At 66.0% G+C, this 57194-nt stretch carries 54 protein-coding genes, 1 tRNA gene and 1 pseudogene (1 of these 56 running past the window's edge); 26 read left to right on the forward strand and 30 right to left on the reverse strand.

What is annotated here, in order from left to right; genetic code table 11:
- Both VFZ97_19315 and VFZ97_19320 read right to left on the reverse strand, forming a co-directional pair.
- On the reverse strand, positions 1-837 hold an 837-nt coding region (locus VFZ97_19315; protein ID HEX6395590.1), incomplete at its 3' end, for a DnaA/Hda family protein.
- Between the two features lie 264 nt (positions 838-1101).
- Positions 1102-1830 (reverse strand): methyltransferase domain-containing protein, encoded by a 729-nt coding sequence (locus tag VFZ97_19320; GenBank protein HEX6395591.1) that lies wholly within the window; start codon positions 1828-1830, stop codon positions 1102-1104.
- 148 nt (positions 1831-1978) lie between these two features.
- Here VFZ97_19320 and dnaB point away from each other — a divergent pair, with 148 nt between their 5' ends.
- Positions 1979-4387 carry a replicative DNA helicase gene (gene dnaB, locus VFZ97_19325; GenBank protein ID HEX6395592.1) on the forward strand — a complete coding sequence of 803 codons (2409 nt, stop codon included), beginning with the start codon at positions 1979-1981 and terminating at the stop codon, positions 4385-4387.
- Between the two features lie 286 nt (positions 4388-4673).
- On the opposite strand, the gene rplI is transcribed toward dnaB, so the two are convergent.
- The 4 genes and pseudogenes from rplI to rpsF all read right to left on the reverse strand — a co-directional run bounded on the left by rplI (position 4674) and on the right by rpsF (position 6419).
- On the reverse strand, positions 4674-5120 hold the full coding sequence (gene rplI / locus VFZ97_19330; GenBank protein HEX6395593.1) for a 50S ribosomal protein L9: 447 nt from the start codon (positions 5118-5120) through the stop codon (positions 4674-4676).
- A 189-nt stretch (positions 5121-5309) separates the two neighbouring features.
- Positions 5310-5567: pseudogene (gene rpsR, locus VFZ97_19335) on the reverse strand (30S ribosomal protein S18).
- A 4-nt stretch (positions 5568-5571) separates the two neighbouring features.
- Positions 5572-6045: a single-stranded DNA-binding protein gene (ssb, locus tag VFZ97_19340; GenBank protein ID HEX6395594.1), complete on the reverse strand. Its 474-nt coding sequence runs from the start codon at positions 6043-6045 to the stop codon at positions 5572-5574.
- Between the two features lie 2 nt (positions 6046-6047).
- On the reverse strand, positions 6048-6419 hold the full coding sequence (gene rpsF / locus VFZ97_19345; GenBank protein ID HEX6395595.1) for a 30S ribosomal protein S6: 372 nt from the start codon (positions 6417-6419) through the stop codon (positions 6048-6050).
- 221 nt (positions 6420-6640) lie between these two features.
- On the opposite strand from rpsF, the gene VFZ97_19350 reads away from it, so the two are divergent.
- Positions 6641-7231: a DUF192 domain-containing protein gene (locus VFZ97_19350; protein HEX6395596.1), complete on the forward strand. Its 591-nt coding sequence runs from the start codon at positions 6641-6643 to the stop codon at positions 7229-7231.
- Positions 7232-7340: 109 nt separating this feature from the next.
- On the opposite strand, the gene panB is transcribed toward VFZ97_19350, so the two are convergent.
- The 3 genes from panB to VFZ97_19365 all read right to left on the reverse strand — a co-directional run bounded on the left by panB (position 7341) and on the right by VFZ97_19365 (position 10940).
- Positions 7341-8189, reverse strand: coding sequence for a 3-methyl-2-oxobutanoate hydroxymethyltransferase (gene panB / locus VFZ97_19355; protein HEX6395597.1), 849 nt, complete (start codon positions 8187-8189; stop codon positions 7341-7343).
- A 62-nt stretch (positions 8190-8251) separates the two neighbouring features.
- Positions 8252-10366, reverse strand: a complete 2115-nt coding sequence (locus tag VFZ97_19360; protein HEX6395598.1) for a transglycosylase domain-containing protein — start codon at positions 10364-10366, stop codon at positions 8252-8254.
- Positions 10367-10535: 169 nt separating this feature from the next.
- On the reverse strand, positions 10536-10940 hold the full coding sequence (locus VFZ97_19365; GenBank protein HEX6395599.1) for a DUF5318 family protein: 405 nt from the start codon (positions 10938-10940) through the stop codon (positions 10536-10538).
- Between the two features lie 114 nt (positions 10941-11054).
- On the opposite strand from VFZ97_19365, the gene VFZ97_19370 reads away from it, so the two are divergent.
- From VFZ97_19370 to VFZ97_19395, 6 genes are all read left to right on the forward strand, one after another.
- Positions 11055-11723 (forward strand): PadR family transcriptional regulator, encoded by a 669-nt coding sequence (locus tag VFZ97_19370; protein HEX6395600.1) that lies wholly within the window; start codon positions 11055-11057, stop codon positions 11721-11723.
- Positions 11716-12792 (forward strand): inositol-3-phosphate synthase, encoded by a 1077-nt coding sequence (locus tag VFZ97_19375; protein HEX6395601.1) that lies wholly within the window; start codon positions 11716-11718, stop codon positions 12790-12792. The genes VFZ97_19370 and VFZ97_19375 overlap by 8 nt, the downstream gene beginning before the upstream one ends.
- Positions 12793-12877: 85 nt before the next feature.
- Entirely contained in the window at positions 12878-13627 is a 750-nt protein-coding gene (locus tag VFZ97_19380; protein ID HEX6395602.1) for a class I SAM-dependent methyltransferase, read from the forward strand.
- A 174-nt stretch (positions 13628-13801) separates the two neighbouring features.
- The gene (locus VFZ97_19385) at positions 13802-14788 is read left to right on the forward strand and encodes a DUF559 domain-containing protein (protein HEX6395603.1); all 987 of its coding nucleotides are present in this window, start codon (positions 13802-13804) and stop codon (positions 14786-14788) included.
- Between the two features lie 6 nt (positions 14789-14794).
- Complete coding sequence (locus VFZ97_19390) at positions 14795-16177, forward strand: CCA tRNA nucleotidyltransferase (protein HEX6395604.1); 1383 nt, start codon at positions 14795-14797, stop codon at positions 16175-16177.
- Between the two features lie 173 nt (positions 16178-16350).
- The gene (locus tag VFZ97_19395) at positions 16351-17718 is read left to right on the forward strand and encodes a cytochrome P450 (protein HEX6395605.1); all 1368 of its coding nucleotides are present in this window, start codon (positions 16351-16353) and stop codon (positions 17716-17718) included.
- 49 nt (positions 17719-17767) lie between these two features.
- On the opposite strand, the gene VFZ97_19400 is transcribed toward VFZ97_19395, so the two are convergent.
- Both VFZ97_19400 and VFZ97_19405 read right to left on the reverse strand, forming a co-directional pair.
- Positions 17768-18856: a PilT/PilU family type 4a pilus ATPase gene (locus VFZ97_19400; protein HEX6395606.1), complete on the reverse strand. Its 1089-nt coding sequence runs from the start codon at positions 18854-18856 to the stop codon at positions 17768-17770.
- 82 nt (positions 18857-18938) lie between these two features.
- Positions 18939-19955 (reverse strand): histone deacetylase, encoded by a 1017-nt coding sequence (locus VFZ97_19405; GenBank protein HEX6395607.1) that lies wholly within the window; start codon positions 19953-19955, stop codon positions 18939-18941.
- Positions 19956-20012: 57 nt separating this feature from the next.
- On the opposite strand from VFZ97_19405, the gene VFZ97_19410 reads away from it, so the two are divergent.
- The 4 genes from VFZ97_19410 (at position 20013) to VFZ97_19425 (ending at position 26110) form a co-directional block, all read left to right on the forward strand.
- Positions 20013-20732 carry a GNAT family N-acetyltransferase gene (locus tag VFZ97_19410; GenBank protein ID HEX6395608.1) on the forward strand — a complete coding sequence of 240 codons (720 nt, stop codon included), beginning with the start codon at positions 20013-20015 and terminating at the stop codon, positions 20730-20732.
- A complete protein-coding gene (locus tag VFZ97_19415; protein ID HEX6395609.1) occupies positions 20729-23167 on the forward strand; it encodes a DUF6049 family protein in 2439 nt (812 codons plus the stop codon). Before VFZ97_19410 ends, VFZ97_19415 begins: the two co-directional genes overlap by 4 nt.
- A 263-nt stretch (positions 23168-23430) precedes the next feature.
- The gene (locus VFZ97_19420; GenBank protein ID HEX6395610.1) at positions 23431-24270 is read left to right on the forward strand and encodes a DegV family protein; all 840 of its coding nucleotides are present in this window, start codon (positions 23431-23433) and stop codon (positions 24268-24270) included.
- A 76-nt stretch (positions 24271-24346) separates the two neighbouring features.
- Entirely contained in the window at positions 24347-26110 is a 1764-nt protein-coding gene (locus tag VFZ97_19425) for a protein kinase (GenBank protein ID HEX6395611.1), read from the forward strand.
- On the opposite strand, the gene VFZ97_19430 is transcribed toward VFZ97_19425, so the two are convergent.
- Positions 26048-26482, reverse strand: coding sequence for a hypothetical protein (locus VFZ97_19430; GenBank protein HEX6395612.1), 435 nt, complete (start codon positions 26480-26482; stop codon positions 26048-26050). The two genes, VFZ97_19425 and VFZ97_19430, sit on opposite strands and share 63 nt — an antisense overlap.
- A gap of 98 nt (positions 26483-26580) precedes the next feature.
- Here VFZ97_19430 and VFZ97_19435 point away from each other — a divergent pair, with 98 nt between their 5' ends.
- From VFZ97_19435 to trxA, 3 genes are all read left to right on the forward strand, one after another.
- Positions 26581-26913, forward strand: a complete 333-nt coding sequence (locus tag VFZ97_19435) for a hypothetical protein (GenBank protein ID HEX6395613.1) — start codon at positions 26581-26583, stop codon at positions 26911-26913.
- A 37-nt stretch (positions 26914-26950) separates the two neighbouring features.
- On the forward strand, positions 26951-27967 hold the full coding sequence (gene trxB, locus VFZ97_19440; GenBank protein HEX6395614.1) for a thioredoxin-disulfide reductase: 1017 nt from the start codon (positions 26951-26953) through the stop codon (positions 27965-27967).
- A 127-nt stretch (positions 27968-28094) separates the two neighbouring features.
- A complete protein-coding gene (gene trxA, locus VFZ97_19445) occupies positions 28095-28418 on the forward strand; it encodes a thioredoxin (protein HEX6395615.1) in 324 nt (107 codons plus the stop codon).
- 97 nt (positions 28419-28515) lie between these two features.
- On the opposite strand, the gene VFZ97_19450 is transcribed toward trxA, so the two are convergent.
- The 7 genes from VFZ97_19450 to rpmH all read right to left on the reverse strand — a co-directional run bounded on the left by VFZ97_19450 (position 28516) and on the right by rpmH (position 34948).
- On the reverse strand, positions 28516-29415 hold the full coding sequence (locus VFZ97_19450; protein ID HEX6395616.1) for a ParB/RepB/Spo0J family partition protein: 900 nt from the start codon (positions 29413-29415) through the stop codon (positions 28516-28518).
- The gene (locus tag VFZ97_19455; GenBank protein HEX6395617.1) at positions 29390-30907 is read right to left on the reverse strand and encodes an AAA family ATPase; all 1518 of its coding nucleotides are present in this window, start codon (positions 30905-30907) and stop codon (positions 29390-29392) included. Before VFZ97_19455 ends, VFZ97_19450 begins: the two co-directional genes overlap by 26 nt.
- Before the next feature lie 186 nt (positions 30908-31093).
- Positions 31094-31732 (reverse strand): RsmG family class I SAM-dependent methyltransferase, encoded by a 639-nt coding sequence (locus tag VFZ97_19460; protein ID HEX6395618.1) that lies wholly within the window; start codon positions 31730-31732, stop codon positions 31094-31096.
- Entirely contained in the window at positions 31729-32952 is a 1224-nt protein-coding gene (gene jag / locus VFZ97_19465; GenBank protein HEX6395619.1) for an RNA-binding cell elongation regulator Jag/EloR, read from the reverse strand. Before jag ends, VFZ97_19460 begins: the two co-directional genes overlap by 4 nt.
- An 11-nt stretch (positions 32953-32963) precedes the next feature.
- Positions 32964-34199: a YidC/Oxa1 family membrane protein insertase gene (locus VFZ97_19470; protein HEX6395620.1), complete on the reverse strand. Its 1236-nt coding sequence runs from the start codon at positions 34197-34199 to the stop codon at positions 32964-32966.
- Positions 34200-34206: 7 nt separating this feature from the next.
- Positions 34207-34488 carry a membrane protein insertion efficiency factor YidD gene (gene yidD, locus VFZ97_19475; protein ID HEX6395621.1) on the reverse strand — a complete coding sequence of 94 codons (282 nt, stop codon included), beginning with the start codon at positions 34486-34488 and terminating at the stop codon, positions 34207-34209.
- A 325-nt stretch (positions 34489-34813) separates the two neighbouring features.
- A complete protein-coding gene (rpmH, locus tag VFZ97_19480; GenBank protein HEX6395622.1) occupies positions 34814-34948 on the reverse strand; it encodes a 50S ribosomal protein L34 in 135 nt (44 codons plus the stop codon).
- A gap of 241 nt (positions 34949-35189) precedes the next feature.
- On the opposite strand from rpmH, the gene VFZ97_19485 reads away from it, so the two are divergent.
- The 3 genes from VFZ97_19485 to VFZ97_19495 all read left to right on the forward strand — a co-directional run bounded on the left by VFZ97_19485 (position 35190) and on the right by VFZ97_19495 (position 38270).
- Entirely contained in the window at positions 35190-36158 is a 969-nt protein-coding gene (locus tag VFZ97_19485) for a mechanosensitive ion channel family protein (protein ID HEX6395623.1), read from the forward strand.
- A 104-nt stretch (positions 36159-36262) separates the two neighbouring features.
- Positions 36263-36898 carry a peroxiredoxin gene (locus tag VFZ97_19490; GenBank protein ID HEX6395624.1) on the forward strand — a complete coding sequence of 212 codons (636 nt, stop codon included), beginning with the start codon at positions 36263-36265 and terminating at the stop codon, positions 36896-36898.
- Positions 36899-37076: 178 nt separating this feature from the next.
- Positions 37077-38270 (forward strand): thiolase family protein, encoded by a 1194-nt coding sequence (locus VFZ97_19495; GenBank protein HEX6395625.1) that lies wholly within the window; start codon positions 37077-37079, stop codon positions 38268-38270.
- A 352-nt stretch (positions 38271-38622) separates the two neighbouring features.
- Here the strand turns inward: VFZ97_19495 and VFZ97_19500 are convergent, their stop codons facing one another.
- Positions 38623-38916, reverse strand: coding sequence for a cell division protein CrgA (locus VFZ97_19500; GenBank protein HEX6395626.1), 294 nt, complete (start codon positions 38914-38916; stop codon positions 38623-38625).
- Positions 38917-38948: 32 nt separating this feature from the next.
- Here VFZ97_19500 and VFZ97_19505 point away from each other — a divergent pair, with 32 nt between their 5' ends.
- Positions 38949-39572, forward strand: coding sequence for an aminodeoxychorismate/anthranilate synthase component II (locus tag VFZ97_19505; GenBank protein HEX6395627.1), 624 nt, complete (start codon positions 38949-38951; stop codon positions 39570-39572).
- A 70-nt stretch (positions 39573-39642) separates the two neighbouring features.
- Here the strand turns inward: VFZ97_19505 and pknB are convergent, their stop codons facing one another.
- From pknB to VFZ97_19535, 6 genes are read right to left on the reverse strand one after another with little or no spacing between them, the layout of a single operon-like run.
- The gene (gene pknB, locus VFZ97_19510; GenBank protein HEX6395628.1) at positions 39643-41610 is read right to left on the reverse strand and encodes a Stk1 family PASTA domain-containing Ser/Thr kinase; all 1968 of its coding nucleotides are present in this window, start codon (positions 41608-41610) and stop codon (positions 39643-39645) included.
- Positions 41611-41622: 12 nt separating this feature from the next.
- Positions 41623-43125 (reverse strand): penicillin-binding protein 2, encoded by a 1503-nt coding sequence (locus VFZ97_19515; GenBank protein HEX6395629.1) that lies wholly within the window; start codon positions 43123-43125, stop codon positions 41623-41625.
- Between the two features lie 5 nt (positions 43126-43130).
- Positions 43131-44456 carry an FtsW/RodA/SpoVE family cell cycle protein gene (locus VFZ97_19520; protein ID HEX6395630.1) on the reverse strand — a complete coding sequence of 442 codons (1326 nt, stop codon included), beginning with the start codon at positions 44454-44456 and terminating at the stop codon, positions 43131-43133.
- Positions 44453-45694, reverse strand: coding sequence for a Stp1/IreP family PP2C-type Ser/Thr phosphatase (locus VFZ97_19525; protein HEX6395631.1), 1242 nt, complete (start codon positions 45692-45694; stop codon positions 44453-44455). The genes VFZ97_19520 and VFZ97_19525 overlap by 4 nt, the downstream gene beginning before the upstream one ends.
- A complete protein-coding gene (locus VFZ97_19530) occupies positions 45691-46185 on the reverse strand; it encodes an FHA domain-containing protein (protein HEX6395632.1) in 495 nt (164 codons plus the stop codon). Before VFZ97_19530 ends, VFZ97_19525 begins: the two co-directional genes overlap by 4 nt.
- 19 nt (positions 46186-46204) lie before the next feature.
- The gene (locus tag VFZ97_19535; GenBank protein HEX6395633.1) at positions 46205-46888 is read right to left on the reverse strand and encodes a DUF3662 and FHA domain-containing protein; all 684 of its coding nucleotides are present in this window, start codon (positions 46886-46888) and stop codon (positions 46205-46207) included.
- A 108-nt stretch (positions 46889-46996) separates the two neighbouring features.
- On the opposite strand from VFZ97_19535, the gene VFZ97_19540 reads away from it, so the two are divergent.
- The 5 genes from VFZ97_19540 to VFZ97_19560 all read left to right on the forward strand — a co-directional run bounded on the left by VFZ97_19540 (position 46997) and on the right by VFZ97_19560 (position 52590).
- Positions 46997-47080: transfer RNA gene (locus VFZ97_19540), tRNA-Leu, on the forward strand.
- A gap of 229 nt (positions 47081-47309) precedes the next feature.
- Positions 47310-48806 (forward strand): LCP family protein, encoded by a 1497-nt coding sequence (locus tag VFZ97_19545; GenBank protein HEX6395634.1) that lies wholly within the window; start codon positions 47310-47312, stop codon positions 48804-48806.
- Between the two features lie 213 nt (positions 48807-49019).
- The gene (locus VFZ97_19550) at positions 49020-50951 is read left to right on the forward strand and encodes a right-handed parallel beta-helix repeat-containing protein (protein HEX6395635.1); all 1932 of its coding nucleotides are present in this window, start codon (positions 49020-49022) and stop codon (positions 50949-50951) included.
- Between the two features lie 115 nt (positions 50952-51066).
- Entirely contained in the window at positions 51067-51639 is a 573-nt protein-coding gene (locus VFZ97_19555; GenBank protein HEX6395636.1) for a sigma-70 family RNA polymerase sigma factor, read from the forward strand.
- Positions 51640-51666: 27 nt separating this feature from the next.
- Positions 51667-52590 carry a hypothetical protein gene (locus VFZ97_19560; GenBank protein HEX6395637.1) on the forward strand — a complete coding sequence of 308 codons (924 nt, stop codon included), beginning with the start codon at positions 51667-51669 and terminating at the stop codon, positions 52588-52590.
- A gap of 6 nt (positions 52591-52596) precedes the next feature.
- On the opposite strand, the gene VFZ97_19565 is transcribed toward VFZ97_19560, so the two are convergent.
- Positions 52597-52863, reverse strand: a complete 267-nt coding sequence (locus VFZ97_19565; protein HEX6395638.1) for a hypothetical protein — start codon at positions 52861-52863, stop codon at positions 52597-52599.
- Positions 52863-53636, reverse strand: coding sequence for a hypothetical protein (locus tag VFZ97_19570; protein ID HEX6395639.1), 774 nt, complete (start codon positions 53634-53636; stop codon positions 52863-52865). Before VFZ97_19570 ends, VFZ97_19565 begins: the two co-directional genes overlap by 1 nt.
- 152 nt (positions 53637-53788) lie before the next feature.
- Between VFZ97_19570 and VFZ97_19575 the strand changes: the two genes are divergently transcribed.
- A complete protein-coding gene (locus tag VFZ97_19575) occupies positions 53789-55309 on the forward strand; it encodes an amidase family protein (GenBank protein HEX6395640.1) in 1521 nt (506 codons plus the stop codon).
- A gap of 5 nt (positions 55310-55314) precedes the next feature.
- Here the strand turns inward: VFZ97_19575 and VFZ97_19580 are convergent, their stop codons facing one another.
- Positions 55315-55893: an isochorismatase family protein gene (locus tag VFZ97_19580; GenBank protein ID HEX6395641.1), complete on the reverse strand. Its 579-nt coding sequence runs from the start codon at positions 55891-55893 to the stop codon at positions 55315-55317.
- 55 nt (positions 55894-55948) lie between these two features.
- On the opposite strand from VFZ97_19580, the gene VFZ97_19585 reads away from it, so the two are divergent.
- Positions 55949-56947 (forward strand): XdhC family protein, encoded by a 999-nt coding sequence (locus VFZ97_19585; GenBank protein HEX6395642.1) that lies wholly within the window; start codon positions 55949-55951, stop codon positions 56945-56947.
- On the opposite strand, the gene pgi is transcribed toward VFZ97_19585, so the two are convergent.
- Positions 56944-57194: the final stretch of a glucose-6-phosphate isomerase gene (pgi, locus tag VFZ97_19590; GenBank protein ID HEX6395643.1), read on the reverse strand. The gene runs 1390 nt beyond the window's last position; 251 of the gene's 1641 nt are visible here — the last part of the coding sequence; the start codon falls outside the window, past its right edge; it ends in the stop codon at positions 56944-56946. The genes VFZ97_19585 and pgi overlap by 4 nt on opposite strands.

The following is a 57194-nucleotide window of genomic DNA, read 5'->3' on the forward strand; positions in this document are numbered from 1 at the left end:
AGGATGGCGGTCGGACGACAGGACGATCTGCTTGGACCCTTCGTAGAGCCAGTTGAAGGTGTGGAAGAACTCCTCCTGGAGCCCCTCTTTGCCTTCCATGAACTGGATGTCGTCGACGAGCAGCACGTCGCACTCGCGGTACCGGCGTTTGAAGATGGTCTGCCCATTGGTACGGATGGCGTCCACGAAGTCGTTCATGAACGTCTCGGTGGATACGTAGCGGACACGCATGCCCGAGAAGTTCTCCACGACGTAGTGCCCGATGGCGTGGAGGAGATGGGTTTTCCCCAGGCCTGAGTCTCCGTAGATGAAGAGTGGGTTGTAGCTCTGGGCGGGCGTCTCGGCTACTCGTTGTGCGGCGGCGTGCGCGAAGCGATTGGACGCGCCGATGACGAACGCCTGAAACGTGTAGCGCGGGTTCAGCGATGGCCCGTCCCCTCGCGCCGCCACCTGTGTTGCGGTGGCTGCTCCTCCGTCAGCGAGGTGCTCCGACTTGCCGTTGCCGCCCTCGTTCAGGGCCTCTACCTGGGTAAACGCGGCCCCGTGCAGCTCGGCCTCCTCCTCTGCCGTGTCCGGCTGCTGGGCCGGAGCCGGCCTGGAGACGATCTTCACTTGGATCGGCCTCCCGCCCGCAATCTTCGCAAATTGCTCGATCAGTGGAATGTAGCGCTCGCTCAGCCGGTCCCTTACCAGCGAGCTGGGAGCCGAGAGAATCAGCTCGTCACCCGAGAGATCGACCGCCTCCACGCCTCCGAACCAGGTCCGCCAGACCGCCTCCGAGACCTCGCCTCGCAGGAGGTCAGAGCATGTTGTCCACAGCTCCTCCACCAGCGTCACTTGGTCTTTATGCCTCCCACCGGTCCGACATCCACAAGATGATCCACAAGTTGTGGAGAACTCGGCCATACCGGACAACGCTTCGTTCTGGAACGAATCGTGCCCACTGGGGAAGAAAGCCGATCTCCGGCCCCCGGCTTCATGCAGGGGCAAGACCGTCCACGGTAGCACCTGCGGCGGGCGGCTTCTCCGGGCGGATCCAGCTCCGCGGAGGGGGTCGTTCGTTCTGGGGATTGGGGAAAAAGTGCCTCGGGCGGCGCCAGGCTAGGTATCCAGCCGGAAGATGAGCGAGCCGCAGAGATGGGGCGACCCGACCCGATTTATGGCCCGGGAGTACAACCTGGGGAAAGCCCGCAGCGGCTCAGGAAAATAGGTCTCGAACATCCCGGGCTGATCCAGACCCCGCACCTCTGCGGCCCTGAACCCGGCGGCTTCGGCGGTTCTGGAGAGAGACCTGATCGTGTTCATGCGGTAGCGCACCGGGGAGTGGTACGCCTCGATCAGCTCCGACGACCGGACCCTGTGGAGAAGCCAGTCCTCCACGCCGGCGCGGGTCGCCGCTGCGCTGATCATGCCGAAGTAGTGCCAAAGGTTTGGGGTCACCCCGAAGCACGCCCCGCCCGTTTTGAGCAACGAACGGATCGCGGTCAGGAATGCGAGCGGCTGCTCGACGTGCTCGACCACGTAGAGGCAAACCGCGGCATCGAACGCCTCGGCCCCCGACGATCGGGCGCGGGCGTATTCCTCGACCGTCGCCGCGTGCGCCTCGTCGAGCCACGGACGGTCGAGGACGGTCGGGTCCGGGTCGACACCCGACATCCATTGCGCGTGAGGTCGCAAACGACCGCCAAAGTCGTAAAACGACCCCCCTCCCCCCACATCGAGGACGCGCCGGGGCGCATTGGTCGAGTCGACGATCCAGGCCAGCAGCTCCTCGAACTGGTTGGTGTCCGGTGGGAGCCGTGATGTGATCAGAGAGATTTTGGTGGTCACAGGTGCCTGCTTATCTTCGTCGACGAGATGAGCGCCGCCAGACATCGCCGCAGTTATCCCCGTTCGTTAACGCTTTGTCCCCCTGCAATTCACAGCGTTTTGGGTCTAGTTGCCCACAGACGGGACGTAGTTAGGTAGGCGTCCCATGGTGCAGGCGATCGACGAGGCTCGCAGGCGCGCCCGGCAAGGCGGTTCGCGGGTTCCCCCCCACAACCTCGACGCTGAGCAGTCGCTTCTCGGAGCGATGTTGCTGTCGCGCGACGCGATCGCAGCGGCGGTGGAGTTCTGCAGGGCCGAAGACTTCTACAAGCCGGCCCACTCGCACATCTTCGATGCGATCACCACCTTGTATGGCCGCGGCGAGCCGGCCGACCCGGTCACCGTTGCCGACGAGCTGGGGCGAGCCGGACTCCTTGAAGCGGCAGGCGGCCTGCCCGCGCTGGTGGGGCTGCAGGCCGACACGCCGGCGACGACGAACGCAGGCAGGTACGCCGAAATCGTGGAGGAGCACGCACTTCTCCGCCGGCTGATCGGTGTCGCCGGCGAGATCGCCGAGATGGGCTACAGCGTGCCGGAGGATGTCGCCGCGGCGGTCGATCAGGCGGAGGCGCTGGTCTTCGACATCGCCGAACGGCGGGTTACCGACAGCCTGAAGCCCCTCCAGAGCCTGCTCATGGCGAGCCTCGACCGCCTGGAAAGCCTTTACACGCGGGGCGAGCTGATCACCGGGGTGCCGACCGGCTACATCGACCTGGACGAGCGGTTGTACGGCTTGCAGCCGTCGTCCCTGGTGATCGTCGGAGCTCGCCCGGCAATGGGCAAAGCCCTCGCGCTGGACACCTCGATCCCGACCCCGGACGGCTGGAAGACGATGGGCTCGCTGGAGGTCGGCGACCGCGTTTTCGGTGAGGCCGGTGCTCCCTGCGCGGTTACGTACACCTCCCCGGTCCACGAGCAAAGGACCTGTTACCGGCTCGAGTTCGACGATGGTTCCAGCCTGGTGGCCGACGCGGACCACCAGTGGATGGCCTACGACGTTTCGCTGCGTGACCGGTCGCGCGTGGTGACCACTCAACAGATGGTCGACCAGGGCGTCCGCGCCGGTGATGGCCGTGCGCGGTGGTACTTGCCGTTGGCTCATCCACTCGAGCTGCCCGAGCAGGACCTACCCGTGGATCCTTACGTCCTGGGCTGCTGGCTCGGCGACGGGCACACCAAGAGTGCCGGCCTGACGATTGCTGATCATGACATCGCTCATTTCGAGAGAGAGTTCGTTGTCGCGGGTTACCCCCTCTTCCATCGTGGAGGGATCGAGTACTCAACTAGCCCGAGCTCTGCTGACGCTTGGCGCGCGTTCATCGGCGAGAGGCGCGAACTCAGCCGAGAGCTTCGACAGGTTGGGCTGCTGGCTGGTGATTCCACGAAGCACATCCCGGCCGTGTACCTGCGCGCGTCCTTCAAGCAGCGGCTCGCGCTGTTGCAAGGGATTCTCGACACCGAAGGCGATGTTGATTTTCAAGGCCGGGCGGAGCTCTGCCTGTCCAACCGTGAACTGTGCGAACACGTCCGCGAGTTGGTGTGCTCGTTAGGGCACAAGCCCGGACAGCTGAAGGAGAAGCGGATCCGGCTTCTCGATGACAGGGTCGTCATTGCTTGGCGGTTCGCGTGGACTCCATTGGATCCGGTCTTCCGGCTACCCCGCAAGGCCGAACTGCTTCCGGATCGGTCCCCTGAGCGGAAGCTGCGCAACCACGGGCGGCGAGCAGTGACGGCGATCAGTCCGGTCGATTCGGTACCGGTGCGGTGCATCACCGTCGATTCGCCGTCGCACCTCTATCTGGCCGGCGAGTCGATGATCCCGACGCACAACACTTCATTCGCGTTGGGTATGGCCGCGCATGCGGCTGTGGAGGCGCGGATTCCCACCCTGGTGTTCTCGCTCGAGATGGGCCATGAGGAGATCACCCAACGACTCCTTGTCTCCGAAGCGCGAATCGACGCCGGCCGAATCCGCAACGGCCGATTGGCCGAAGCCGACTGGCCCAAGATCAGCCAGGCCGTTGCGCGGCTGAGCGATGCGCCATTGTTCATCGACGACAACCCGAACCTCACGGTCATGGAGATCCGCGCGAAAGCCCGCCGGCTCAAGGCGCGCGAGGGACGCCTCGGGCTGATCATTGTCGACTACCTCCAGCTCATGTCGAGTCGAACCACCGCAGAGAATCGGCAGCTGGAGGTGTCGTCCATCAGCCGTGGACTGAAAGTTCTTGCGCGCGAGTTGGAAGTTCCGGTCGTCGCTCTGTCGCAGCTTTCCAGGAACCTGGAAATGCGCGCTGACAAGAGGCCGGTGCTAGCGGATCTGCGCGAAAGTGGATCGCTTGAGCAGGACGCGGACGTGGTCCTGTTTCTGTACAGAGACGAGATGTACAACGCCGAGTCCGCCGACCGCGGAACGGCCGAGGTGATTGTCGCCAAGCACCGGAACGGTCCGACGGGCAAGTGCCAGCTGGCCTTCCTGGATCACCACACTCGTTTTGCCAACATGGCACGTGTGTAAGCGGTCTAACGGATTCGATCTGATCCTGGAGGGGCGGTAGGCGTCGATTCCGAATCCGTCCGTGCTTCGCACGAAAACGAGATTCGTCCCCTCCGCCTCTCGCCCTCCGGATCAGCTCACGTCGACCGCAATCGGGGCGACTCGGTTCGATCCATTTTAGGCGAATTGAGCGGTCGAGAGGAAAGGCCGGCCTGCCGAGGGGTTCGATCCATTTTCCTGCTTTGGCAGGGACGGATCGAACCTTAGGCAGAGCCGGGCTGTCCTCTGACTAATCTGTCTCGTCGAGTTAGCTGGGCACGACCTCGACTGTCACGCGGAACTCGACGTCACTATGGAGCTTGACGGGAACCTCATGGGTGCCCGCTGACTTGATCGGCTCTTCGAGGTGCAGCTTCCGTCGGTCGAGGTTCACCTTGGTCTGGGTGGCCACGGCGTCGACCACGTCCGCCGCAGTAACCGAACCGAACAGCCGGCCACCAGCTCCCACCTTCGCAGGGATCCGGATGACCATCGGTACGAGGGTTCGGGCGACGAGCTCTGCAGACTCGCGGTCCTTGGCGTCCTTGAGGTCGCGAGCCCTGCGCATGGCATTCGCCTGGGCAGTGACACCGTTAGTGGCGACGATGGCGTGGCCCTTCGGAAGCAGGTAGTTCCGGGCGAATCCGTCCGCCACGTCGACGATATCGCCGCGCTTGCCGACGTTGTCGATGTCGGATCGGAGTACGACGCGCATCTAGACCCCGCTCTCCTCGAACTCCGGAGACTCCTGCTCCTCGTCGATGTCCTCGGCGCCGTCCTCGTCCAACTCGGACTCGGTGCCGTTGTCTTCGGCCTCGATCTGATCGCCGAGCTCACTGAGATCCTCCCTGCGCCCGGCGCGCGAGGGTCGTCCAGGCCCACGCTCGTTGACCGTCCGCTGCGTGTACGGCAGGAGGGCGAGCTCCCGAGCCGTCTTTATCGCCACCTGCACCTCCCGCTGGTGTTGGGCGCAGTTCCCGGTGACGCGACGGGCTCGGATCTTGCCTCGATCACTCATGAAGCGGCGGAGCAGGTTGACGTCTTTGTAATCAACCCACTCCGCATGCTCCTTGCAGAAGATGCAGACCTTCTTCTTGCCGCGGGGCCTGCTGTCCTTGAGGGTCCTCTTTGTCCCACGGTCTCTGTCGTTGTTACGAGCCATAGGGCTAGAAGGGCTCCTCTTCGTAGTGGTACTCCCCGTGGGCTTCGTTCGGCGCGGGCCGGCTGCCGCCGCCACTGTAGGAAGAGCTGCTGTTGGAGTTACCCTCCGGGCTGCGGCGCTCGTTCTTGCTGATGGTGGCTGTGGCCCAACGCAGGCTCGGTGCGACCTCGTCCGCGGTGATCTCGATCTTGGAACGACGCTCCCGTTCCGACGTCTCCCAGCTGCGCTGATCCAGGCGCCCGGATACCAGGATCCGGGTTCCCTTCGAGAGCGACTGGGCGGCGTTCTCCGCCAGCTGGCCCCAGCAGACGACGTCGAAGAAAGATGTGGCCTCTTCCCACTCTTGGTTCTGCCGGTTCTGCCAGCGGCGGTTGACGGCGACGCCGAAGGTCGCGGTCGCCTGACCGGAAGGGGTGAACCGCAATTCGGGGTCGCGGGTGAGGTTTCCGACGATGCTTACGTGGTTTCCGTTCGACATGGTTAGTTCGCTCCGTTCGCGTTTGCTTCCGCCGGTGCGCCGTTGCCGGAGGGCCCCGTCGGTCTCGAAAGGGCCTTTCCGACCGCCTTCTCAGGCAGGCGGATCACTTTGTGGCGGATGACTTCGTCTGCGAGGGTGAGCACCCGTTCAACGCTTTCGACCGCGCCCGGCTCAGCAGTGGCTTCCAACAGCACGTAGTAACCCTCGGTGCGGTGATGGACCTCATAGGCGAAGCGGCGCTTCCCCCATCGGTCCACCTTGTCGACGGTTCCACCCGCGCCGGTGATTGCCTGCGTGGCTCGGTCAACGATGGTCCGGATGTCGTCCTCTTCCAGCCCAGCGTCGAGGATGACCATGACTTCGTAATGCCGCATTGCGGCTAACCACCTCCCTATGGACCCGGCCTTGGCTCGGGGCTCCGGGCGATCCGGAGCAGGGTCTCGTTTTGAAGACAGGTCATGGTACTCGACCTCGGCGATACTGGCCCGGCGGCGAGGAGGGGCGCGACTCCGGCAGAACACACTTTGCCGGCTTCGGCCCGGTTCCCCCTTGGGCGATAGGCGCATCGTGGCACGCCGGTGTGACAATAACCGCCATGCAGCTCGACCGGCAGTGGTTTGAGAGCCCGCCGGCGTGGGTTGTCCGCCGCTTGACTCAGACCGCTTGGGTCATCGCCGCTCTCGGCGTGTTCGCTTTTCTCATCGTGGGTGCGAACCGCCCCGCCAATCCGTATCTCGTACCGGTGACCGGCCGGGTTACCGACAAACACTTCTCGGGGTTCGGCGCGACCTTCGTCACGATCACCGCCGGCACCGGTCTCCGTGCATCGCACCGTCCTGTGTGCGCCCTTCTGGCGACTACGACCGCACAGCAGGATCGGGGCCTAATGAACCAAACGTCGTTGCACGGCTGGCCGGGAATGGTTTTCGAGTTCCCGGCTCCGACGCAGGTGCGCTTCTACATGAAGGACACGCTCATCCCTCTTTCAATCGCGTGGTTCGCGGCGGACGGAGGCTACGTGTCCTCCACGAACATGAACCCGTGCCCGGCGACGGTTACGCCCTGCCCGACGTTCGGTGCGTCCGCTACCTACCAAACGGCGATCGAGGTTCCGAAGGGCGGCCTGGCTGCGTTAGGCATCGGACCAGGTTCTTCCATCCAGCTGGGCGGTCCCTGCTCGGGCTGACGGTTTTGGGAGTGGATCTTGCGTTCGGGCATAGAAACGAGCCGGATCGTGGCGAATTCCACTCCCAAACGCAGACGCTCGTCCCCAGATGGAGTGATCTCGCCTTAGCTCAGTAGAGAGAAATCGCCGGCGCCAGCTCCGCGGCCATGTCGGTGTTGAGGTGGTAGGTCTCGTCCTCGCCGGGAAAACGACCCGAGCGCACATCCGCCGCCCACGCCTCCAGCCCCGCCACCGCGTCGGCCTTCAGGGCCGCGTACCGGCGAACGAACTTGGGTGCCGGCCGATCGTCGAAGCCGAGGACGTCATGGAAAACGAGCACCTGCCCGTCGCAGTGCACCCCCGCCCCGATGCCGATCGTCGGTACTGCCACCGACTCGGTGACGAGCTGCGCCACCACGTCGGGGATTCCCTCGAGCACGATCGAGAAGCAGCCGGCCGCCTCCAGCGCCTTGGCATCGTCGACCAGAGCCCGAGCGGCTTCGAGGTTCTTGCCCTGAACCTTGAACCCACCCATGGCGTGAAAGGACTGAGGGGTCAGGCCGAGGTGTCCCATCACCGGGATCTCCGCGTCGATGATCGCCTCGATCACCGGAACCCGCTTGTGCCCCCCCTCGAGCTTCACCGCCTGAGCCCCCGCCCGAATGAGCGCCGCCGCGTTGCGTACCGCGTCCGGCGAACCGGTGTGGTAGCTCAGCCACGGAAGGTCGGCCACGACCATGGGTTGGGGCTTTGCTCGGGCGACGGCGGCGACGTGGTGAGCCATGTCGTCGACGGTCACCTGGAGGGTGTCGTCGTAGCCGAGCACCACCATCGCCAGCGAGTCGCCGACGAGAATCAGGTCCACGCCAGCAGCGTCGGCGACCCGGGCGGTAGGTGCGTCGTAGGCGGTCACCATCACCAGGGGCTCGCCGCTTGCCTTGCGCGCGCGGATGGAAGGCGCGGTCTGCTTGGTGGCCATGTCGCTACCTCCTTTGTCCGTCCAGCGCCACTTGGCTGCCGGCGGTTGTGGCGGTAATGGTACTACCCGACCGGGGTCGTTGTCGTGGTTGACCGCGTGGATCGCGTGGTCGGCGACGACGACGCGGAGGTCGGCGGGGAGGTGGACGGAGGCTGTTGCGGATTCGACGACGGCGAGGGCTTCGTCGCCGCTGTCGTTGAAGGTGTCGTGGTCGGTGTCGTAGCCGGTGCCGTCGTGGCCGATGGAGGTGGTGGCGGCGGCGGTGGCGCCGGGAGCCCGGGGAGCCCAGGGATGTCCGTTGGCGGCGTGAGCACCTTGCCGGTGAGGGTGACCGAGGGGAACGTCCCCTTGTACTGCGGCATCGACGCCAGTACCGACGCCATGTACGAGTGCCAAAGCTCGGCGGGGATGCCACCGCCCTGGATGCTCGAGTAGCCACGGAAGTTAACCATCGGCCGGATGCTGTCCGCGTACCCCATCCACACCGCGGTGCTCAGGTGAGGGGTGAACCCGATGAACCACGCGTCGCTCGAGTGTTCCGTGGTGCCGGTCTTGCCGGCGACATCCGAGCCGATCCCGCCGGCGGCGGTTCCCGTCCCCCTCAGCACCACCTGCTGCAGTACGTAGTCCAGCTGGGCAGCCTGAGAAGGCATCAGCACCATCCTGCTCTGCGGGTCGATCGGCAACGGCAACGAGCTCCCGTCCGCCTTGGTCACCTTGGTGATCAGCAAGGGCTGGTGGTACACGCCGCCGTCGGCGAACGTGGCGTACGCCGCCGCCATCTCGAGCGGCGACACCTGCGCGGTCCCGAGCACTTGAGACAGGTATGCGCCGGCCATCTCGGATGGGCGAATGCCCAACGAGATCGCCATCGAGTCGAGGTTCTCTGCACCGATCTTGTCGACGACTTGCGCGTACACCGTGTTGATCGAGTGAGCCGTTGCGTCGACCAGGTTCAGCTGCGGCGCGGGCGTCTCACCCTCGAAGTTCGTCACCTTCCACGGCGCGCCGCCGGCGTTGCCGTGGGGAATCACCAACTGCGGTGGCGCCGGGAAAACAGACTCCGCCGTGTACCCCTCCCTCAGCACCTCAGCAAGCATGATCGCCTTGAACGCCGATCCCGACTGGCGGCCGCTCCCACCGCCGGCCGACCCAAGGGCCAGGTTGACAGTCGAGGTGGAGTAGTTCTGGCCGCCTACCAGCGCCTTGACCGCGCCGTTGTCATCCAGCGAGACCAGCGCGCCCGAGGGTTCGCCCTTCGCCGGGTTCAAGGCCAAGCGGTTCGGGCCGTACACCGTGTTGTACGCATCCGTCTGCATCGACGGGTCCAGGGTGGTGGTGACCCGCAAACCGCCGATGTCAACCGCGGCCCGGCCGTACTTGGCGTAAAGCTCCTGGCGGACAGCAGAAATGAAGTACTCGTCTCCCGTCGCGCCGCCGTTGGTCTGGGCGAGCGCGCCGCTGGAGGGAGGGATCACATATTGAGAGAAGGGCGTTGCCTCAACGGATGCCGCCTGGGCGCTGGTGATCTTGTGGTCACGGACCATCGCCTTCAACGTGGACGCCTGATTCCTTTGCGCAATGGTCTGGCTGTGCGCCGGGTCTGCGAGCTCGGGCTCTCTGATCAGTGCAGCCAGCAATGACGCTTCGGGAAGACCCAGCTGCTGAACCGGCTTCCCGAAATAGGCCTGCGACGCGGCCTCGACCCCGTACGCGCCGCGGCCCCAATAGATCGTGTTCAGGTAGTTCTGCATGATCTGCTTCTTCGACTCAGAGTGCGAGAGCCGGATAGCCAGCCCGGCCTCCTCGATCTTGCGCCACAGGGTGCGCTTGGGGCCGAGGTACGCCTGCTTCACGTATTGCTGGGTGATCGTCGATCCGCCCTGGAGGTGCCCGCCGGCCACGTCGGACGCGGCGGCCCGCACGATGCTCAAAGGGCTGAGCGCCCCCTCGGACCAGAAGTGCCTGTCCTCGGTCGAGACGACGGCATCCAAGACGACCGGGGGGACCTGGTTGAGGGCGACGTTGGTCCGGTTCTGCTCGGAAAAAGAGGCAAGTACGCGCTGCCCGGACGCGTCGTAAATGAGAGTCGCCTGCTTCAGGGCCGGGGGCGGGGGCAGAGCCAGGCGCTCAAACCAGATCAACCCGCCGACGATCACGGCGACGATCAGAATCAACGCCGAGAAGATCCAGCGCCTCCAGCGCCAGAGCCGACCGTGCTCGGAGCTTTCCGAGGCAGAGTTGGGTTTTCCCGCCGTGGATTTCCGGACCCTGGTCGGCTTGCCCGCTGCGCGCCGCCCACGGCCCAGTGCCGTTGAGACCATTGTTGGGGGATATATACCCAGGTCAGCGGCGTGCTGATACTGCGAAGCTTCTCGTCAGGTGGTTCCAGGCGCAGACCGGGCAGACCTCGACGACATAGCAGGCGAGGTCTTTGGCGGTTCGGGTAAGAGTTTTGAGCTCCCGCTCCGAAGTGACGCACGTGCCAGACGGTGGCAGCCGGCTCCCGAAAACATAAGAAACCAGCCGCAGCCTCGCCTCGCTGCAAATGGGGCAGTCCTCTTCGATTTCGGCCCCGACGTTCTCGGCAGCCCGGAGCAGATCCGGGTGAGCGTCGCAAACGTCCAGCCGGGAAAGCCGCCCTTTGCGGAACTCCTTTATCACCGAGTTCCGGGCGAGGGTGTAGTCGATCTCACCGCCGACCCGCGATCCCGCGCCGGCGCCGGCGAGGGCTTCGGGTCGGAGGCTCATCACGCACAGCACCCTACAGCGGGAGGCAGGTCGGATGACGACCTACCCCGGGCTTTCGGAGACGTTGCATCGATATATCGGATCGATACATCGGGCTGCTATAGTGACCCGATCATGCTCGAACTGGCCATCCTCGGCCTCCTCAAGGAGCAGGAGCTTCACGGCTACGAGTTGAAGAAGCGGCTTTCGGAGAACCTCGGCTTCGCGAGCGGGGTTTCGTTCGGGTCGCTCTACCCCGCTCTCGCGCGGCTCGAGGCGGCCGGCGCGGTCAAGGCGGTGGACCCGATCGGCTCTCCCGCAGCGCTGATCCCGCACACGGGCTCGCTGGCCGGAGAGCTGGCGGCGTTCCGGGCGCGGAAGGGGACCAGCCGCGGAGGCCGGGGGAAGAAGGTGTACGGCATCACTTCGCGGGGCGAGTCTCTTTTCGAGGAGTTGCTGGCGGCGGAGTCGCAGTCGAGCGACGACGAGAGGTTCTTCAACTTGCGCTTGGCGTTTGCGCGCTACCTGCCTCCCGACGCGCGACTGGGGATGCTGGAACGCCGGCAGGCGCAGCTTCTCGAGCGCCTGGTGCAGATGCGCGCGCGTGTGAAAGCCCTGCGCGACCACGATCGCTACGCGCGCAGCCTGGTCGAGCACGACCGCGACTCGACCGAGCGCGATTTGACCTGGATCGATCAGTTGATCGCCAACGAGAGGGCCGAACGGCCCGAAACCGAACGACCGGCTCGTGATGAGACGGTCCCGACTTTGTCCAAATCCCAGGAGGAACGACCCAATGAGTAACAAGATCCGTGTCGCCATCGCCGGAGTCGGCAACTGCGCCAGCTCGCTGGTGCAGGGGATCGAGTACTACCGCGACGCGGATCCGTCCGACACGGTCCCGGGCCTCATGCACGTCACGCTCGGCGAGTACCACGTGCGTGATGTCGAATTCGTGGCGGCCTTCGATGTCGACGCCGCCAAGGTCGGGCTGGATCTCAGCAAGGCGATCTTCGCCGGCCAGAACAACACGGTTCGCTTCGCCGCGGTGGGCGATCTCGGCGTGACCGTGAAGCGGGGCCCGACCTTCGACGGGCTCGGCAAGTACTACCGGCAGACGATCGACGAATCGCCGCTCGAGCCGGTGAACGTCACCGACGTGCTGCGCTCCTCGCGGGCCGAGGTGCTGGTGTCCTATCTGCCGGTTGGCAGCGAGGAAGCCCAGAAGCACTACGCCGCTGCGTGCCTGGAGGCGGGGGTTGCGTTCGTGAATGCGATTCCTGTTTTCATCGCGAGCGATCCGGTGTGGGCCGACCGGTTCGCGAAGGCCGGTGTGCCGATCGTCGGCGACGACATCAAGAGCCAGGTCGGTGCGACGATCGTTCACCGAATCCTCGCCAGGCTGTTCGAGGACCGGGGACTGGTGCTCGACCGGACCTACCAGCTGAACGTCGGCGGGAACATGGACTTCAAGAACATGCTCGAGAGGGAGCGCCTCGAGTCCAAGAAGATCTCCAAGACCCAGTCGGTCACCAGCCAGATCGACCACGGGATCGAAGCCGACGACGTGCACATCGGGCCCTCGGACCACGTCGCCTGGCTCGACGACCGCAAGTGGGCCTACATCCGGCTGGAGGGCCGCAACTTCGGGGATGTGCCGTTGAACATCGAGATGAAGCTCGAGGTGTGGGACTCCCCCAACTCGGCCGGCGTGATCATCGACGCTTTGCGCTGCGCGAAGATCGCATTGGACCGTGGGATCGGCGGACCGCTGCTCGGCCCTTCCGCCTACTTCATGAAGTCGCCGCCGGTTCAGTACCACGACGAGCGCGCCCGCCAGATGGTCGAGGATTTCGCCGCCGGCGAGGGTTAGAGGCCGGCGGCTCGTAGGTGACTTTGTGACCGCATGGATGGCATAGCCGCGGGCGCCCCGTGCCACGGCATAAGGTCCGTCGCCGATGAGCGACATCGCAGCAGCCTGGGACCGCGGCGCCGAGCAGTACCAGGCCAGTGCCAACCTCCCGACTGACGTAGTCACCTACGGGCCGGACCTGCCTACCGAAGCCGAGCTTCGCCTCCTGGGCGACGTCAAGGGCAAGCGGGTCCTGGAGCTGGGGTGCGGTGCGGCTCAATCGTCGATTGTTTTCGCGAAGCACGGCGCGACCGCGATCGGGGTGGACTTCTCGGGGACGCAACTCGCCATCGCCCGGGAACTCGCGGAACGCGAAGAGGTCCGGGTCGAGCTGCGTCAGGGCGACATGGCCGATCTGGCGTTTCTGCGGGCGGACTCGATCGACTTGGTGTTTTCGGCGTTCGCCTTCGGTTACGTCGAGGACCTCAACCGGGTCTTCCGGCAGGTGCACCGGGTCTTGAAAGTCGGGGCACCCCTGGTGTTCAGCCTCCCCCACCCCGCCCACCACATGCTCGACGAGGGGTCGTCGCACGGATCCGGGGAGGGTGGCTTTGCGATCCGCCGGTCGTACTTCGATCGCCGGCCGGTCACATCCTCGTGGGGCGGCATCAGCACGACCGCATACCACCACACCTTCGCCGACCTCTACATGGGGCTGATCCGCTCGAGTTACCGCGTCGACCTGGTGCTCGAACCCGAGCCCGCCATCGGCGCCCCCCGCAGCCCGTGGTGGCGTGAATCGATGGCTTACGTGCCGCCGGCGCTGATCATGCGGGCCCGCAAAGAGGGCAACTAGCGCCGGCGGGCCGGGCTAGGCCCAGGCCGAACGGGGCCCGTCCGTGGCCGTCTACATCCGTGTTTGGGCGTAAATCCTGCGTTTGGGCGTGGATACGAACCGGACAGTGCTCGATTCCACTCCCAAAACGCTTTCGACCTGGCCAAACTGCCAGAAGCCACGTAGCGTGAAGGCATGAGATCCATTGAAATGCGCGAACTCCGGTCCCGGTTTGCGGCGCAGCACGGAGTGATTGCCCGTGCCGAGCTTCGTGCGCTCGGCGTCGACAGCCGAACAGAACGGCGCCGCGTGGTGTCTGGTGAGTGGGAGCGAATGGGCAATCGGGTGGTGCGGCTTGCCGGCGCCCCGAGGACTCCGCACCAGTGGCTTATGGCTGGTTGCCTTGAAGCTGGACGAAGCGCGCTGGCGTCGCATGACTCGGCTGCTTGGCTCTGGGGACTCGACAGGGTGCCCGAGCGCCACAGCCTGACGGTTGGGCGAGACATCACGGCGGATGTCGGATGGGCGAGGGTTCACCGTTCGCGCGACTGGCCCGTGCCAGGTTCATTGCGGTTCGGGATTCCTTGCACCAATCCACTCCGAACTCTCATAGACCTGGCTGCGCTATCCAGCGCAGACACTCTGGATTCAGCGCTGGACCGAGCGCTGGCGACGGGACTCTTGACGATCCAGGGCGTCGAAGCCGAGATCTGTCGACTGTCGCGGCCCGGGCGTAGAGGCGTGGGGACGATGCGCCGGGCACTCCAGCGTCGAGGTTTCGTGGGCGCGCCTCACCCCAGCGTGTTGGAGAGCAAGCTCATCCGGTTGCTTCGCCAACACCGGATCGAGCCGATCGCGGTGGAAGTTCGCGTGGGTCCCGACGACCGATACCGCGTGGACGCCGCCCTGACCGCTGACCTCCTGCTGGAAGTCGACGGGTATTCGCACCACCACAGCCCGGAGCAAAAGACCGAGGACGAACGCCGGCGAAACCGGATCCGGCTAACCGGGAAGTTCCTGCTCGTCTACACCTGGCGTGACGTGATCCATGACGGAGGTCGGGTCGTGGCCGAGATCTGTGACGCGCTTCGCTTTGTGTCCGCGCGCCCTTCCAGGGTCGCTTCGGATCTGCCGGATCAGCTGTTAGTCACTGGGACGCTGCGACGCCCCCCGGTACTGTGAGCCTCCGTGATTCCGGAGCGGCTGCAGCCTTTGGTTGAAGAGACGGGCGAGATCGCCTCGCGCTTCGCCGCGGCCGGGAAACACCTCTATCTGGTTGGCGGCATCGTGCGCGATGCCGTACTTGGCCGTCTGGCCGCCGGGGGCGACCTGGACTTCACCACGGACGCCCTACCGGACGAGACCGAGCAGATCGTGTCGGGTTGGGCCGAGGCGGTCTGGACCCAGGGAAAGCGTTTCGGAACGATCGGCGTTCTCGCCGGTGGGCGGCGGATGGAGATCACCACCCACCGGGCCGAGGCCTATCGATCGGATAGTCGCAAGCCAGAGGTGGAGTTCGCTGATGGCATCGAGGCTGACCTGTCGAGGCGCGATTTCACCGTGAATGCGATGGCTTTGTCCCTGCCCGACCTGCAGCTGATCGATCCCTTCGACGGAGTCGGCGATCTCGCGGCGCAGCGGCTGCGGACGCCGCTGTCCCCCGAAGAATCCTTCACCGACGATCCACTGCGAATGCTTCGCGCCGCCCGGTTCATCGCTGGTTACCAACTGAATCCTGAGCCGGCGCTTGTTGATGCGGTGACCGCCATGCGCGCGCGTCTCGACATCGTTTCCGACGAGCGAGTGCGAGACGAGTTCGACAAATTGATGGTCGTCGAGAAGCCCAGCGAGGGCCTTTGGTTTCTCGTTCAGACGGGCCTAGCCGAGGAGTTCATCCCCGAATTGCCGGCGCTCGCGCTCGAACAGGACCCGATCCACCGCCACAAGGACGTGCTCGCCCACACGATCGCGGTCGTCGACAACACATCTCCGGATCGCCTCGTCCGCCTTGCGGCCTTGTTCCACGATGTGGGAAAGCCGAAGACCCGTTCGTTCGGTCCTAGAGGAGTGGTCACGTTCCACCATCACGAGGTTGTGGGCGCTCGAATGACCCGAGACCGGATGCGGGCTCTGCGTTATTCGGCCGAGGACATCGAGACCGTGAGCAGGCTGGTCGAGCTGCACCTGCGTTTTCACACCTACCGGATGGGCTGGACCGATAGCGCGGTGCGCCGCTACGTGCGTGACGCCGGCCCACTACTCGATCGGCTCAACGAGCTGACCCGCTGCGATTGCACCACCCGCAACGCGGCCAAGGCTCGCGCGCTCGCACGCCGGATGGATGAGTTGGATGCGCGCATCGCCGAGCTCCGTGAACAGGAGGAGCTCAAGGCCATCCGCCCCGACCTCGACGGGAACGCAGTCATGCAGAGGTTGGGCATCAAGCCGGGGCCGGAGGTTGGCGAGGCTCTGTCGTTCCTGCTCGAGCTTCGTTTGGATGAAGGCCCTCTTGGACGGGACGAGGCTGGCCGGCGCCTCGATGAATGGTGGGCTGCACGCCACTCTGGCTGACGCGGACAGCGTTTGGGTGTGAGAACAGGCTGCTCCCTGCCAAATTCCATGCCCAAACGCAAGAGTTACACCCAAACGTGGCCTGGCCCGACCGCACCCACATGCCGGCGAACGAGCAACAAGACAAATCGCCACTATCGGACAAGCCGGCGCGCGCGCCATAGTTGGAAGCGATGACGCTCGCCGCCTCAGCCGATACGGGCTACACGCCCGACATCACGGACCACACGCCCGGTATCACCCGCCTACCCCCCGGCCCGCACCTCCCCGGGTGGATGCAAGCCGCCCTGACTGGGTTCCGGCCGCCCCTGTACTTCCGCCTGTGCCAGCGCCGCTACGGCGACATCATCCGGATGCGGATGCCGCTCACCCTCGACTACGTGTACGTGGCGGACCCGGAAGCGGTCCGCACGGTGTTCAGGGGCGACCCGTCGGTGTTCCACGCCGGCGAGGCGAACGGCAGCATTCTCGAGCCGATCCTCGGTCCGCACTCGGTGCTGGTGACCGACGAGACCGAGCACACCAGGCAGCGCCGGCTGATGGCACCCCCGTTCCACGGCTCCGCGGTGCGAAAACAGACCGACGTGATGGCCGACATCGCCGCCGCCGAGATCGACCACTGGCCCCTGAACCGTCCGTTCCCGGTCCTGCCGGCGATGAGGCGTCTGACCCTCGAGGTCATCCTGCGCGCCGTGATCGGCGCCGAGAAGGACGACAGGCTCGCCCACCTGCGCCAGGTGCTTCCGCCGGTCGTCGACATCGCGGCCATCGACCTTCTCGCCGTGGGGTACCCGAAGCTCCGCAACTTCTGGCCGTGGAGCCGGTTGCAGGTAAAGCGATCCAGAGCCGACGACGCGCTGTACGACGAGATCGCCAACTGCCGGTCGGATCCGGACCTTGACGACCGCACCGATGTCCTGGCCATGCTCGTCAGAGCAACCGACGAGGACGGAAGCTCGATGTCCGACGAGGAGCTGCGCGACCAGCTGATGACGTTGCTCCTCGCCGGTCACGAAACGACTGCCACAGGCTTGGCGTGGACGTTCGAGCGGTTGACCCGGCACCCGGCAGTCCTTCGCCGCGCCCAGCAGGCGGCAATCGACGACGATGACGCCTACCTCGACAACGTGGTCACCGAGAGTCTCCGTGTCCGGCCGGTGATCGCCGACGTCGCCCGCAGGCTCACCGCCGACGTCGAGCTCAACGGCTACCGGATCCCCACGGGAACCGTGGTGGCGCCGGCGATCTTGCTGATCCAGACCGACGAGCGCGTCTATCCGTACGCCAACAAGTTCAACCCTGATCGGTGGAACGGTCAGCACCCGGATCCGTTCACGTGGCTGCCTTTCGGCGGGGGCAACCGGAGGTGCCTGGGCGCTGCGTTCGCCACAACAGAGATGCGGGTCGTTCTCAAGGAAGCTCTGCGGCGCGTCGAGTTCGCCCCCACCTCGGCGAAGGGCGAACGGGCTCGGATCCGCCACGTCACCTTCGTCCCGAACAAGGGCGGGGTCGTAAGCGTGTCCCGCCGGCGCCGCCAATAGACCACGCCAATAATCCAAATAGACCGGGGTCGGCGGCCCCGATGAATGTTCAGGTCGCTTCGAGAAGCCCCGCAGCCTGCAATGCGACTCGCAGGTCGTGCGCGTTGGTCGCCGCGGCGAGCGCAGCACGCAGAGTGACCTCTCCGCTCTTGAAAAGACCGAACAGGCTCTGATCGAACGTCTGCATGCCGTGGTACTCGCCGTCGGCGATCAACTCTTCTATGGTCTCGGCGCCGGCGCCGGTCGGGTCGATTATGCGGTCCGCGATCCGTCCGGTCACCACCATGGCCTCCACTGCCGGCACCCGTCCCTCTCCGGACGAGTGCGGCACGAGACGCTGGCTGATGACACCGCGCAGCACGCCCGCCAGGGTCAGGCGGATCTGGTGCTGCTGGAACGGCGGGAAGAAGTCGACGATCCGGTTGATCGTCTCGGTCGCGTTGGTGGTGTGAAGGGTGGACAGCACGAGGTGTCCTGTCTCCGCTGCCATCAACGCGGCCGACACGGTCTCCGTGTCGCGCATCTCTCCGATGAGGATGACGTCGGGGTCCTGCCTTAGAACCCGCCGCATCGCCTGCGCGTAGTCGCGAGTGTCGGTGCCGATCTCGCGCTGGCAGACGACCGAGCGCTTGTCGGGGTGAAGGATTTCGATCGGGTCCTCGATGGTGATCACGTTCGCCGATCGGGTCTGGTTGATGTGGTCGATCATGGCGGCGAGCGTCGTCGTCTTTCCCGACCCGGTGGGCCCGGTGACCAGGACCATGCCCCGGGGCTCTTCGGCCAGTCTGGTGACGATCGGCGGGAGGCCGAGGTCGAGCACGGACATCGCTTGCGGGAGGACGCGCCGGAGCACCATCGCTGCGCTTCCCCGCTGCCGGAAGGCGTTCCCACGGAAACGTCCCATGCCGTCGACCGAAACCGAAAAGTCGGCCTCACCAGTGCGGTGAAACTCTTCGATCCGGTCGACCGGCATGATCACGCGAAGGCACTCCTCCACCTCGGTCCGCTCCACCGGAGGAAACGGGGTTGGGCGCAGGTCGCCGTTGACCCGCACCCGCGGAGGCGCGCCGCCCTTCACGTGGAGGTCGGACCCACCAACCTCAATCACATGGGTGAGTACGGCCTGCAAATCCAACATCAATCGGGCTATCGGGTTGCCAAGCGACAGGGTTGAGGCGGAAAAAGAGGGAGTACCGCGTGTTGCGGCGTCTTTTTCCCCTTTAGCGTCCTTCGACGTGCAGCGAGCGGGCGGCGTCGACGATGTGCCGGCCCGGGCCACCGGAGCTTTGGGCCTCGGGCTGCAGGTGCTCTCCGGCCAGCGCGGCGACGCACGCCGCGGTCGAGTCGGCGAGCGCGCTGAGGTCGTAGCCCCCCTCGAGGGTGACCAAGCGCCGGCCGGGCGGAACCAGGGCGCAAAGGCGCGAAGTCATCTCGGCGAAGTCGCCCGAGGTGAGCCCGAGGTCCGTCAACGGATCCGCCCTGTGCCCGTCGAATCCCGCCGAGATCATCAGCCAGGTCGGCTCGAAGTTCTCTGCGACCGGCTCGACGACCTCCTCGATCGCCGCCAGGTACACGTCCCCGGTGGCGCCGGCGGGCAGCGGGAAGTTCACCGTCGCGCCCTTCGCGGGTCCGGCGCCGGTCTGCTCGATTTTGCCTGTTCCGGGATAGAGCGGCCATTGGTGCATGGAGACGTAAACGACCCTCGCATCTCCGTAGAAGATCTCCTGCGTCCCGTTCCCGTGATGCGCGTCGAAGTCGACGATCAACACCCGCTCCCCCGCCTCGGCGAGCGACGCTGCGGCGACGGCGACGTTGTTGACGAGGCAGAAACCCATCGCCCGGTTGCGCGTCGCGTGGTGGCCGGGCGGCCGCACGGCGATGAACGCAGCGTCCGCCTCGCCGGCGGTAAGGCGCTCGATGGCGTCGAGGCCCGCGCCGGCGGCTGCCAGCGCGGCGTCCCACGATCCGGGAGAAGCCGCGGTGTCCGCGTCGATGTCGCCGCCTCCGGCCAGGCAGAACCCTTCGAGCGCGTCGATGGTTTCCGGATCATGCACCCGGATCAGCTCGGCTCGGGTCGCCTGCCGCGGAACGACGGTCTTGGCGGCTCCGGACTTCAGCGCCGTCTCGAGGCCCTTCTGCACGGCCGCCAGGCGATCAGGCCGCTCGGGATGAAAACGACCGGGATCGTGGGCGCCGCAAGCCGGGTGCATCTCCACCAGTACAGGGACCGACGACATCGTCATCCCAGGGTACGACCGGTCCGGGCGGGGTACGCGAAGTAGCCTTGTTGACCCGTGAGCGCCGCGCCCGCCGACGTGATCAGCTGGGGACGTGAGAGCGCCCGAACCGGGCGCTGGCGAGGCGATGAGCAGGTCGCCTACCTGACTCCACTGCCCACGTCTCCGCTGCCTTCGGCCGAGTTCGTGCGCCAGTGCCTCGACACGCTCGCCGGTCGGGGGTTCAAGCGGGTGGTGACGGCCGCGCTGTCTCCGCTCGAGCAGGTGGGGTTTCTTGCGGCCGGCTTCGATGTCGAAGAACGGCTGTACCTGCTCGGGATGGACATCTCGCGCGGGCTGCCGGAGGTCCCGCCGGGCCTTCCGCTGAGGAGGGTCCCACCCTGGCGCCGCGCGGACGTGCTTGCCGTCGACGCGATGGCGTTCCCTCCTTTCTGGCAGCTGGACTCGGCCGGGCTGAAGGATTCTTTGAGGGCAACTCCGGTGAGCCGTTTTCGGATGGCCGCCGGCGGCGGTCGTGGCGTGGCCGGGTATGCGGTCTGCGGAAGGTCCGGCGACCGCGGGTTCGTCCAGCGCCTTGCCGTGGATCCCCGCAGGCAGCGGGTGGGCACCGGGAGGCGGCTGCTCCTCGACGGTCTCCACTGGCTTGCCCGGGGCGGAGCGACCCGGGCGATCGTGAACACCCAGATCGGCAACGACGCAGCCCTGTCCCTGTACCTGGCGACCGGCTTTCGCGAGGAGCCGGTCGGCCTTTCCGTGCTGTCGGCCGGGCTCCAGTGATCGCCCGGACCTGTAGGGCCGCGGCCGCCGCGCTCGTCGTCGCGGCCGGTGCCACAGTCCCGGCGACCGCATGGGGTGACAACACCCCTCGACCGTCGGTCGGTTCTGCCGCAGACCTTTCGGGCCAGGATCCGATCACGGTGCTTGCCCAGTCGCCGTGGGTCGTGTCGGGGCAGAACTTCCGGGTCCGGCTGCGGATCGGAGCTGGCGATCCCGCGACGGACAAGCTTTCGGTTCAGGCGTTCAGCCGTTTGACCACGCGGAGCGACTTCCAGAACGCGATGGCCGGACACGTCCCGAGCTACGCCCGATACTCGCTGGTCGAGCAGGTCAGCCAGCTGCCCGCCGACCCGCAGGGGGGCGTCGACGTCAACATTCCCATCAACCCTTCGCAGCCGCTCGCGCCGGGGTCGTTGCCGGCGTTCAACGCGGTTGGAGGCAGCGGTGTCTTCCCGCTGCAGTTGACCCTGTCCGATTCCAACGGTGCGCCTTTGGGGACGCCGTTGACGACTTTTCTGGTTTACGCGGGGGGCGATCCGTCGGCGACAGGATTTCCCCGCCTGTCGGTGGCGACGGTGATTCCGATCGCCGCTCGGCCCAATGTCGGGCCTCAGGGACAGCTGGAGCCGATCAGCGAGTCGAACTCTTCCCGGCTGTCGCAGCTGGCGGGGGCGCTGGGCGGGCACGCGGATGTGGCCGTGAGCCTGGCGGCTTCGCCCCAGACGCTGGAGGCACTCGCATCGGGCACCACCACGGACAAGGCAACCGTGGCCTCGATCGCAGCCCTCGCCCGGACGTCGGATCAGGTGCTCCCGCAAACCTACGTGCCGGTTTCGCTCGACGACATGCTCGGGGCGGGCCTCGGATCGGAGATCGGTCAGCAGGTGGGAACGGGCGAATCGACACTGGCGAAGGTGTTCGGTTCGCAGCCCGCGACCGACTCTTGGGTCGTCAACGGGCCGATCGATACGGCAAGCCTCGGCGCGCTCACCGGGTTGGGGATGAACCGCCTTTTCCTTCCGGACACCGACCTCGGCCCCCTTCCGCTGTCGTCTCGCCAGACGACGTTCGCGCTTCCGACCAAGCTCAGTCTCCCCGACAAGGGCGGAACGCCGTTGAACGTGTACGCGTCGGACCCGGCTCTGTCGTCCGATTTCACGAGCGGCGGTGGCAGCGTTCTCGCCGCGACCCGCCTTCTTGCGGAGCTGTCGATGATCCAGGTGGAGACACCGGGGGTGACGAGGGGCGTGGCTGTTGTCCCTCCGGCGCGCTGGACCGCCGACCCGACTTTCGTGGAGACGCTGATGGCCGGGCTTTCCGGCCATCCCTTGCTGCAAGCGGTAACGGTCAACGGCCTGTTCCAGGCCGTGAAGTCGTCGTCTCAGGTTCAGAGAAGTCTGAGCACCTCGGGCAACGGCAACCCCGGCTCGGGCCTCTCCGGTGGATCCGGGAGCGGTTCGGCTGCGAGCGGTTCGTCGAATGGATCGTCGGGGTCGGGCTCCGGCTTCGGTGGTGGTGGGTCCGGAGGTTCTGGGTCGGCGTCCGGGTCCGGGCCCGGCGCCGGCGCCGGTTCGTCAGGTTCGTCCGGCGCCGGGGCTTCGGGCGGGGGCGGCGGCTCGGGCTCGGCGGGCAGCCCGCAAGCCGGCGGTTCGTCCGGGTCGCCGGGACTGGCCGCTGACGCCGGCAAGATCCAGAAGCAACGGAAGGCCGTCGACGCCTTCCAAACCTTGTTGGCGGGTGATCAGCCGGCGATAACCGCCATTGCGACGGCAATGCAGAACCAGCTTCTGGTCGCCGAATCGAACGAGATATCCGGTGCCCAGCGCGACGCGCTCCTCGCCGCAGTGAAATCCGAGGCCACCCGGCAGCTGCAGAGCGTGACGCTGCCGGGTTCGTCGTCCATAACCCTGACCGCGACCAAGGGCCAGATCCCGCTGACGATCCTGTCGGCCGGGGGCGCCCGGGCGAAGGTGGAACTGCGTCTCAGCAGCCAGCGCCTTATCTTCCGCTCCTTCGATCCCGCCAACGGGCACTGCAACGTCCCGACCCCGACCAGCGAGATCTGCCAGCTGATCCTGGCCGGCGAGAACACGACCCTGAAGGTGCCGGTCGAGACCCGATCATCGGGTGTCTTCCCGCTCGACGTGTCGTTGTGGACGCCGGGCGGCGGCCAAGTGCTCGCGATCGACCGCGACACGGTCCGCAGCACGGCGGTGTCGAACGTCGGGGTGATCCTCATCGTGGTGGCGGTCGCGTCGTTGGCCATATGGTGGGGACGCGACCTCCGCCACGGTCGCCGCGCCCGCAAGCTCGTGCCCCCGCCTGTCTTCGACGAGCCTCAGCTCTCGGACGACCCTGTGGTGCGCGATTTCTTCGAGAACCCGCCGCCGGGCTACCCCAAGCACGGCGACTCGCCGGCCCGGCCGCGTAGTTAGGCGAGCCGTTGGCTCTATGAGTGATGGGCTGCCCGGCCTCTTCGGGTGATCCCCGCGGTTCTTTGGGCGTGAGAACAAGCAGCTCTCCGTCAAATTCCAGGCCCAAACGCAAGAGTTACACCCAAAGGCCATCTGATCCGACCGAACTCCACGCGCCGGGTGGGGCCATCTCACCTGACACGGCTGTCACCTTTCCGGTGGTCAGGCGGTCCAACCAGTTTGGCCCGGAGATACTGGGACCGAACTTCCTCTAGGGGGGAGCCATGGCCGGCGTTCGAGTAGTCACCGACACCGCCTGCGATCTACCCGACGACATCGTGAACGAGCTCGGGATCGGGCTGGTGCCTCTTCGCATCCGATTCGGCGGGGAGGAGTTCGTCGACCGGGTCGAGCTGTCAACCAAGGAGTTCTGGGCCCGTTGCTCGAGCTTTCCTGGTCTCCCCGGGACTTCGGCTCCGGCGCCGGGTCAATTCAAGGAGGCGTTCGAGCAGATGGCCGCTGCGGGAGCGAGTGGCGTCGTGTGCGTGAACCTGTCCTCGAAGATGTCGGCCACGATTCAGGCCGCCCGCCAGGCGGCGGGCGAACTCGAGGGACGGCTTCCCGTGAGAGTCGTGGACTCGCTGAGCGTCACGTTGGGTCAGGGCCTGATCACCATCGAAGCCGCAAAAAAGGCGGCCATGGGTGGATCCGTCGACGAGGTGGCCGAAGCGGCGGAGAAGGCGGCCTCGGCCATGACGGTTCTCGGGGTCATCGACACGCTCGACAACCTCAAGAAGGGCGGGCGGATCGGAGGAGCGCAAGCATTCCTCGGCACGATGCTTTCGATCAAGCCGGTCATTCAGGTGATAGACGGCGTTGTCGAACCCGAATCCCGGCAGCGCACTCGGGGGAAGGCGCTTCGCTACGTCGCCGACAAGGCGCGTTCTGTAGGGCGGATTTCCAACATGGCGGCCTTCAGCGCCGACGCACCCGACATGGACGCGTTCATGTCGATGATCGGGGGCATCCAGACGGACGGATCGGTGCTGGTCGGAGATATCGGCCCGGTAATTGGCACCCACGCCGGCCCCGGCGCCATCGGCCTGGCCTGGATCTCTGCCTAATTAGCGCACCTGCGGCGTCCTCTACGCGCAGCACCTGACCCGGCGGGTCACCACCGCGGCGGTACCCTGGAAGTCCGTGCCCGGTACTGACCCGATCAGTTCAATTACACCCGGACGCACTCTCGGCGGACGCTATCGACTGGTCGCTCCTGTCGCGCGCGGCGGCATGGCCGAAGTGTGGGAGGGCCACGACGAGGTACTCAGCCGGCCGGTCGCGGTGAAGGTGCTGCAGGCTCACCTCGCGAGCGACGGGGTGTTCCTCGAACGATTCCGCAGGGAAGCGGTCACCGCAGCTCGGCTCGCGCACCCCTGTGTCGTGTCGACATTCGACACAGGAATCGACGACGGGACGGCTTACATCGTGATGGAGCTGGTGCGCGGTGAAACGCTTCGCCAGCTGCTGAGCGAACACGGGGCGCTTGACACATGGCTCGCGGTGACGATCGCCCGCCAGATTGCCGACGCGCTCGCCGAGGCGCACGGAGCAGGTCTGGTGCATCGCGACATCAAGCCGGCCAACGTGTTGCTCCTCGATGACGGGTGGGGCGGAGTCCGCGTGAAGGTCACCGACTTTGGTATCGCAAAGGCGAGCGAAGGGCTGGGGGCGGACCTGACCCGAACCGGGACTGTGCTCGGGACCCCGAAGTACCTCAGCCCCGAACAGATCCGCGGAGAAGAGCCTGACGCGCGCGCCGACCTTTATTCGCTCGGTGTGGTGTTGTTCGAGATGCTCACCGGCGATCCGCCATACAGCGGCAGCACGGACATGGCGACCGCGCTGGCACATCTCAACGACCGGATCCCGCGGCTGTCGACTCGAATAAGGGCTTTACCCCCGGGGTTGGATCGGTTGGTGACTGATCTGCTTGCGAAGGAGCCGGACAAGCGGGTGCCTTCGGCGGCGGCGCTTCGTGGACGCCTCGACGCGCTCGGGCCCGTCCCGAGTGGAGGGGGACGAGGTGCCCGACCCTCGCCGCGTCTCCCCATAGGTAGCGCCCGTGCTCGAGTCGACGAAGCTGCGGCGCGCACCGCCACGAGCACGGTCGCCGGCGACGTGGAAGACACGTCGGTGCTGGGCGGACGAACGTCGGCGATTTCCGCGAACGGCTCTTCAACGGGGGGTAGCCGTGTTGAAGGTGCGGGGCGCGAGCCGCGGGAGCGGCACGACCCGCGCGATCCGCACGACGGGACCATTGCCCTTCGCGGAAGCGGGCCGGCGACGGACCCGTTCGGTCCGGACGAGCCGTCTCCCGCGAGGAGGAGGACTCGGCGCACCGGCCGCAACGTCGGCGTCGTCGTCGCCAGCCTTGTGGTGGTGGGCGCGATAACCGCAGCTGCGGTTTTGGCCGGTTCGACGAGCCATCGTTCGCCGAGCTCCCCCGTTGCTTCCCTGCCCGCGTCGGCTGTTCCCAAGGTCGACAACGTGGTCGTGTTCATGACCTCCGACCGCACGCCCGACAATCCCAACATGACCCGGTTCGCCTTTGACGGCGACCCGTCTACGTACTGGCCGACCGACCAGTACAGCAGCCCGACGTTCGGAAACCTCTATCCAGGCATCGGTCTCGCCATCCATCTCGACTCGGCGGAGCAAGGACGGCAGCTGGTCGTCACTTCGCCCACGTCTGGATGGTCGGCGCAGACCTACGTCGCCAGTTCTGATGTTCCATCCGGCCACCCCGTCGCCGATTGGGGCACGCCCACCGAGACCAAGTTGGACATCCGCTCTTCAACCGTGACCTTCAACCTCGGTCCCCGGCACGCCCAGTGGGTGTTGCTATGGATCACCAATCTCGGACCCGCGGACACGGCCCGTATCGCTGAGCTGTCCGTCCGTTGAGCTCTGGTACTCGGGAGTCAGCGCGCGTTGACTCGTTGACGCCGGTCGGCTGAACATCAAGGCACCCCAACCGATCGGCCAAAGTGCGGCGAACACCAACGCGAACCACGCGTCCACCGGCACCGGCTCGATGCCCCACGTGGTCGAGATCCCTATCCCCCACCCCACGGCCCCACCTGCCAGCGGCCCCGCCGCCAGCCAAAACGCCCGCCGGCGCTTGGCGATCGTCGACATGATCGACCCGAGGAGTGCGGGCACGATTAGCGCGGCGAGCCAGACGTCCGCCGCGCTCAGCGGGTACTCGCCGATCGTCACCGCGGCGAACACCACCAGCGCCGCCCCTGCCACAAGCGCCAGCGCGATCCTGGTCACCGCGCAGAACCTACCGCTCCGCGACGCTCCTGGGATGTCGAGCGTATCGCCGGCCCGTAGCAGCGGGGCTCGAGCAGGTGGTCGCTAAGCTGCTTTTCGTGGCTGATCAGACCGGCGCATCGACCGCGGATCGTGACTGGACCGACGAGGTAACCGACCGGATCGAGTCGGTCGTCACCACAGTTCGCGACAAGACGACGGTCCCCGTCATCAAGGTCGCCCGCGCGGTGGTCTTCGGTTTGGTCGCCGGCGTGCTGCTGGCGGGAGCGTTGCTGCTGCTGGTCGTCGCTTTCGTCAGGCTGTTGGACGTCTACCTTCCCTACCACCCGCACTCCCGCCGGGTGTGGACCGTCGACCTCGTTGCGTCGGCAATATTCCTCGGCACTGGGGCGTTCTTCTGGCGGCGAAGGAAACCGCGAGTGCGGAGCTGATAGGCACGACGCGGAGCCGCGCAGAAAGCCAGGACACATGACCGCCACACCCGCAGGAACCAACCCAGAATCCACCAACCCAGACATCGGGCCTCGGGTCAGGGATGTCATCATCGTCGGCTCGGGCCCCGCAGGTCTGACAGCGGCCATCTACGCCGCCAGGGCGAACCTGTCCCCGCTGGTCATCGAGGGGGAGCCGTCCTCGACGAGCGATCAGCCGGGCGGCCAGCTGATGCTGACCTCCGACATCGAGAACTTCCCCGGGTTCATCGAAGGCCTTGCCGGTCCGGAGCTGATGGGCAACATGCGCTCGCAGGCGGCGCGGTTCGGCGCTGAATACCTCACTACCAAGGCGACCCGCGTCGACTTCTCCGGGCGACCGTTCCGCGTGTGGGCCACGGACCCGTCGACCGGGGAGGAGCTCGAGTTCCGGGCCCGGTCGGTGATCGTGTCCACCGGCGCCCGCTCCCTGATGCTCGGCCTGGAGTCCGAGCAGCGACTGCTCAGCCGGGGTGTCTCGACCTGTGCGACGTGTGACGGCTTCTTCTTCCGTGGTCAGAACATCGCGGTGGTCGGCGGCGGGGACTCGGCGCTGGAGGAGGCCATCTTCCTGACCAAGTTCGCCGAGACGGTGACCGTCATCCACCGTCGCAAGGAGCTCCGGGCTTCGAAGATCATGCAGGACCGCGCGTTCAAGAACCCCAAGATCCGGTTCCTGTGGGACACCGTGGTGACCGGAGTGGACGGAGACGCCAAGGTGGTCGGTCTGCACCTCCGGAATTCCGTCACCAACGAGGAGTCGTATCTGGAGGTCGGTGGCCTGTTCGTGGCGATCGGTCACGTCCCCAATACCGACCTCTTCGTCGGGCAGTTGGACATGGACGAAGCGGGTTACATCATCACCGCGAACGGCTCGACCGCCACGAACGTGGAAGGCGTGTTCGCGAGCGGCGACGTCCAGGACCACACCTACCGTCAAGCGGTCACCGCGGCCGGCACCGGCTGCATGGCCGCGATAGATGCCGAGAGGTGGCTCGAAGCCAACCACGGCTAGTTATGTTGACCTATCAACTAACTAAATCTGCAACGGCTCCCTGCATGGGCGGAATGGAACAGGTTCTGTGCAGGTTGCTATGTCTGTGCGTACGGGAAGAGCCCGTCGATTAGGAAGGCGATGAAGAGTGTCGCAGGAGTTGACGCTTACCGATCAGACCTTTGACGAGGAGATCAAGTCGGCAGCCGAACCGGTTCTGGTTGACTTCTGGGCGGAGTGGTGCGGCCCGTGCAAGATGGTCGCCCCGATCCTCCATGAGATAGAGGCGGACAACGTCGGAAAGCTCCGGGTTGGCAAGGTGAACATCGACGAGAACCTTGAGCTGGCCCGCCGGTTCGATGTGATGAGCATCCCGACGATGATCCTGTTCAAAGACGGTGAACCTCAGGTTCGGATCGTCGGAGCCAAGGGCAAGGGTCAGCTGCTGCAGGAACTGCACCCTTACATCTGAGGGCTTAAGTGCCTGCTTGTCCTGGCACTGTCCACACCTTAGCCACAGTCTGTGGAAGAGGTAGAGCCTCGGGACTCTAAGCTACCGGTTTAGGTTCCTAGCCGCCGGAGTAGACGTCTGTGTCGCCGACGTGCTCGGTCATAGCCCGGTAAATCCGTTCGAGGTCCTCGAGAGTCGCGAATTCGATGACGACCCGCCCGCGTTTGGCGCCGAGGTCGACCTTCACTCTCGTGTCGAGGTGGCTCGACAGCAACTCCTCCAGCTCGAGGATGCCCGGAGGCCGCAGTTTCGGCGGGCGGGTTGCCGCCCCGCCCGGAGTCGACCCTCCGAGCTCGTTCCGCTGTCTGACCGCGTCCTCCACCGCACGAACCGACATCTGCTCCGATACGGCTCTGCGGCCGAGCGCCTCCTGGAACGCCCGATCAGGCGTTCCAAGCAGGGCCCTCGCGTGGCCTGCGCTCAGCTGGCCGTCGCCGACGAGCTTCTGCACGGCGGGAGGGAGCTGAAAAAGGCGGAGGGTGTTGGTCACCGCGGCCCTGCTCTTTCCGACCCGCCCGGCGAGCTGGTCATGGGTGAGACCGAAATCCTCGATCAACTGCTGGTACGCGCCCGCCTCCTCGAGCGGGTTGAGGTCCTCGCGGTGGAGGTTCTCGATCAGCGCCTGCTCGACGCTCTGAACATCGGAGATGTCCCTCACGATGGCCGGGATCGTCGGGAGTCCCGCCCGTTTGGCCGCCCGCCAGCGCCGCTCGCCGGCGATCAGCTCGTAGCTTCCGTCACCGATCGTCCGGACCAGGACGGGCTGGAGGATCCCGACCTCCCTCACCGAGGCGGTCAGCGAGGCGAGCGATTCCTCGTCGAACATCGACCTCGGCTGGTGGGTGTTGGCCCGTATGGCTGATACCGGTATCTCGAGCAGTGCCGAGGACCTGTCCCCGACGACCTCGGTCGGGATCAGCGACCCGAGGCCTCTACCTAACCCGCTGCGGCGCGCCACCGCTTACCTCCTTGGCCAGTTCTCTGTAGGCGATGGAACCTCTCGACGACGAGTCGAACACGATGATCGGCTGACCGAACGAGGGGGCTTCCGACAGCCGCACCGTCCGGGGGACGACGTTCCGGCAGACCTTGTCACCGAAATGGTGGCGGACCTCCTCGACCACCTGCTCGGCGAGGCGGGTGCGAGCGTCGTACATGGTGAGGATGATGGTGCTGACGTCGAGCTCCTGGTTGAGATTCGCCTGAACGAGAGCGACGTTTCGTAGCAGCTGCCCGAGACCTTCGAGGGCGTAGTACTCGCACTGGATGGGCACGACCACCTCGCCGGCCGCGGCCAGCCCGTTCACGGTCAAGAGCCCGAGCGACGGGGGACAGTCGATCAACACGTAGTCGAAGTCCTGGGACACGCTCTCGAGGGCTCGCCTGAGACGAAGCTCCCTGCTGAAGACGGGGACCAGCTCTATTTCGGCGCCGGCCAGGTCGATGGTGGCGGGAACGACGAACAGGTTCCGCAGGGTGGTCGGCTCGATAACGTCCTCGATCGGCACGTCGTGGAGGATGGCGTCGTAGATCGAGGCGTCGAGATTCCGTCCGTTGATCCCGAGTCCCGTCGTGGCGTTGCCCTGAGGGTCCAGGTCCACGACCAGGACCCGGTAGTCGAGCTCGGCGAGCGCCGCGCCGAGGTTTACCGCGGTCGTCGTCTTGCCTACCCCGCCCTTCTGGTTGGCGATCGCGAGACGGCGGGGAAGCGGATGGTCCCGCGCCCCCGGGTGGTGGCTTTGGGATCTCGGCGCTTCGTCTCCGTCGAGCCGATGCCCCGCGGTTGGCTTCTCGTACGCCCAGCCGGTCTGCCGGTCAGGCGCGAGGTCGGTGCTCGGGCCGGCGTCCGGAGCCTGGACCGTGTCGGTACGGTCAGGGCCCGCGATGACCGGGTCACCCTGTTGGGACCGCTGCCCCATCGGCCCTGGGTTATCAGCTTCGGTGGATTCGGCGCTGATGCCGGGCTCTCCGCTCATGCCGGGCTCTCCGCTCATGCCGGGCTCTCCGCTGATGCCAGGCTCGCCGCTCATGCCGGGCTCTCCGCTGATGCCAGGCTCGCCGGCGGGAGGCTCGGCGGCGGCAGGCGCTGCCAGGTCATCCGACCAATGCCGCGTGACCGGTTCGGGTTCTGGAGGCGCGACCGGAATCGACCCCAAATCGCTTACTGCGCCTAGGTCGGGGTCAACCTGCCACTCAGTCCTCGTCGTCGACTCCGAGCCTTCGGGGCTACGTATTTCCTCGTCCGACCTGGGAGTTTGCGCTTCCGGCCTGGGGGTTTCCTCGTTCGACCTGCCCGTTTCCTCTTCCGGGTTGCCGCTTTCGGCTCTGTCGGCGGCAGGCGGCTCCGCTTCGGTTGAAATGTCATACTTCGCGCCCGCGCGGTCGGATCCGGACCTCAGGCGCTCAAATATGGAGCTCGCCCGAGCTCGGAGGTCCTCTGACTCATTCACCCGCCCATCATCAACGATGGAGGTGGTCCGAGGCAAGCACCCTCTAGCCCAACGTGAGGGTTTGTTTCACGTGGAACACACGCTGCAGGCGAAAAGTGAATGGTCTGGCGGATGTTCCACGTGGAACCGGCGGTCACCGATAGCCGGGTAGGCCGTCCCCCGGAGCGCTCGCTCGGCGCTTCCGTTTCAGAACAGCGGGCGCTTGGCCGGGATCCCGACCCGCCGAGGGTAGCGCTCCGGGCAGGGTGCCGCCTGTACGAGCGACTGGTACGAGGTCGGCCCTCCTGATGCCTCTTCCAGGCGCAGCCCGAGCTCAGTGAGCCCGGAGGGATCCCAACGCTTTGGGCTGCCGTCCGGAGGTTCGGCGACGATAAGGCGGCCGCCGACCCGAAGGAAAGGCGAACCGCATTCCGCGGTAACTGCCGGCGCGGCGAAGCTGCGGGCCACGACCAGGTCGAACGAGGCCCTGAGCTCCGTGCGGCCGGCTTCCTCGGCCCGGGAGCCGACGACCCTGACCCTCGCGTCCAGGCCGAGATCCCCGACCGCCTCCCCCAGGAAGGCGGTCCTCCTGGCGCTCCCGTCGAGGAGGACCCACTCGGATCGCGTCCAGAGGAGAGCCAAGGGAAGGCCCGGGAGCCCGCCCCCGCTGCCGAGATCTAGCGCAGTCTGGGGAGGGTCGGGGATGGCAGCGTCGAGGTCAAGCGCCCGGTCGACGTGAGGCCCGATCGGTCCCGGTCCGAGAAAACCAAGATCCCGGGCACGACCCAGTACCCGCTCCAGGTTCTCCCTCGAGCTCGGGTCTAGGGTCGGCTTGCTCTGACTCAGCTGCTGGGAGTGCCGGCTGGGGCGATGACCACCCGCCGTCTGGGTTCCTCGCCCTCGGAGAACGTGGCTACGCCTTCGATGCCGGTGATCGCATCATGAACCACCTTGCGATCCGGCGCCGCCATTGGTTCTAGGGCGGTGGGCGCGCCGGTCTCCTTGACCTTGGCGGCAACCTCGTGAGCGAATCGGGCCAGCGCCTCGGACCGCTTTTGGCGGTAGGCGCCGACATCCACGAGCACCCTGCCGTTGTTCGCCCCGGTTCGATGGTGGACGACCGTACGGGTGAGATCCTGAATCGCCAGGAGAGTCGAACCCTTCGGTCCGATGAGAAGTCCGAGCTCCGGGCCACTGAGGTCGAGCCTGACCTCCTCTTCACCCGAGGAGGTGATCTTTACGGCAGCGTCGAGACCGAATTCGGAGGTGAGGCCTTTCAGGAACTCCTCCGCGACCCGACCCTGCTCATCGAGCGAAACCTCCACCGTCGTGCCTCCCGTCCCGTTATCCGAGTGACTCTGCTCAGCTGAAATTCTGGCACCCTCGCGTGGGGCCGAGTGGGCGCTTCCACCGCCCTCCCCGTCAACGCCGGCACCTCTGTCACGCCGCGCCTTGCCGGCCGGAGCGCCTTCGGATGGGCCGCCCGTCTCCGGATCCGAACCGGCCGCGCGCTTCGCTGCGGCGGAACGCCCACCCCGCCGGCGCTTACGACGCCGGTTAGCCGGCTCCGAGGGATCATCCTCAGAGCTCGGCGCTGTGTCGGAGCCGGCGAGTGCAGCCGACCCCGATGACGTCGTGCGATCCCCCGCGGTTCCGCTCCCAGTTGCTTCGCTTCTGGCGCCGTTGCGGCCGGTGTCACTGCGGCCGGTGTCACCGCGGCCGGTGTCACCGCGTCCGGTGTCACTGCGGCCGGCTGTAGTTTCCGACGACGCATCGCTCTCGCCGTCGTTGCCCTCGGCGAGTGCGATACCTCCGGCGCCGCCTCGAGAATCCGCACTTCCGGCCCTGGCCCGTCGCCGGCGCTCCCGGCGGTCCTCCTTGGGGCGGGGAACGGTTGGGCGGACCCGCGCCCGGACTCTCGCCTCGCCGCGAACCCGTCCGAACAAGCCGGCCCGCGGTTCGTCGAGGACCTCGAACTCTGCGTCGACCTCGTCCACTCCGAGCTGGTCGAGAGCCGCTTCCTTGGCCTCGTCCAGTGTTTTGCCAGTGGTCTCAACCCACTCCATCTAAAGCTTCCTTACCTTCCTCGCCGTCTGCGGTTCCGCCGGCTGCCCGACCTCGGGCGGTTGCCGGCCCGCTGTCCGTTCGTTCGCGCCCCTCCGGCCTTCGCCCCGTTGGGGGAACCGCCGGACGTTCCTCCCCGCGGAGCGCCGTTGCGCGACGCAGGAGCCTGGGGTGAAGCAGGAGCCTGAGGCAATTCCTTCGGCGGCGTGTCCTGGCCCGCGGGGCGGTTGGGCGCCGGGCGACCACCATCCTTGGACTGGAGTCGTTTGGCTTCCTGCGCCTTCTGCTGCTGCTCCGCGGCCGCGGCTAGGAGATCCCGAAAACGACTCCTCTTCCCGTCCCCCTTCGCCGGTGTCTGCGCCCTAGCCACCCGGTCAGGGTGCTCATCGATGTCCCGAGTCATCGCCTCGACCTCTTTGACCTCTTGCACCACCAGGGCCTTCACCTTCGGATCGAAACGGTACATGAGGTCCTGTTGCACGATCCGGCAGATGTTGGACATCGCGTAGTAGACGATCACGCCGGCGGGGAACTTGATCAAGAACAAGACGAAGATGAGCGGCAGGTACTTCATCATCCGCATCTGAGGGTTCTGTGCCGCTTGAGGGTTCCGCGACATGGTCTGAACTGTCTGGTAGTAGGAGGTCCCGGCCATGATGAGCAGCAGGATCCAGTAGGGGAGAGCGGCGGCGACGCTCGAGTGGGGGCTCAGCGCGTTGTGAGAGAGATCCACACCGAATGCGTTGAGGTGGCCATGGGCGGCGACGATGTCCTTGAACATACGGGTGCCGTGCGATAGGTACTTCGGGTCGGGCACCCCGCTCTTCGCGATGTGGCTCAGCCCGGTGATCACTCGGAACAGGGCGAAAAACACGGGCAGCGGGAGGAGCAACGGCAGGCACGAGCCAAACGGGCTGACGTTGTGCTCCCTGAACAGCTCCATCTGGGCCTGGGCGAACGCTTGGCGGTCGTCCTTGTGCTTCTCCTGGAGTGCCTTCAGCTGTGGTTGAAGCTTCTGCATCGCCAGCATCGAGCGGGTGCTCTTCAGGGTCAGCGGCGAGATGATGACCATCCAGATGACGCTGAGCACCAAGATGGCAACCCCGTAGTTGGGGACGACGCTGTAGATCCCTGCCAGAATCGCCGAGATCGGCTTGGCGATCGGGTCGAGGAGGCTGCCGGTCGAGGGCTTGGTGCCGCTCAGGGTAGTAGTTGTGCTCGCAACTAGCGACGCGAGGTGGAGTATCACGTTTCTCTCATTCCGGAACGGGGTCGTAGCCGCTGGGACCTCCCGGGCGGCATCGTCCCAAGCGCCGGGCGGTCATCGAGGCGCCCTTGAGGGCGCCGTGACGCTCGACGGCTTCAATTGCATAAGTGGAGCAGGTGGGGGTGAACCTGCAGGGCGAAACCCGGCCGGCGCGGACCAGCTGGTACAGCCGTACCAGCACGACGAGCGCCCGTCCCGCCAACGAGCGACCGGCCGCGCCCTCACGTTCCTGGGGGGAGCTCGGTGCCGTGTCGACGCTGGCGGTAGTCATGCTATGTCCTGAAATCTTACTGATTTTAATGCTTCTTGTAGGTAGCTCCTTAGGGAGCCGAAGTCGAGCGTCGCCGCTTCAGGCCCTGCGCCGATCAGGTACGCGCCGGGAGCCAGAAGGTCGGCGCTATCGCGAATCAGCACCCTGAGCCTCCTACGGACACGGTTGCGAACGACCGACGAACCAACCTTGCGCCCGATGCTGTAGGCCACCTTGGGAGGCTCGGCGGGATCGCCTTGCACCCACGATACAGTCAACGGTCCGCATCGCCGGCGTCGCGCTTTGCGAAGAGCCTGGAAAGTGTCGCGCTGGTCAACCCTCCAGATCAGGCGGACAGCCGAGCCCGGCCTTTGAGGCGCCGAGCCTTTATGATCGCCCGGCCCGCGCGGGTCGACATGCGGTGACGGAAACCGTGCCGTTTCGCCCGCTTTCGGTTGTTGGGTTGGAAAGTTCGCTTCACTCATCGCCTCCTCGGTCCTGGCATCGCCACCAGTCGCCGGAACTCCCAGGCGAAGGGGATGCGCGTCAGCCCACGCGGCCCGCTGGCACGGTCTCAAATGCTATCTGAGCGAAGCCGCTTCTACAAAGCTGCCCGGGGCGCCAAATCCCGCATGAGATAACGATTCGATACCCCGATACTTCCTCGGCAGGACCCGGGTCACACGTTCGCCAAACGCTTTCGACTTAACCTGACCGGGTCGATGTTCTCCGGTACCGAGATCCCCGCGACCACACTCCTCGCTGCAGCACCGAACGCCTCGGCCGCCAACGACCGGGGGGTGATTCACCAGTTCCTCGTCGACCTGGGGGTCAGCTCCAACACCGCGCACACGGTTCAGGTCTACGCAATCGGACCGTTCCGGATCGCCGTCGTTCTGCTTATAACGGTCGCCGTCACCCGCCTCGTCCGCAGGCTTTCGCGCCGGATGGTGAACTCCTTCCGATTGGTGTCGCCGCTGGTGAAGGCGACGCCCCGCGGCGAGGACCGGGTGCGGACACTCGCCGGCGTGTTCTCTTCGGTGCTCCGGGCGATCATCTGGGTGGTCGCGTTCCTGACCATCCTGGGGGAGTTCCACATAAACCTGGTCCCGTTCATCGCGACGGCCACCGTCGTCGGCGCCGCGGTCGGGTTCGGCGCGCAAACACTCGTCAAGGACTTTCTTTCCGGCGCCCTCATCCTCGCCGAGGATCAATACGGGGTAGGGGATAGCATCGTCGTGGGGAATGCGCCCAACGCCACGTCGGGAACCGTCGAAGGGCTCACCCTGCGCACCACCAGGATCCGGAGCCTGGACGGGGTGGTCTGGTACGTCCCGAACGGCGACATCCGTACCGTCGGGAACAACACCGAAGGTGACAGCCAAGCGCTCGTCGACGTGGTGGTGCCCCACGGAACTGATCTGGTAGCTGCGGGGCGCGTCGCCGAGCAGGCGGCGCACCAGCTCGCCGCGGAACCCGAATGGCAGGGGGTGTTCGTCGGCGATCCGACCTTCGGTGGCGTGCAGTCGACCGATCAGGACGGGGCAACGTTGAGGATCATGGCTTGGACCATGCCGGGACAGCACTTTCGCGCCTCGCGCGAGCTGCGCCTGCGGATACTCCAGGCGCTGCGCGATTCGGGCCTGGTGTGGGCCGACTCCTCCCCGGCCGCCGGGGGATCCCCGCCGTGACCAGCCCCGTAGAAAGTCGATTGAATAGGTCGCCTTTGTGGTGAAACCCGGGGTACCTTGGCCCCTGCGACGGACGACGAACGCTATCCGCGCAGGAGGAAGAGATGGCACTGCAGCTGGGCGACGAAGCCCCCGATTTCACCGCTGAGACCACCGAGGGCACTGTTCACTTCCACGAATGGCTGGGCGACGGCTGGGGCGTGCTCTTCTCGCATCCCAAGGACTTCACACCGGTCTGCACGACCGAGCTCGGAGCGGTCGCGAAGCTGAAGGGCGAGTTCGACAAGCGCAACACCAAGGTCATCGCCGTGAGCGTCGACCCGATCGAATCGCACAAAGGATGGGTGCCCGACATCAACGAGACCCAGGGCACCAACGTCAACTTCCCGATCATTGCCGACCCGGATCGGAAGGTCGCCGACCTCTACGGGATGATCCACCCGAACGCTGCGGACACTGTGACCGTCAGATCGGTGTTCATCGTCGGTCCGGACAAGAGGATCAAGCTCACCATCACCTATCCGCAATCGACCGGGCGGAACTTCCAGGAGATCCTGCGGGTGCTCGACTCGCTTCAGCTCACCGCCAACTACTCCGTGTCCACACCGGCGGACTGGAAGGACGGCGAGGACGTGATCATCGCCCCGGCGATTTCGGACGACGACGCGAAGGAGCGCTTCCCGAAGGGGTTCACCACGGTACGGCCGTACCTCCGGTTGACGCCCCAACCGAACAAGTAGGGAACTCAAACCACACCGGCACGCTGCCGGCCCGCGTCACTTGGTGATTACACGCGGGCCGGCAGTAGCCTTTTGGGTGTAACGGCCGCCATGAGGAATGGGATGGCGCCCGAACAGAAGGCCCCGAAAAAGAAGGCCCCGAAAAAAAAGGCCCCGCAAGAAGGCAAGGAGAGGTCCGATGCCCACCGCCGTAATCGTCGACGCCGTGCGCACCCCCGGTGGCAAGCGCCACGGAAAGCTGTCCGGCTGGCACCCCGTTGACTTGGCCGCCGAGGTGCTGAAGGCCCTCGTCGAGCGCAACGACCTGGACCCCGCCGTCATCGACGACGTGATCATGGGATGTGTCATGCAGGTGGGCGCTCAGGCGGTGAACATCGCCCGCAACGCGGTTCTTGCAGCCGGTTTCCCAGAGTCGGTGCCCGGCACCACGGTCGACCGCCAGTGCGGATCGTCCCAGCAGGCGCTGCACTTTGCGGCGCAGGGCGTCATTGCAGGCGCGTACGACGTGGCCGTCGCTTCGGGCATCGAACTGATGAGCCTGGTGCCGATGGGCGCAAGCATCGGGCAGGGGGTCGGCCTGCCCTTCGGTCCGACCGTCGGAAAGCGCTACGAGCCCGCCGGCGGCCTGGTCCCGCAGGGGATCTCGGCCGAGATGATCGCCGACAAGTGGAACCTCTCACGCGAGGACCTCGACCGGTTCAGTGCCCAGAGCCACCAGCGGGCGGCGAAGGCCACAGCCGAGGGACGCTTCGAGCGGGAGATCCTCCCGGTGGCCCTGAAGCACAAGGACAAGGAGACCGGCAAGGTCATCGAGTCCAGCGAACTGGTCACGACCGATGAGGGAATCCGCCCGGACACCACCGTCGAGACGCTCGCCAAGCTGAAGCCGTCCTTCAAGCCTGACGGCAAGATCACCGCGGGCAACAGCTCCCAGATCACCGACGGCGCGTCCGCTGTTCTCGTCATGAGCGAGGAAAAAGCATCGGCCCTCGGGCTGACCCCCCGTGCACGGTTCCACTCCTTCGCGGTCGCAGCCGACGATCCCCAGATCATGCTGACCGCCCCAATCCCGGCTACGACCAAGGTGCTCGAGCGGGGCAAGCTCGCCCTCGACGACATCGACCTGGTGGAGATCAACGAGGCGTTCGCCCCGGTCGTACTGGCCTGGGCGCAGGAGCACCATCCCGACATGGACAAGGTCAACGTCAACGGCGGCGCCATCGCCCTCGGGCACCCTCTCGGCTGCTCCGGCACCAAGCTCATGAGCACGCTGCTCAACGAGCTCGAGCGCACCGGCGGCCGCTACGGCCTGCAGACGATGTGCGAAGGCGGCGGAATGGCCAACGCCACCATCATCGAGCGCCTGGGCTGATGTTCGGATCGATGGCCTAGCACCCGCCAACTGCCGTCTTGGCCCCGGGCCTTCGGCCCGGAACAACAGAGACGGCCGTCGACGGCTGCTCGCCCTCGATAACAATCAGCCCAAACTCGATGCGAGCCACCTTGGCTGAAATCTGATCGAGGACTGGCGGTGCGAGAGACCGGTGTCGCTGTCCGCCGCTCCGCGGCGGGCCGCACCAGGATGTCGACCGCTCAGTCCTTGGCCGGCGGGACGCATCGCGGTGTGACCCGCCTAGTCCTCCACAGGCTGTGGACAACTCTGGGGAGTGTCACATTGATGTAACTTTTCGGAGGGTCGACGTTAACCCAGGCCCATTCGTCCGCTAGTGGTAGCGAGTGGCGGCGATGAATCCGGCGACGATCAGCGCGAGCCCGAGGAAGAGGTAGCCGTTGCTCGCGCCGCCGGGGAGAAGCCCCAAATAATTGAGCAGGATGCTGATCAAACCGAGGCCGAAGAAGGTCAGGATCAGTGCCGGGACCCACCACGGGCTGGACCGGAACTCGCGGGGGATAGGCGCGGTGTAGCGGCCGCTCGACGTGCCGCTCGCCGGCGACCTCCTCGCCGGCCCTCCCTTGGGTGTCACCCGGCCCGGCGTGTCCTTGGTCTTCCTCGGCATGCCCCAACTTTAAGTGCAACTACCCTTGGCCCGTGGCGCGCATCCTGGTCGTGGACAACTACGACTCGTTCGTCTACAACCTCGTCCAGTACCTGGGTCAGCTCGGCGCCGAGCCGCTCGTCTACCGCAACGACGCGATCGATCTCTCCGCCGCCCGTTCGCTCAACGTGGACGGGCTGCTCGTGTCGCCCGGACCGGGCCGTCCCGCCGGCGCCGGCGTGAGCTGCGAGCTGATATCCGCCTTCGCCGGCGACGTTCCCGTGTTGGGGGTCTGCCTCGGCCATCAGTGCATCGGCGAGGTGTTCGGAGGTGAGATCGTCCGCCATGATGTCATGCACGGAAAGACCTCCGAGATCACCCACGACGGCCGGGGGGTATTCGCGGGTCTGCCCGAACCCCTCGTCGCTACCCGCTACCACTCCCTCGTGGTCGACCGCGACAGCATCCCGCCGGCGCTGGAGGTGACTGCCTGGACCCAGGACGGCGTGGTGATGGGCCTGCGGCACCGGGAGATGCCGGTCGAAGGGGTCCAGTTCCACCCCGAGTCGATCCTGACGGACGGCGGCCACCGGATGCTGGCCAACTGGCTTGCTATATGCGGCCAGGCCGAGGCGCCGACCCTGGTCGCCGGCGCTGAAGCGTCACTCCGGGCCTAGGCCGAGGAGGTCGTTTCTTTACGATTGGGCACCTGATAGGTGCCTTTTTGCGAACAAAGGCCCGGCTGGATCACGTAGTGTTCGTGGTGGTTCCGAGAGTCGTGGTCGAGCTGCTGAACTGACCGACGACCACCGTCACCGTCGAACCCTGGTTGACGGTGGTCCCGCCTGTGGGGTCCTGGCTTTGCACCACACCGTCCTGGCTTCGCCTGCTGACCGGGACGGTTACGAAGTTGGCTTGCAGGCCGGCTTGCTGCAATTGCTGGGCCGCCTGCGACTGGGTGTCACCCACCACGTTGGGCACCGTGGTCTGCGACGCGCCGGTCGAGACGTAGATCGTCACCGTCGAGCCGACAGGAACAGTGGCACCGGCAGGCGGGTCGGTCCGGGTCACCTCGCCCGCGGGGATCGTCGCCGACGGCTCGTTCAGCTGTTTGACCTGAAGCCCTAGCTGGCCGAGGGTTTGACCGGCGGCGCTGGGTGTCTGCCCGACAACCGACGGGACCTGAATCTCCTGCTTCCCGCTCGACACGACGAGCTGGACGGCCGAGCCCTGGCCGACCGTGGTGCCCGGCGGAGGGTTGGTCGATATGACGTTTCCTTGGGCGACCGTGTTCGAGTTCTGCTGGATCGCGTTCACCGTGAATCCGGCCTGCCGGAGGATGCTGGTCGCTTCCTCCTGTGTCTTTCCGACCACGTTGGGGACCTGTGTCTGGACCGGGCCGCCGCTCACCAACAGCACGACCGGCTGGTTGCTCTTTATGGTCGTGCCGGCCGGCGGCTGGGTGTCGATCACGTTGCCCTGGGCGATGGCCGAGCTGGTCTCTGTTCGCTCGCTTACTTTGGTGAAGCCCATCTGCTGCAGCTGGCTGAACGCGTCGGGGGCCGGCTTGTTGACCAGATTGGGCAGGGTCAGGCTCTTCGTGGAGGTTCCCCACCAGCCTTCCGCTCTTCCGAGGAAGAAGATGCCGGCGGCGAGCGCAAGCAGGAGTATCGCGGCGCCCACACCCCACGCCGCAGCCCGAGAGCGCCTGTCGCCGGGGCCCCCGCCAGGCGGTTCTCCGGTCGAGGTGAGCGGCATCGGGGCGGTCCCGCCGGCCGGCGGGTTGACCATCGTTGCTGCGCCTGCCGGTCCTCCATGACCGGTCGCGCCAACCCCGGCGCCCACAGCTGTGGCCACACGTGTCGGCTCAGCCGAGGCCATGATCGGTTGGCCCTGCATGTAACGGCCGAGATCGGAGCGCAGCTCCTCGGCGCTTTGGTAGCGGTCGTCCGGCTGCTTCGCGAGGGCCTTCATGACGATCGACTCGAGACCGGCGGGTACCGCCGGGTTGAGCGCTCGAATTGGCTCGGGCGTCTCTTTGACGTGCTTGTAGGCGATCGACACCGGGCTGTCGCCGGTGAAAGGCGTCCGTCCCGCAAGCATCTCGTACAGCACGACGCCCAGCGAATACACGTCGCTTCTCGGGTCCACGCCGAAGCCCTGCGCCTGTTCGGGTGAGAAGTAGGTAGCGGTGCCCATCACCGACCCGGTCTGGGTCAGGTCCTCGGCTGCTCCAGCCCCGATGGCGCGGGCGATGCCGAAGTCGGCGACCTTCACCTGCCCGGACTCGTTGATCAAGACATTGCCGGGCTTGACGTCGCGGTGGATCACGCCGTGGCGGTGCGCGAAATCGAGGGCCGCCGCCACGTCGGCCGCGATGCGCGCGGCGTGTGGCGAGTCGAGCGGTCCCTCGCGGAGCATCTGCGAAAGGGTGCGTCCCGACACGTACTCCATGACGATGAAATAGGTGTTCTCGCCCTGACCCCAGTCGAATATCGAAACGATGTTCGGATGGCTGAGATTGGCGGCGGCCTTCGCTTCGCGTCGGAACCGTTCCACGAAAGCCCTGTCGATGGACAGCTCGGGAAACAGAACCTTGAGGGCGACCGGCCTGTCGAGGAGGAGGTCCCGCGCCAGGTACACCTGGGCCATTCCTCCTCTGGCGATATGACTGACCAACTGGTAGCGGTCGCTGAAAACCTGCTCTTGCTGCATTCGCTTACGAGCCTACGGGGCGGGTGACTGGGTCACGGGTGCGGGTGGTTTTGATTGCAGGTAGGCCTGGATGATGGCCTTGGCTATCGGTGCGGCGAGCGTGCCGCCCTGATATTCGTTGGCGGACGGCTGGTTGGGAAGGAGCACGGCAACGGCGATATCGGGGTTCTGTGCCGGCGCGAACGCGGCGAACCACGCGTCTATCTGGTTGGTCCCGGTTTGCGCGGTACCCGTCTTCGCGGCGACCTCGACACCGGGAATCCGCGCCGCGGCGCCGGTGCCGTTCGGGGAGTCGACGACCGAAAGCATCAGCTGGGTTAGTTGCGACGCGGTGGAAGCCGAAGTGGCCTGCATCCACTGCTTCGGCTGGTAGGTGCTGACGATCTGGTTCTGCGAGTTGGTGACATGGTCGAGGACGTGGGGTGCCATGATCGATCCCCCGTTGGCGATCCCGGCGGCGACCAGCGCCATCTCGAGGGGCGTCGCTTGGACGTCCTGCTGACCGATCGCCGAGTACGCGAGCCCGGGCTGGTCGAAAGCAAACGTGTTCGCCTGGGGGAAAACGGACCGCGCAGCGAACGGCAGATCGATGCTGGGAGTCTGGTTGAAACCGAAGGACAGCGCTTCGTTCGTGAGTGACTGGCCGCCGAGGTCCAGCCCGATCTGCCCGAACCCGGTGTCACAGGAGACGGTGAACAGCTCGGGTAGCTGGCCGCCGCACGTTTCGCCGGCGAAGTTGTGCAGTTGGTTGGTTGTCTGAGGCAAAGGCAGGGCTGACAGCGTCGGGTAGGTCTTGCTGGCGAGTGGCGGCTGGCGGTCGTATACCGCGGACGCGGTGATGATCTTGAACGTCGAGCCGGGGAACCAGCGCTGCCGGTACGCCCCCGGCGCCAGTACACCGCCAGGCTGTGCAACCAGTGCTTTGTACGCAGCCTGCACCTGTTGCTGGTTGTGCGATGACAGCTGACTCGGGTCGAAACTCGGGTTCGAGTAGAGGGCGAGTATGGCGCCTGTCTTCGGGTTCAGTGCCACGACGGAACCGGTTCTGCCTGCGAGCTCCTTTTGCGCGAGCGTTTGCAGGCTGTTGAGAAGGGTGAGTGTGATCGACTGGCTTTTGTCTTGATTGGCGAAGAGTTGGCGAATCCCACTGATGCTCGTGGGTAGATGGAACGGTCCCTTTCTTCCCGTTAGGACCTTGTCGTAGGTGCGTTCGGCGCCGTCAGATCCGTACGTGAAGGAGAAGAATCCAGTGACTTGTTCGAAAAGAGCGCCGGTCGGGTACTGGCGCACATATTTGAACTGGTCGTTGCTCGGGGCTGAGGCGGCGAGAGTCACTCCGTCTGCGGAGATGATGTCGCCTCTCTTGGCGGTGTACTCCTTGACGACGGCGCGTCCGTTGAGGGGATTCGCCTCCAGGGCATTGGCGTGAACGATCTGCACGTAGGTGAGCTGCAGCACCAGCCCGACGAACAAGATCATCACCCCGAGCCCGGCGAGACGGATCTGGCGATTCATCCCTCTCACGTCCGCACCGCCTCTTCCAGCACGACGCCGCGCAGAGCGGGCTCGAGTGGTGTCTCGGTGTCATGCGAGATCCGCAGCAACAACGCCAAGAGGATGTAGTTGGCGATCAGCGACGACCCCCCGTACGAAACGAACGGGAGGGTGATACCCGTCAACGGGATAAGGCGGGTCACCCCGCCGACGATCACGAACGTTTGGACCCCGATGATCAGCGACAGACCGGTGGCAAGCAGTTTCTCGAACTGGCGCTCACAGCGGACTGCGACGCGAAGCCCGGTCCCGACCATGAGCAGGAATCCCATCAGGAGCGCAGCGGCTCCGACCAGACCGAGCTCGTCGGCGATCACGGCGAAGATCAGGTCGGTGGATGCCTCCGGAATGTGGCCGACGTTGCTCTGCCCGGGTCCTTCGCCGAACAGCCCGCCCGCCGCGATTGCGAACCAACCCTGGATGAGCTGGTACCCGGTGGTATTCGCGTGCGGCCAGGGGTTGAGCCACGCGTCGACGCGCGATTTGGTGTGGCCGATGACTTTGAGTGCGACGAACGAGCCGATCGCGAAGAGTGCGGTCCCGAGGCCCAGGTAGTAGAAGCGCCCGGTGGAGACCCACAGCATGCCGATGAAGAGCGCGAAGAAAAGGAAGGACGAGCCGAGGTCGTTTTCGGTGAAGAAGATGACCAGTGACAGGCCCCATGCTGCGAGGATCGGGGCGAGGTAACGCGGATCCAGGACGAGGAACCTGCCGAGCCGCCTGGTTCCCTGGCTGAGAAGATCGGCCCGCTCGACCATGATGGACGCGAAGAAGATCGCCAACGCCAGTTTGGCGATCTCCCCCGGCTGGAAGTTGAAGGAGCCGAGGTGGATCCAGAGCCGGGCGCCGTTGATGTTTTCTCCGATGCCGGGAGCGAGTGGCAGCAGCAGTAGCACGATCCCGGCGAACGCGAAGCTGTAGCGATACCGCTCGAGGTCGCGCGCCCTGCGAACCAGCGCGAGCGTGGCGACGAAACAGGCGATGCCGAGCGCGGTCCACACCGCCTGCAACCTCGCCTCGTGGCTCGATAGGCGGGCGATGAACACGTAGCCGATCCCGTTGAGCAGGCCCGCGGTGGGCAAGAGGATCGGGTCCGCGTTGGGTGCCAGCTTGCGCATCGCCACGTGGGCGATCAGCAGCAAGGCAAAGATGATGATCAGGAAAGGTCCGATGTTGGCCGGAAGGTTGCCGGCCTTGCCGAGCCCCGCCAGGGCGTAGAGCCCTCCCGTCAGGACAACAGCGAGGACGATCAGTCCCAGCTCGGTGCGCCGCCGCGCGGGGGAAGGGCTCATGTCGTGGGCGGCGGGGACGTGGCGCTGGGTGTCGGGACCGATGAGGACGGAGCGGTCGTGGTCGGCGATTGGGCAGAGCGCGCGGCGTTTGCCTCAGCGACAAGGCTTCTCACGAACGCGCGTGCGTCGGCCAGGGAGGACTCCTCCTGTCCGGCTCGCAGCCGCGGGATTTGGTGGGGCAGGACCTCGCCGGTCGTCACGTTCGTCCGCTGTGCGACGGTGGGGTCGAACCACAGCACTCCTCCCGGCCGACCCTGATAGATCGTGACCCGGTCGCCCCTGAGCCCCACGAAGTAGCTGCCGCGGGCGTACCAGCCGATGGCCACCGCGGCCAGCGCGAGTACAAGGATGAGCACGCCGAAGAATGCGACCACGCGAAGCGTGATCACCTTCGCTGTCGGCTTTCCGCGCTCCGCCTCGGCGTCTCGAGGCTCCGCGGCGGGCGAAGGCTCCGGAGCCGGCGTGGGGACGACGACCGTGGGGTCTTTTTCCTGCTCAGGCGCCGGTGCCGCAGAAGACTCCGTGTCGACCACATCGACGACGACCGCGGTGATGTTGTCGTTACCGCCTCGGCGCTTCGCTTCGTCCACGAGTTCCTTGGCGGCTTCTTCCGGGTCGGCGAAGCGACGGAGGATAGAGACCATGTGATCGTCGCGAAGCTCGCGGGGGAGACCGTCGCTGCACAGCAGGTAGCGGTCGCCGGGCCGGGGTTCCTCCACGAACAGGTCAACTTCGACGTCCGGATCCACGCCGAGCGCGCGGGTCATGATGTTCCGCCTCGGGTGGAATTCCGCTTCTTCTTTCGATATCCGGCCTTCTGCAACGAGTTCGGCGACCAGGTTGTGGTCGCTGGTCACCTGGCGGAATTCGTCGCCGCGAAGGAGGTAGAGACGAGAGTCACCGATGTTGACCGCCGCGAGGCGGCCGCCGTCCACCAACGCGAGCGCAACCAGTGTCGTGCCCATCCCGCGCATCTCGGGGTTGGCTTCGGCCTGGTTCCAGACGGCCCGGTTTGCGGTGCGGGCCGCTTCCATCAGGGCCTCCGGGGTGGCCTCGCCGGCTTGGCCGAAGGCGTCCTGCAGGCCCTCGACTGCGGTCGCCGACGCGACCTCGCCCGCAGCAGCACCACCCATCCCGTCGGCAACCGCGAAGAGGGGATCGGCCATCAGGAGCCGGTCCTGATTGTTGGTCCGGACGAGCCCGACGTCGGTTGCGGAACCTGCGCGCAGTTGGATCACTTCTGCAGCTCCAGAGTCGTCCGCCCCACCTGGACACGGTCTCCTTTGCGCATTACGGACGCCGCGGACACCTTCTTACCGTTGAGGTAGGTCCCGTTGGTGGATCCCAGGTCTTCGACGAACAGATCGCCGTCGCGGCGGAAAACCCGCGCGTGCAGCTGAGAGACGAAGGTGTCGTCGGGCAGGGCGACACCACAGCCGGCCGCCCGGCCGACGGTCATCTCGTCGGAGAGGAGGAACTCGACTCCGCTGAGCTCAGCTGGTTCGCGGACGACCAACTTCTCGGGTCCGAGTCGTTGTGCGGTGCCGGCCGGTGTCTCGGGCAGGGGCCTCGCGAGCGGCGGGCTGGTCGCTCCGCCGGCGCTGTCCGGCACCGGCGCGGGCTTGGGCTCGCGCAACTCGATCCAGACCGCGCGGAGCACGCGCAGAAAGAAGAGGTAGAGGATCGCGAGGAAGACATACTTGAGGAGCGTCAGAACAGGGTCTGGCACGAGCCGAGGGCCGCCTCTTTTACCCTTGGTCGAAGCGGATAGTTGTTGCGCCCAGAGTGATCTGGTCCCCGTTTCGCAGCGTTTGCGGGGCGTTGACAGGTATCCCGTTGATGCGGGTGCCGTTGGTGCTCCCGAGATCGGCGATCTCGAAGCTGGCGGGCGCGCTGAGTCCACTGGATCCGCCGTCGACAGGATGGATCTCAGCGTGGTACCGGCTGACGTTCGGGTCGGCGAGGGTGAGACCGCAGTCGGGCATCCGGCCGATCGTCAAAGGCTTGGGACTCAACGCCATCCTCCGCCCATCCGGCAGGACGAGCGCGGCGGGGGGCGGTTCGTCAGCCTTGACCATTTCCCCGGAGATCAGAATCATCCCCGGTGCGAGGTCGCGGTCGCTGTCTATTACGACGCTCACCGGCCCTAGGAGCGTGTATCGCTCCGCATCGGCGTGGTCGCGCGCGACAGCCTCCAGCTCTGTGACGAGCTCCTCCTCGATCGCGGCAAACCGGTTCCGGTCGCTCGGCGACAACAGGATGGTGAAGTCGTTGGGAGCCAGCGTCCCGCGAGGCGCGATGGTTCTGCGGAGGTCCATCTCTCTGGTGAGGCGCCGGCCGATCTCGACCGGCTGCAGTCCGCTGCGGAACGCCCGCGCGAATACTCCCTCGACCATGCGCTCCAAGCGCCGTTCGAACTGTTGCAGTCCCATGGTGCAAGCCCGAGCGTACTCGGGGGAGGCTTGGATCTCCTGCCGCTCGGAGCCTCGTGTCGCCGAAGGGCCGAGCGGACCTGTTTGGGTATGCTCGTGGATCCACTCGGGCGAGTGGCGGAATTGGCAGACGCGCAGGATTCAGGTTCCTGTGTCCGAAAGGATGTGGGGGTTCAAGTCCCCCCTCGCCCACGCCGCGTCGGGGCAGGTTGGGGGGCGGATGTCTCTCGCCGTTGATCTCAGTTTTGCGAGCCTCTCCGGCTAGCCTGTTCGCCTACCGGCCAGGCGGGACCGTTTTCAGGAGGTTCGAATACCCCCCGACTTTTCAAGTCCCGCCCGCTCCCGCAGAAGCTACCGGCCACCACACCCGAGGCTCATCCCGAAGCGCCGGTGGCCGCACCGGCTTTTAATCGGGGCGAACGTGGCCGTCGCCACGTGCCTCGTGATCTCGGGTGCTCTGTACGGGTACGTGCGGTTCAAGCTGGACTCGATCCGGACTCTGTCGGCTCCCCACCTGTCCAAGACGGTGAGCGGAGCTGACGGCGCCGGCGGACTCCAGCCCGAGAACATCCTCCTGATCGGCAACCAGTCACGCGCGGACATAAGCCGGTCGGAAGCCCAGAACTTCGGCTCGCCCACGGCGCTTTCGGGATCGCTGAGCGACGTGATCATGATCCTTCACCTGGACCCGGCCAAGAACACCGCTTCGCTGCTGTCCATCCCGCGAGACCTCTTCGTGCCCATGCCGCCGGGCAGCCCGGTCGGGTCCTACCAGAAGATCGACGCCGCGCTGAACGACGGGAAGAAGGGACCCGACAACCTGATACAGGCGATCACGACCGACTTCGGCATTCCGATCAACCATTTCGTCGAGCTCGAGTTCGACGGGTTCCAGAGCACGGTCAACGCCCTGGGAGGAATCAGCGTCTACTTCCCGGAGCCTTTGTTCGACCGCCAGTCCGGTTTGTGGGTCGCCGCCCCCGGATGTACCCACCTGAACGGTGCCGCCGCGCTCGCCCTGGTGCGGGCCCGCCACCTGCAGTACGACCCGCCCGGCGACACCGCGCCACGAACCAGCTGGCCCTATGACCCTGAATCAGACCTTTCCCGGATTGTCAGGGACCACACGTTCCTTCGGGTCCTGGCTTCCACCGCAAAGTCGCAGGGCCTGACCAACCCGATCACCCTCAACTCGTTTCTCGGGGCGATCATCAACCAGATCACGATCGATCCTGGACTGAAGTCGCAATTGATCGCCGTCGCCAGCCACTACCGGCATTTGAACCCGGATGGGATCCCCGAGATGACCCTGCCGGTCACGACCGTCGGCGGGGCCTACGGGTACCCCTACAACGGCGCCAACATCGGCGACGTCGACTTCCCGGTACAGCCCGCCGACAACCAGGTCATCTCCCAATGGGACGGCTCGGCCTTCCCCAAACCGAATCCCCCTTCGCAGGTGAACGTTTACAACCTGGCCGGCGGTTACAACCTCGCCACCAAAACGGCCAGCACCCTACGAGCCGACGGCCTCGCCACGACGATCGGCGGCAACCGCCCGGTGCCAGCGAGCACCACCGAAACCTTCGTCGACTATCCGGCGGGAGGCTTGGCCCAGGCTCTTTACGTTGCCAACTACCTGACCGGGGCAGTGATGCTGTATCAGGATCCGGCCCTTCCGCCCGGAACGGTCAACGTTGAGGCAGGCTCGCTGCTCGCGGTCGTGCAGCCCATTGTCGCGACCGGTACGGCGAGCGGCGGGCCGAGCACGACCGTTGCTCGTTCGACCGCACCCACGACTACTCCGACGACTCTTTCGGTCCCGACTCCCGGCGGGCAGAAACCCAGTGCCGCGTCGGACCAAAACCAGCCGTGGGACCCCACTCCGTGTCCTGCTAAAACCGCGAGCAACCGATAAGGTTCTCCAACTCCGCTGGCGGAGTCGGCCCTTTGCCCCTTCGGACCGGCCCGCCGGCGGAGCCCTCAAACAAAAGCCGCTTTCCGCCCGAAGCGCGCGTGGCCACCCGCACAATCGGGCACAGATCGTTGCGAGGGCGAAATCGCGGTGGTAGGAAAACCGGCGTTGCTCGGTTCCACCGCGCAGCCACACCGGGAGGGAAAGGGGTAGCAAATGATACGTCGGGGTCTGTTCAGGCGTGCCGTGCTCGTTGGCGCGGCCTTCGCGACAGTGACGGGTCCGGTGGTCGGACTAGGGGTCACGGCGGGGGGTGAAGCAGCCTCCGCAGGTCCAATATGCTCCGCGGCCCTTCCATTGAACGGTCTGACCGCCGCAGTCGTGGTATCGACAGCAGGCCAGTTGGTCGACGCCGGCTACATCAACGCTCATGGCGGCAGCAACGGAACTCTCGACGCCACCGGCTGCGACTTGGGGATCTACGTCGCACCGGGTGCCAACAATGTAACGATCACCGGCATCACCGTTACCGGGGCCAACGACCACGGGATCATGGCCGAGCAGGTATCCGGGCTGACCATTCAAAACAGCACGGTCAACGGTAACGGCGTCAACCCACATGCTGCTATCAAAACCGACAAGGCGATCATGCTCGTCGGCGTCACCGGATCGACGGTCTCGGCGAACTCCGTCTTCGGGAACATCGCCGACGGCGGGATCGGGGTCACCGACGAGGGAGGGAGCATGGATCCGGCTGCATTGGCCGGGCCCGCGGCCAACTCCGCATCGTCGGGCGACATCATCTCCCACAACGACGTTCACGACAACTTCAACGGGTGCGCGATCGTCCTCGAGGCGTATATACCCGGAGCGGGCCTCCACAGCATCACCGCGAGCGACAACACCATCACCGGGCACCGAGGGCAGTTCGGGCCCAATGGACCGGTCATCGGCCAGATCGTCGTGGCCACCGATGCTGCTGGTGCAGTCATCGACGGAACGGTCTTGTCCAACAACGTGATCGTTCAGAGCTTCCTCAGCGGCATCACCGTCCACTCGAATGCGCCCCACGACTCGATCACCAACACGACGATCACCGGCAACTATCTCGACTCCAACAACTGGGCTGCGGTGAACGGTGCCCCGACGACGGACGCGATAGCGCTCGAGGTGAACGACATTCCGGCGCCCGTCACCCCGGTCCTGGATATGACAACCATCAACAACAACTTCTTCACCAACCAGGACGTCGGAATCTGGCAGGACTGGCACGTGACCCACACGACCCAGTCCGGCAACCAGTTCGACGGCACGACGCTCCTGTACACCCAGCCCGTTCCGGGCAAGGGGTATTGGATGGCCGCCGGCGACGGTGGCATCTTCAACTTCGGGGATGCCGGTTTCCATGACTCGTTGGGAGCTTCGCCGCCGGCGTCGCCCGTTGTCGGGATCACTCAGACCCGGGACCAGGGCGGCTACGTGATGGCTTCAGCTGACGGCAGTGTCTATCCGCTTGGTGACGCCACAGACTTCGGGTCGGCCTCCGGGATCCACCTCAATGCTCCAATTGTCGGGATAGCCGAGACGCCGGTACCCACCGGGCCTTTCGGAACACCCGGAACGAACGGCCTGGGCTACTGGCTCGCCGCATCCGACGGGGGCATATTCAACTACGGCGACGCCGGGTTCTTCGGTTCGAAGGGTGGCACCCACCTGAACCTGCCGGTCGTCGGCGTGGCTCCGACTCCGGACGGCCTGGGGTACTGGCTGGTGGCCAAGGACGGCGGAGTGTTCAACTTCGGGGACGCCGGCTACCACGGTTCCACCGGGGCGATGCACCTGAACGCTCCTGTCGTGGGTATGGCATCTACTCCGAAGGGCGACGGCTACTGGCTGGTAGCCGCGGACGGCGGGGTCTTCACATTCGGGACCGCCAAGTTCTTCGGCTCGAAGGGTGCAACCCACCTGAACCAGCCCGTGGTCGGCATGGCTGCCACGCCGGACGGCAACGGCTACTGGCTGTTCGCCCGTGACGGCGGAGTGTTCAACTTCGGGGACGCCGCATTCTTCGGGTCCACGGGAGCCATCCATCTCAACTCCCCGGTCGTAGGAGGAACTGCAACCGGTTCGAACGGGGTGGAACCCTAAGATCCACCCGCTCTAACCCGCACGGTCGCACGCGGCAGGCATTGACCGCCGGTGGCGGCAGAACCTCAGGGTTTTACCTCCGCCGGCGGTTGGCCGCTGCCGATAACTGGTAACGATGTCTACCGGTATGCCGGGCGATGACTTTCCGATCGTGCTCCACGCCGCCCAGCTGGGCGAGGAGTGGGCCTTCTCCGCGCTCTACCGGGGCCTCAACCCGCAGCTCCTGCGCTACTTCGCCTCTCGTGTACCAGACCAGTCCGAGGACCTGGCGGCGGAGACCTGGATCGGCGCCGCTCGCAACCTGTCGACCTTCGACGGGGGCGAGCACGCCTTCCGGGCCTGGTTGTTCACCATCGCACACCGCCGTCTGGTGCAGCACTGGCGTGATGCCGCCCGCCGCCCGCCGGCGGAACCCACCGCCGAGGTCGATGCGGGGCACACCGACCCGGGCGGCGTCGAATCGCAGGCCGTCGAGTCGCTGACCGCTCAGCACGCGGCCGGGCTGATCGCCTCGGCGCTCACTCAGGACCAGGCCGAGGTGGTCCTTCTCAGGATCCTGGGTGGGCTCGGCGTGGACGAGGTCGCCGGGATTGTCGGCAAGAGGGCCGGCGCCGTCAGGGGCCTCCAGCACAAGGCGCTGCGCAAGCTGGCTGAGCAAAATTTCCTTCTTGAGGCGTTAACACCGTGATGTCCGGACGCGATTGACATGGACGAGATGGCCAAGCCCCCCATCGACGCCCCGATCGACGATCACACCGCTGACCGGATTCTGTCCGGCTCCGTGTCGCCCGACGATGCGCCTCCCGGCTACGAGCAGGTAGCCAGGGTTGTTCGGGCTGCCCAGGCGCCGGCGAGCGGCGCCGAGCTGGCAAACGAGCAGAGCGTCGTGTCGATGGCGGTTGCAGCCATCTCGAATCCTGTTCTGGCGCCCTTGGGGCCTGGATCGCACCGGAGGAGGAGAATGGTTTCCAAGCTCGCGACGGTTCGCGCCGCCGCTATCACCGCAGCAGCAGTTCTCGGCGCAGGAGCCGCGGCGGCCGCGGCCACCGGCAGCCTGCCCACCCAGACGTCCAATTCCGCGTCCCACGGGTCCAGCCACAACACAACAGGGTCGGACCCCACGTCGACGACGTCAACGACCACCGGCTCCGGCAACACGACACAGGCCAACCCGAATCTCAACAGCACCAATCCGCTCAACCTCCCGACGACGGGCCCGGCGAACTTCCACGCGGTGATCGGGCTGTGCCGGGCATTCCTGGCACACAACTCGAACACCTCGCCTGGCGGCGGTTCGACCGCGACCCCGCCTGAGAACAACTCCACGGCGTTCACCGACCTGCGCAAGGACGCCGGCAACGGCACCGAGGCGTCTGTCGCCGCCACCGTCGCCTGGTGCAACACCTACCTTGCCAGGTTCAGCCCCGGTAACAGCGGCCCAGCCCAGAACAACCCGGCCCAGAACGGCACCGCGCCCCCCGGCAAGCCCGCCAGCCCGGGTAATTCCGGCACTCATTCTTCGAACGGCGTCAACTCCGCCAGCAATAGTGCTGGCTCCGACGGAGCCTCGAACCCCAATTCAGCCGGCGGGGTCACCAGCCCTAGCGCCGGCGGACCGGGTAAGGCCGGCGGGCACTAGGGCGGACTAAGGCCGGCCAGCGGCTTCGCTGCGCCGCCTCGCGACCTCGCGCCTTGCCGGCCGGGTCGCGTGCCACAGGCTGATGCCGAGAAAGGCAATCACCCCCAACGGGGCGATCCACCACGCCGGGACCGACGTTTGCGAAACGCCGTACGTTACGAGCAGGCCCGCGACCACGCCTGCGGCAACCCGCCAGTCGTCGCCGATGACGAAGTCGTACCAGAACGCCCAGAACCCTCGCGCCGCTCTCCACACCCGTGCAGGCGGTCGCATCAACGGCCTCCGCCCGTAGACGCTGACAAGGGCGCCGGAGCAGACTCCGAAAGCGCCCGTTCCCCGTTGGCGCCGGCGGGTCCATGGTCTGCCGGAGCGCTCTGCCGCAGCAACGCGGCCAGGCCCAGAGAATAAAGGGCCACACCCGGGATGATGACCAGGAGGGCCGCGTCGTTGCCCGGCCAGTGTGCGCCGGCCCCTTCGGCACCCCAGAACATCCCGAAGGACGTGAGCATCACGCCAACCACGAACTTCAAGGTGTTCTCCGGAACCCGCGACAACGGCGCCTTCACCGCAAACCCGACCGCCGCCACCACCGCCGCCGCGCTGATCGCGGCAATCGCAGCCAGCGGGATGTCGTGCTGGTTGGCCCCGAAGGTAAGGACGATGAACACCACTTCCAGTCCCTCGAGAACCACGCCCTTGAAGGACAACACGAACGCGTACCAATCCGGGACTATCCCTCTCCGTTCATGCGTCGCGTTGCGGGCAGCGGCGACTTCCCTCTCGTAGGCCTTCTCTTCGTCGCGGAGAGACTTGTGGCCGCTCGCTCGCAACACGGCTTTCCGTAGCCACTGAAGCCCGAGTATGAGCAGCAGCCCGCCTACGAATGCGCGTAGGCCTCGCAACGGGATCGCGGACAGCGCCGGGCCCAGAGCTGCGATGATGACCGCCAGCAGAGCGAGACCGGCGCCGGTTCCCTGCAAAGCCGCCCGCCAGCTCCGTGCGGTTCCCGCCGCAAGGACGATCGTCGTCGCTTCGACCGCCTCCACGGCGCAGGCTAGAAAGACCGCGAAGAACAGCGCACCCCCGTTCACGGTGCTCTGCGCTCCGCCCGGTTCTCCATCCACCCGAGTTTAGGAGGCAGACCGGCCCTTGCCGCCGGCGAAGCGGTAATCAATCGCAGTCGTTAACGTCGGCGGTGATGCCAGAGAAGACAGGCGCAGGGAAGGCAGGCCCAGGGAAGGCAGGCGCAGGGAAGGCAGGCCCAGGGAAGGCAGGCCCAGGGAAGGCGGACGCAGACAAGGCAGACTTCGACGATCTCCGCTATGCCACGGCTCGGTCGCTGGCAGCAGCGATCAAGGATCGAAGGATCAGCCCGGTCGAGCTTCTCGACGCCAGCCTCGCCCGCATAGACGAGGTCGACGATCGGGTGAACGCGATCGTTTGGCGCAACGACGACGACGCCCGCCGGCTGGCGAAGAAGGCGGCGGACGAGGTGGTCCACCGCGAAAGGAACGATCTTCCGCCGTTCCATGGAGTTCCCATCCCGATAAAGGACCTGACTCCCGTCGCTGGATGGCCGGTCACCTACGGCTCATGGGCGGCTTCGGACAAGCCCTCGGACGAATCGGAGCTGATAGTCGGAGCGTTTCAGAAAGCCGGTTTCATCCTGACCGCACGGACGAATACACCTGAACTCGGCCCGGTCACCGTGGCGGAGAACGACCGTTACGGAATTACCCGCAACCCGTGGAACCTCGACCACACTCCCGGGGGCTCCAGCGGGGGAGCGGGCGCCGCAGTTGCGGCGGGGATGTTTTCCGTCGCGCACGGCAACGACGGAGGGGGCTCGATCCGGATCCCATCGTCGTGCTGCGGCCTGGTCGGCCTGAAGGTGAGCCGCGGCCGGATTCCGACTCGGGTGAACTCCTGGGAAGGCGGGTCAGTCGAGGGTTTCCTTACCAGGGACGTGGCCGACACCGCCGCAATCCTCGACGTCACCTGCGGTCCCGACTTGGGCCAGTGGTACAACGCTCCGGCCCCCTCGAGGCCCTTCGTCGAGGAGGTCGGCGCCGAACCGGGCAAGCTGCGGATCGGGCTGCTCGACGAACCGCCGTTGCGGCTCACCCTCGACGAGGATTGCGCGGTCGCCGCCCGTGAGGCCGGAGCGGCACTCGAAACGTTGGGCCACCACGTCGACGAAGTCAGCTACGAGGTGCCGGACGAGTTCATGGCCGCGTTCCTCAAGGTGGTCAACAGCGGCCTGGCCGACTACGACGTCGACTGGACCAAGGTCGAGCCGCACATCCGGGTGAACCGAGCTGCAGCGCTGGCCGTTGACAGCCTCGCCTACGTGCAAGGGGTCCATGACTTGCAGCGATTCACCCGGCACATCACCGCGCAGTGGGGCCGCGACTTCGATGTTCTGCTCACGCCGACGATGACGATTCTCCCGCCGCGCGCGGGAGAAGTCCTTGCAGCGGTCCACGCGGGTGCGGAGACGGGCCTGCCCGCGATGCAGGTGTTTCAGATGGCAGTCCTCACGTCGGGTTTCAACATGACCGGTCAGCCGGCGATCTCGGTTCCGACGCACATGACGCCTGCTGGCATTCCGGTTGGAGTTCAGCTGGTGGGCGGCCCTTGGGACGAGGTCACCATTCTGCGGCTGGCAGCCCAACTCGAGCAGGAACTTCCTTGGGCTGAACGGCGACCGCCCCTCTGAACTCCTCAGCCGGCGATCTTCACTCCCGACCTCGCGAGCTCCTCCAGAGTGGTCGGCGTCACCGCGGAGTCGACATCGGCGGTCAAAGGCGCAAGGACCCGCGTCGAGAAGCCCGCCTTGACCGCGTCCAGGGCGGTGGCTTTGACGCAGTAGCTCGTCGCGATGCCCACGATGTCGACACCGGCTACTTCCTCTTGCCGGAGCACCTTCTTCAACGAGCGACCGTCAGAGGTAACACCTTCGAACCCGCTGTAGGCGGCCGCGTGCTCCCCCTTCGAAACGACCACGGCCGTTTCCGGCAGGCGAAGATCGGGATGCCACTCGGCTCCCGGCGTTCCGGCGACGCAGTGGACCGGCCAGCTGTCGACGAAGTCGGGCTTGGTGCCCTCGGGTGCGAAATGACCGCCGGGGTCGACGTGCCAGTCGCGCGTCGCCACGACCAAGGTGTACGCGTCGCGAGCCGACTCGATCAGGTCGCTGATGGCGACTGCGGCCGCCTCCCCGCCGGGAACAGCGAGGTTCCCCCCCTCGCAGAAGTCCTGCTGGACGTCAACAACGATCAGCGCTGTCTTCCTGGTCGCCATACGGAAAAAGGTACCCCGCAGCACGGGCGTAGCCTCTGCGTCAGGAGGTGGTCACATGCAGGAAGCAGTCGAGGTGCTTCGCCGGCAAGCAGATCAAGGACGCCAGGCTGTCGTCGCGAGGATCGTCGAGATCGAGGGCTTCTCCACCAGGCCCGGTGACGATCTTGTCGCGGTGGACGACACCGGTTCACTCCACGGCACACTGCTCGCGGGACTGGGCAACGAGGAGCTCAAGCACGCAGCGAGCTCATTGCTTTCTGGAAAGGAAGCGTCGGTGACTTCCCTGACGCTCGACATTCACGACAAGCAGGCCGCTTCGGCGGGTCTCGCCTGTGGGGGCCGAGCGCATCTCCTGCTTCAACCGGCTTCGGTCATTCCCGGCCGGCTCTGGCAGCTCTTGTTCGCGCGTGCGCCAGCAGCGCTTATTACGCCACTCGATGGGGCGTCGCCGGCTTGGGTGGTCGATCGCGAAGGCCGCTCGTGGGATCACGACGCCGCAATCGAACTGACCGGGGAAGCGGCATCGATGCTTGCCGCCGGCCGCACGGATCGCCGCCGCGTCGAGCACTCCGGGCACGAGTACCTGATCGAGGCGTGGGTGCCGGAGCCTCGGCTGGTCGTCGTGGGAGGCGGCGAGCTAGTGGAGGCGATCCGGGCACAGGCGGATCTTCTCGGATGGGAGACGCGATCGTGCACTGCCGCAGACGACCAACTCGGTGAGTTGCTCGACTGGGCCGGCGATACCGGCGCCCTCATCGTGCTCAGCCACGACCCTCACGTCGACAGCCCCGCGCTTGCCGCGGGCCTTCGCGGTGGAGCCGCCTACGTCGGCGCGCTCGGGTCGCGCGCAACGCAGGCCCGGCGAACCGAGCGGCTACTCGAGTCAGGCGTGGAGCAGTCCGACATCGACAGGATCCACCGGCCGATCGGTCTCGACCTCGGAGGTCGGAGAGCACCGGAAGTGGCTCTGGCCATCGTCGCCGAGATACTCGCCGCGCATTGTGGGCGTGATGCCCGCCCGCTGGCACAGCGCCAGGGGCCCATTCACGGTTAGCCGTGGCCGCGAGCTACCCGATAGCGGCGGATCAGTGCGTTCGTGGAGCTGTCGTGCTGGAGGTCGGGGTCGGCGTCCGAGGTGAGCTGCGGAACGATCTTCTGGGCGAGCGCCTTGCCTAGCTCGACACCCCACTGGTCGAACGAGTTGATCCCCCACATGACCCCCTGGGTCAGAACCTTGTGCTCGTAGGTAGCGACCAGCTCGCCCAGCACCCTTGGCGTGAGTTTCGGAGCGAGGATCGTGT

This window comes from Acidimicrobiales bacterium, from assembly GCA_036378675.1.
Taxonomy (GTDB): Bacteria; Actinomycetota; Acidimicrobiia; order Acidimicrobiales; family Palsa-688; genus DASUWA01.

What these genes read in the sequence shown, in the direction of transcription:
- rplI (HEX6395593.1), bottom strand. Translation starts at nt 5,120, where the DNA reads ATGCGCGTCGTACTCCGATCCGACATCGACAACGTCGGCAAGCGCGGC.
- ssb (HEX6395594.1), bottom strand. Translation starts at nt 6,045, where the DNA reads ATGTCGAACGGAAACCACGTAAGCATCGTCGGAAACCTCACCCGCGAC.
- rpsF (HEX6395595.1), bottom strand. Translation starts at nt 6,419, where the DNA reads ATGCGGCATTACGAAGTCATGGTCATCCTCGACGCTGGGCTGGAAGAG.
- VFZ97_19350 (HEX6395596.1), top strand. Translation starts at nt 6,641, where the DNA reads ATGCAGCTCGACCGGCAGTGGTTTGAGAGCCCGCCGGCGTGGGTTGTC.
- panB (HEX6395597.1), bottom strand. Translation starts at nt 8,189, where the DNA reads ATGGCCACCAAGCAGACCGCGCCTTCCATCCGCGCGCGCAAGGCAAGC.
- VFZ97_19365 (HEX6395599.1), bottom strand. Translation starts at nt 10,940, where the DNA reads ATGAGCCTCCGACCCGAAGCCCTCGCCGGCGCCGGCGCGGGATCGCGG.
- VFZ97_19370 (HEX6395600.1), top strand. Translation starts at nt 11,055, where the DNA reads ATGCTCGAACTGGCCATCCTCGGCCTCCTCAAGGAGCAGGAGCTTCAC.
- VFZ97_19375 (HEX6395601.1), top strand. Translation starts at nt 11,716, where the DNA reads ATGAGTAACAAGATCCGTGTCGCCATCGCCGGAGTCGGCAACTGCGCC.
- VFZ97_19380 (HEX6395602.1), top strand. Translation starts at nt 12,878, where the DNA reads ATGAGCGACATCGCAGCAGCCTGGGACCGCGGCGCCGAGCAGTACCAG.
- VFZ97_19385 (HEX6395603.1), top strand. Translation starts at nt 13,802, where the DNA reads ATGAGATCCATTGAAATGCGCGAACTCCGGTCCCGGTTTGCGGCGCAG.
- VFZ97_19395 (HEX6395605.1), top strand. Translation starts at nt 16,351, where the DNA reads ATGACGCTCGCCGCCTCAGCCGATACGGGCTACACGCCCGACATCACG.
- VFZ97_19400 (HEX6395606.1), bottom strand. Translation starts at nt 18,856, where the DNA reads ATGTTGGATTTGCAGGCCGTACTCACCCATGTGATTGAGGTTGGTGGG.
- VFZ97_19405 (HEX6395607.1), bottom strand. Translation starts at nt 19,955, where the DNA reads ATGTCGTCGGTCCCTGTACTGGTGGAGATGCACCCGGCTTGCGGCGCC.
- VFZ97_19420 (HEX6395610.1), top strand. Translation starts at nt 23,431, where the DNA reads ATGGCCGGCGTTCGAGTAGTCACCGACACCGCCTGCGATCTACCCGAC.
- trxB (HEX6395614.1), top strand. Translation starts at nt 26,951, where the DNA reads ATGACCGCCACACCCGCAGGAACCAACCCAGAATCCACCAACCCAGAC.
- jag (HEX6395619.1), bottom strand. Translation starts at nt 32,952, where the DNA reads ATGGAGTGGGTTGAGACCACTGGCAAAACACTGGACGAGGCCAAGGAA.
- yidD (HEX6395621.1), bottom strand. Translation starts at nt 34,488, where the DNA reads ATGACTACCGCCAGCGTCGACACGGCACCGAGCTCCCCCCAGGAACGT.
- VFZ97_19485 (HEX6395623.1), top strand. Translation starts at nt 35,190, where the DNA reads ATGTTCTCCGGTACCGAGATCCCCGCGACCACACTCCTCGCTGCAGCA.
- VFZ97_19490 (HEX6395624.1), top strand. Translation starts at nt 36,263, where the DNA reads ATGGCACTGCAGCTGGGCGACGAAGCCCCCGATTTCACCGCTGAGACC.
- VFZ97_19495 (HEX6395625.1), top strand. Translation starts at nt 37,077, where the DNA reads ATGCCCACCGCCGTAATCGTCGACGCCGTGCGCACCCCCGGTGGCAAG.
- VFZ97_19500 (HEX6395626.1), bottom strand. Translation starts at nt 38,916, where the DNA reads ATGCCGAGGAAGACCAAGGACACGCCGGGCCGGGTGACACCCAAGGGA.
- pknB (HEX6395628.1), bottom strand. Translation starts at nt 41,610, where the DNA reads ATGCAGCAAGAGCAGGTTTTCAGCGACCGCTACCAGTTGGTCAGTCAT.
- VFZ97_19515 (HEX6395629.1), bottom strand. Translation starts at nt 43,125, where the DNA reads ATGAATCGCCAGATCCGTCTCGCCGGGCTCGGGGTGATGATCTTGTTC.
- VFZ97_19520 (HEX6395630.1), bottom strand. Translation starts at nt 44,456, where the DNA reads ATGAGCCCTTCCCCCGCGCGGCGGCGCACCGAGCTGGGACTGATCGTC.
- VFZ97_19535 (HEX6395633.1), bottom strand. Translation starts at nt 46,888, where the DNA reads ATGGGACTGCAACAGTTCGAACGGCGCTTGGAGCGCATGGTCGAGGGA.
- VFZ97_19550 (HEX6395635.1), top strand. Translation starts at nt 49,020, where the DNA reads ATGATACGTCGGGGTCTGTTCAGGCGTGCCGTGCTCGTTGGCGCGGCC.
- VFZ97_19555 (HEX6395636.1), top strand. Translation starts at nt 51,067, where the DNA reads ATGTCTACCGGTATGCCGGGCGATGACTTTCCGATCGTGCTCCACGCC.
- VFZ97_19560 (HEX6395637.1), top strand. Translation starts at nt 51,667, where the DNA reads ATGGCCAAGCCCCCCATCGACGCCCCGATCGACGATCACACCGCTGAC.
- VFZ97_19565 (HEX6395638.1), bottom strand. Translation starts at nt 52,863, where the DNA reads ATGCGACCGCCTGCACGGGTGTGGAGAGCGGCGCGAGGGTTCTGGGCG.
- VFZ97_19575 (HEX6395640.1), top strand. Translation starts at nt 53,789, where the DNA reads ATGCCAGAGAAGACAGGCGCAGGGAAGGCAGGCCCAGGGAAGGCAGGC.
- VFZ97_19580 (HEX6395641.1), bottom strand. Translation starts at nt 55,893, where the DNA reads ATGGCGACCAGGAAGACAGCGCTGATCGTTGTTGACGTCCAGCAGGAC.
- VFZ97_19585 (HEX6395642.1), top strand. Translation starts at nt 55,949, where the DNA reads ATGCAGGAAGCAGTCGAGGTGCTTCGCCGGCAAGCAGATCAAGGACGC.